The organism is Pseudomonas sp. Pc102, assembly GCF_018408275.1.
GTDB classification, from domain to species: domain Bacteria; phylum Pseudomonadota; class Gammaproteobacteria; order Pseudomonadales; family Pseudomonadaceae; genus Metapseudomonas; species Metapseudomonas tohonis.
Genome location: NZ_AP021905.1, coordinates 3486277 through 3543947 on the forward strand (window position 1 = coordinate 3486277; position 57671 = coordinate 3543947).

Consider the following 57671-nt stretch of genomic DNA (forward strand, 5'->3'; position numbering starts at 1 on the left):
CTCAGTTACCGCCAGCTGCGCGACTACGTCGAGCGCGTGCGCCTGGACATCCGCAGCGTCAAGGATCTGGGCAAGGTGCAGCTGATCGGCGAACAGGACGAGGTGTTCTACCTCAATTTCTCCACCCGCAAGCTGGCCGCCCTGGGCCTCGACCAGCGCCAGGTGATGCAGAGCCTGCAGGCGCAGAACAGCGTGACACCCTCGGGGGTGATCGAAGCCGGCGCCGAGCGCATCTCGGTGCGCACCTCCGGCGAGTTCCGCTCCCAGGCGGACCTGGAGGCGGTCAACCTGCGCATCAACGACCGCTTCTACCGCCTCGCCGACCTCGCCAGCATCCAGCGCAGCTACCAGGACCCGCCCACCTCGCTGTTCCGCTTCAACGGCGAGCCGGCCATCGGCCTGGCGGTGGCCATGCGTGATGGCGGCAATATCCAGACCTTCGGCGCGGCCCTCCATGCACGCATGCAGGAGGTCACCAACGAACTGCCGATCGGCGTCGGCGTGCACCAGGTCTCCAACCAGGCCGAAGTGGTGGAGAAAGCCATCGGCGGCTTCACCAGCGCGCTGTTCGAGGCGGTGATCATCGTCCTGGTGGTGAGCTTCATCAGCCTCGGCGTGCGCGCCGGCCTGGTGGTGGCCTGTTCGATCCCGCTGGTGCTGGCCCTGGTCTTCGTGTTCATGGAATACAGCGGCATCACCATGCAGCGCATCTCCCTCGGCGCGCTGATCATCGCCCTCGGCCTGCTGGTGGACGACGCCATGATCACGGTGGAGATGATGGTCACCCGCCTGGAACTGGGCGACTCGCGGCACGACGCCGCCACCTACGCCTACACTTCCACCGCCTTCCCCATGCTCACCGGCACCCTGGTCACGGTGGCCGGCTTCGTGCCCATCGGCCTCAACGCCAGCTCGGCGGGCGAATACACCTTCACCCTGTTCGCGGTGATCGCCGTCGCCCTGTTGCTGTCGTGGATAGTGGCGGTGCTCTTCGCCCCGGTCATCGCCGTGCACGTGCTGCCTGCCACGCTCAAGCACAAGGAAGAGAAGAAGGGCCGCATGACCCGCTTCATGGACCGCGGCCTGCGCCTGGCCATGGGGCACCGCTGGGCGACCATCCTGCTCACCGTGGCGCTGTTCGGCGGCTCGCTGTTCCTCATGCAGTTCGTCCAGCAGCAGTTCTTCCCCTCCTCCGACCGCCCCGAGCTACTGGTGGACCTGAACCTGCCGCAGAACAGCAGCATCGCCGAGACCCGCGCGGTGATGGACCGCTTCGAGGCCAAGCTCAAGGGCGATGACGATATCCAGCGCTGGAGTTCCTACATCGGCGAGGGCGCGGTGCGCTTCTACCTGCCGCTCGACCAGCAGTTGCAGAACCCCTACTACGGCCAGCTGGTGATAGTCGCCAAGGACATGGAGGCGCGGCATCGCCTCTCCGCCCGCCTCAAGCAGCGCCTGCGCGACGAGTTCGTCGGCATCAGCGGCTACGTGCAGCCCCTGGAGATGGGCCCACCGGTGGGCCGGCCGATCCAGTACCGCATCAGCGGCCCGGACATCGACAAGGTGCGCGAGTACGCCATGGCGCTGGCGGCGCGGCTGGACGCCAACCCCAACGTCGGCGAGATGATCTACGACTGGAACGAGCCCGGTCGCGTGCTGAAGATCGACATCGCCCAGGACAAGGCGCGCCAGCTGGGCCTCTCCTCCGAGGACGTGGCGCAGATGATGAACGGCGTGGTCACCGGCGCCACCATCACCCAGGTGCGCGACAGCATCTACCTGGTCAACCTGGTGGGCCGCTCCGAGGAAGGCGAGCGCAACTCGCCGGAGACCCTGGAGAACCTGCAGATCGTCACCCCCAACGGCACCTCCATCCCGCTCAAGGCCTTCGCCACCGTGGGCTACGAGCTGGAACAGCCGCTGGTGTGGCGCCGTGATCGCAAGCCCACCATCACCCTCAAGGCCAGCGTCCACGGCGACATGCAACCCACCGACCTGATGGCCAGGCTCAAGCCCGAGGTCGATAACTTCGCCGCCACGCTGCCCGCCTCCTACCGCATCACCCCCGGTGGCACGGTCGAGGAAAGCGGCAAGGCCCAGGGGCCCATCGGCCAAGTGGTGCCGCTGATGCTGTTCCTCATGGCGACCTTCCTGATGATCCAGCTGCAGAGCGTGCAGAAGATGTTCCTGGTAGCCAGCGTGGCCCCCCTGGGGCTGATCGGCGTGGTGCTCGCCCTGCTGCCCACGGGTACGCCCCTGGGCTTCGTGGCGATACTTGGAGTGTTGGCGCTGATCGGCATCATCATCCGCAACTCGGTGATCCTGGTGACCCAGATCGACGAGTTCCATCGCGAAGGCGCCCATCCCTGGGACGCGGTGATCGAAGCCACCCACCACCGCACCCGGCCCATCCTCCTCACCGCCGCAGCGGCCAGCCTGGGCATGCTGCCCATCGCCCGCGAAGTATTCTGGGGCCCCATGGCCTTCGCCATGATCGGCGGCATCATCATCGCCACCCTGCTTACCCTGTTCTTCCTGCCCGCCCTCTACGTCGCCTGTTACCGCATCCACGAACCGGACGACGACACGCCCCCGGCACGACATGCGCAGGAGGCGTAGCGGCGCCGTAGGGTGGACCACGCTTTACCGGTCCACCAATTGGAGCCATATCGAGCACCGCTGGTGGATGAAAAAAGCGTCATCCCCCCTACAGGCGTGCACCCACGAGGCTTGAGAGAGGGAGCGTTCCTGTAGGGGCGATTTCAATCGCCCAGCGGGGCGCAGCACCGCCGTAGATACCGTCTTGATTCCTAGTGAGCAAGGGCCAGTTTTGCGTCAAATGGCCGGCCTGATTTCAAGACGCCGTAGGCGATGCTCAGCAGCTTGCGCATCGCTGCGCAGACGATCTGCTTGCCGGTCTTGCCCTTCGCCCTCAACCGTTCGCTCAGGGCCCTGATCGCCTCGTTGTACGTCAGGGCGCTGATCGCGGGCATGAACAGGCCGGCCCGCAGGCGCGATGAGCCCGTCTTGGAGATGCGCGTCTGTCCCCGGTGGTTCCCGGACTCCTGCAGCCGCGGATTGAGCCCGGCAAAGGCAGTGACGGCGCGGCTGTTGGCAAAGCGCAGTGGGTCGCCCAGCTCCGCCAGGAGCAGGGCGGCGGTCTTGTCGGCGATCCCGTCGATGCTGGTCAGCAGGTCGCGCTTGCCGCGCAGATCCGGGTCGTTGTCGATGTGGTCGTCGATCGCCTTGAGGGTCTCTTCGATCTCCTGCCCGACATGTTCCAGCACCGACTGGATCGAGGCCTGGACGCTGGCATCGGCCACTTCCAGACGGTTGCGCTCCATCTGCTCGATTTCGCGCAGGTCCTCCAGGCGCCGTACCAGGGCTTTCAAGCGCCGCACGGCACGGGGCTCGGGTTGCCAGGGACGCAGGCTGTCCTGATGGCGCTCGCCGTATTCGGCGATCAGCTTGGCGTCGACCTTGTCGGTCTTCACCCGCTGCAACTGGCTACGGGCGTAGTGGGCGATCTGCGCCGGGTTGAGGACACAGACCCGATAGCCGTGCTCCAACAGCCATTCGGCCAGGGCTTCATGGTAGATGCCGGTGGCCTCCATCACGACCCAGGCACCGGGTTCGCTGTGCTTGTTCAGCCAGTCGCGCAAGACGGCGAAACCCGCTTTGTCGTTGGCCAGCTTGGCCTTGGTGCGGTACTTGCCGTTGGGCTGCAGGGTGGCGAGGTCAAAGGTGTGTTTGGCGATGTCGAGGCCGATGACGCTGGGCATGAGTACTCCTTCCGATCCGTTCAGACGCGATCATCACTGCACCCGACCCAACCTTGTAGATGCGAGCTCGAGGCTCTGGATACCGTTCGGATTTTTCGAGTGAGTGTGGAGGGGCGGAGCACTATCTACGTTGCAGGCTCGCGGCCTAAGGGTGGACACGACTTCCAGCCCCTCCCCCGATGATCAGTCGGGGACTATTACCCCTGTGGAGGTATTTAGTCGAGATACAAGGGTGGACCACGCTCCACCGGTCCACCAATCGGTGCCATGCCGAACATCGCTTCGCGAGCAGAGCTCGCTCCTACGGGCCTGTACCTGGCACACACCTGTAGGAGCGAATTCATTCGCGATGGGCCGACTCACGCGCTGCGATGCAATTCGGCCAACTTCGCTGCGGCCTCTTCGATGCGCGCCTTGAGCGCTTCGATTTCCTCGCGACGTTCGGCGATCACCCGCTTGGCCGGGCAATGCCCGGTGAGCCCACGGGCGAGCACCACGCCACCCCCGCCGGCACGCAGCCACCCGACCAGGCCGCCCTGGCGCAGACCCGTACCGACCATCACCAGGCCACCTGCGATGCACAGGAAGCGTTCCCACCCCTCGACGTTATGAGGGCGGGCAGCGTTTTCACGGGACTGGGGTTCGAAGGCGACCATGGTGTTCTCCTGGCTCTATGGGGTTGTAGTAACGACTGGCCAGGTGCGTTGGCGGTTCAGTGTGCTGGACGAGCGGAGCGCGGGACCACCGCGAAGGCGGCCCCGCTGGCAGCTCAGGAAGGCTTGTGGCCCTGGTCGAGGCTCTGGTCCACCAGCCAGCGGCCATGGGCCAGGGAGGCCCGGCGGGCGCTGTCCTCCTCGGCGAGGAAGGCCGAACGGGCCGGCAACGGGATCCTCCGGGTACGGCTGCCATCGGGGGCGGTGATGTGCACGCCACCGGCCCAGGGCGTGGGGATGCCCGGGTGCTCGATCAGGTGCGCGGTGATGATGTGGTCACGGTGGGTGCACTGGTTGCTGCTGTTCATGGCTCTGCCTCCATTAGGCGGGAGGAGCGGGATTCGGCGACGGCCCTCCCTTCGAGTGGATGCCCAGCGGGCATGGACCTTCACCATAGCGCAGCCTCGCGTCCCGACCGCCCGAGCCGACGAGCGTCGCCATCCAGATGCCTGTTGCCCGCACCCACTCGCTGCGATTGACAGCCCGCCGCCGCCCCCAGCAGTATCGACGCCATGAACGCCGCCCTCCGTCGCACTACCACCACCTCCTCCACCGCCATGTGCGGGGCGAGCGGGTGTGCGTAGCGGATAGCGCAAGAAGACCCAAGGCCCCGCCAGCGATGGACGGGGCCTTTTCTTTTGCCCCGGCGTCGCTGGCACTCAAGGAGAAATGCCATGCACGACCCGAAAAAATCCGCCCTGCTGATCATCGACATGCAGGTCGCGCTCTATGAAGGACCCGACAAGCCCTGGCAGGCCGAACTGCTGCTGACCCGGATCAACCAGCTGATCGCCCGCGCCCGCGCCTCCGAAACACCGATCTACGCGGCACGCTTCGCCGGGCCCGAGGGCTCACCGGTGGCACCGGGCAGCAAGGGCTGGTCGCTGCACCCGCGCCTGGCAGTGGATCCGGCGCGTGACCGTATCTTCGACAAGAACCGCCCCAGCTGCTTCGCGGGCACCCGCCTGGAAGACTGGCTGCGCGACGCCTCCATCGGCGAACTCGTGGTGGTCGGTATGAAGACCCAGTACTGCGTCGACAGCACCTGCCGCGCCGCCGCCGAGCTCGGCTACCGCGTGGTGCTGGTGGAAGACGCCCACAGCTGCATGGATACCCCGGCGCTGGATGCCCCGACGATCATCCGCCACCACAACCTGACGCTGTCGGGACCGTTCGCCACTCTGGCGAAGACCGCCGAGGTGAGCTTCTGAGGCAAGCCGGGGCGACTGTAGGGGCGACTTCAGTCGCCAAGCGGTGCGCAGCACCGCCCATCGCGAATGAATTCGCTCCTACAGAAGAACCTCGCCCTACAGCCAGCCCGAGTGGGCGTGGGGTGGGCGTAGGGTGGGCTTCAGCCCACCGATGGTCGCTGCACAACGCTTCGCGAGCAGAGCTCGCTCCTACGGGAATGTCCCGCCCCCACTTCACCCCAACAACGACGCCACGGTGCGTTCGCCCAGCGCCGGGCCGATGCTCATGCCCAGGCCCGTGTGCATCAGCACGGCGGTGACGCCGGGGATGGCCTTGAGCACCGAGAACGGGCCGGGACCACGAGCGCCGTAGACACCCTGCCAGCGCTCCAGCACTTGCAGACGGGTGCCGAGGGTGTGTTCGGCGAGGTCGAGCAGCAGGTTGTCCACCTCTTCGGCATTGAAGGGCGAGGCGTCGCGGCCGTAGTCATGGGAGTCGCCGATGATCAGCTCGCCATGGGGCGTGGGGCTGACCAGCAGGTGGATGCCATGCTGTTCCAGTTCGGGGGTGTGTCGCTCGATCTGGCCCCGGATGGCTTCGGCTTCCGGGAGGTCGGAAAAGGCGCCGTAGTGCACGCAGCTGAGGCCGGTGAGCACGGCGTGCTGCAGGCCGATGTCCACCGCCGGGCGCGCACGCAGCATCTGCAGGCGGCAGACGCTGGGCTGCAGTGGGGCGATCTGCGCGGCCAGCAGGGTCAGGTAGTCGTGGCCGGAGCAGACGATGATCTGCTCCGCGCGGCAACTGCCGGCGCTGGTGTGCACGCGGTTCTGCTCGACATCGCGCACCAGGGTGGAGAAATGAAAGGCCACGCCCAGCTCGTTGCGCAGGTAGTCCACCAGTGCCGGGATGGCTTCGCGGGAATACAGTTGCTGGTCGTCCAGGCCGTGCAGGGCCGCACGATGGTGGCTGAACTGGCCCTGGTAGAGATCGTGCAGGCGCTCGCCGCGCAGCAGTTCGACGCGGTAGCCGTGCTCGATGGCGCGGGTAGCGCAGAAGGCCTCCAGCAGCGCCTCTTCCGCGTCGGTACGGGCGAACAGCAAGGAGCCGTTGCGGCGGATATGGAAGCCGGCGGCCTCGGCGAGCTCGGCCCAGATCGTCCGCGCCTCGCGGGCCAGGGCGAACATCGGGCCCGGCGCCTGGCCGGTGATCAGCGCCTGGCCGAAGTTGCGTACCGAAGCGCCCAGGGGCCGGTCGCTGCGCTCGAACACGCTGACCTTGAGGCCGCGCCGGGCGGCGGCATAGGCGTGGGACAGGCCGAGGATGCCGGCGCCGACGATGGCGATATCGGTGTCGTGGATGGGCATGGGTGTCTCCTGGGATTCGATGCCCGCCCTCCCCGACCCTCTCCCCGGGAGAGAGAGGGCGAAGCGAGCGGGCTGGGGCTTACTGCGGCAGCTTCTCGGACTTCCCGTCGTAGCGCTTGCGCCACTCGGCGAGGATCGAGTCGCGGTTCTTCGAGGCCCAGGCGAAGTCGTTCTTGATCAGGCGCTGCTCGTAGTCGGCAGGCAGTTCGGTCTGCGGCTTGGCGATGCCGGGCTGGGCGAGGACGGCGAAGTTCTCCTTGTACAGCTCCATGGCGGCGGGACTGGCGGAGAAGTCGGCGAGCTTCCTGGCGGCGTCGGCGTGCTGGGTGCCCTTGATCACGCCGGTGGCTTCGATTTCCCAGCCCAGGCCCTCCTTCGGCAGGACGATGTCCAGCGGCGCGCCCTGGCGCTTCAGCTGCACGGCCGGGTATTCGAAGGAGATGCCGATGGGGAATTCGCCAGCGGCGGCCAGCTTGCACGGCTTGGAGCCGGAATGGACGTACTGGCCGATGTTCTGGTGCAGCGCATCCATGTAGGCCCAGCCCTGCTTCTCGCCGAAGGTCTGCAGCCAGGCGCTGACGTCGAGGAAGCCGGTGCCGGAGGACGCCGGGTTGGGCATGACGATCTTGCCCTTGTACTCGGGCTTGGTCAGGTCTTCCCAGCTGCCGGGCTTGGTCAGGCCCTGCTTCTCGGCTTCGACGGTGTTGAAGCAGATGGTGGCGGCCCACACGTCCATGCCCACCCAGGCCGGCGGGTTGGCGGCGTCGCGGTAGTTGGCGCCGATGGCGTCCAGGTGCTTGGGCGCGTAGTGCTCGAGCATGCCCTGCGCATCGAGGATGGCCAGGCTGGAGGCCGCCAGGCCCCACACGGCATCGGCCTGGGGACGTTCCTTCTCGGCCAGCAGCTTGGCGGTGATGATGCCGGTGGAGTCGCGCACCCACTTGATCTCGATGTCCGGGTTTTCCTTCTCGAAGGCCTTCTTGTAGGCCGCCAGCTGCTCGGCCTCCAGGGCGGTGTAGACGGTCAGCTCGGTGGCGGCCTGGGCCTGCAGGGCGAAGCCTGCGACAACGGCGGCAGCGAAGGCGAGACGCTTGAACATGTGAAGCTCCTTGGGTTGATGTGCTGGGGTCGGGTTTGGCTTGCTGTGGTTATGCGTTGGCAGGGGTTTCGCCGCGCGCCAGGCGGGCGTTGATCAGGTCGATCACCTCCGGCAGGTCGGCGAGGGTGTCGATCAGGTAATGCGGGCGGCTCGGTGCGAACAGCGCGTCGATACGGGTGCGCTCCTCGGCCAGGCGCGCGGCCGGCAGGGCCTGGTAGGCGGCGAAGTCGAGGCCGAGGAAGTTGCCGGAGAAGCGCAGCGCCACGGTCCACATGCCGGCGCTGCGGCCTTCGAGGATGCCCGGCCAGGTGTCGTCCACCTTGACGCAGGCGGCGACGTCGTCGAGGCCGAGGGCGATGACGTTGGCCAGCGCCTGGGCCGGGCTCGGGCGGCCCCTGGGCACCTCGTCGGTGGCGACCACGTGGTCCGGGCGGTAGCCGGCCTCGGCGGCCAGCTCCACCACCTTGTCCATCACCACCCTGGGGTAACCGGAGCAGGTGCCGATCTTCAGGCCGCGCTGGCGCAGGGCGGCGATGGCTTCCAGGGCGCCGGGGATCAGCGCCGAGTGCTCGCCGACCTTGGCGATCTGCAGCGGCATGAAGCGCTCGTAGATCGCGGTGACGTCCGCGTCCGTGGGCAGCCGGCCGAAGCGGCGCTCGAAGCGCGCGGCGATGGCCGGCACGTCGCACAGGGTGCGGATGTGGTCCCACTTGCCCATGCCCATGGGGCCGCGCGCTTCCTCCAGGCTGACCTCGACGTCGAAGCTGGCGAAGGCCTCGACGAAGATCCGCGTGGGGGCGAAGGAGCCGAAGTCGACAACGGTGCCGGCCCAGTCGAGGATGGCGGCCTGCAGGTGCGTGGGGGTCTGGTAATGCATGGGGATCTCCGTGGATCAGTGGCCGGGCGCGGTCTGGCGCCAGGCCTGGGAGCGGCGCAGCAGGCCGCGCGAGGCCCCGGCCAGCAGCAGCGAGACGGCGGCCGAGGTGAGCAGGATGAGGGTGGACATGGCGGCCGCGCCGCCGACGTTGCCGGCGTCGTCCATGTTCAGGACGGCGACGGCGGCGAGCACGCTGTCCGGGCTGTAGAGGAAGATCGCGGCGGACACGGTGGTCATGGCCGAGACGAACAGGTAGCGGACGATGTCCAGCAGCGCCGGCAGGCAGATGGGCACCGTCACCTTCAGGTAGTGGCGGTACAGCGGCATCTTCAGCGACAGCGCGGCGGCCTCGAACTCGCCGTCGAGCTGGCGCAGCGCGGTGCTGGCGGTCATCTGCGCGGTGGTGAGGAAGTGCGCGATGGAGCACACCACCAGCAGCGTCATGCTGCCGTAGAGGCCGTGCAGCGGGTTGGCCGGCAGGTTGAAGAAGAAGACGTAGCCCAGGCCCAGCACCAGGCCGGGCACCGCCATGGGCACGAAGCTGAGCAGGCGCAGCACCTGGTTCAGGGCGCGCTGGCCGTGGGTCTTCTCCATCAGCCAGGCGCCGGTGAAGATCAGCGCGCCGCCGAACAGCGCGGTGCAGGTCGCCAGGGTCAGGCTGTTGCGGTACGCCAGCCAGCCGCCGCCGGCGGTTTCCTCGAAGGCGTAGTGACGCAGGGACAGCGACAGGTTGTAGGGCCAGAACTTCACCAGCGAGGAGTACACCGCCATGCCCAGCACGCCCAGAAGCACGGCGCAGACCAGCAGCACCAGGGCGAGGAAGCCGACATCCCGCAGGCGCGAGGGCTTGGGCTGGTGGACCTGGGCGCGGCCGCTCATGGCATCGCCCTGGCGCCGGCGCAGCCAGGCGTCGACGCCAAAGCTGAGCAGGGCCGGCAGCAGCAGCACCATGCCGATCAGCGCACCGCGACCGAACTGCTGCTGCCCCACCACCGCCTTGTAGGCTTCCAGGGCCAGCACCTGGTAGTCGCCGCCCACCACCACCGGCACGCCGAAGTCGGTGATGGTCAGGGTGAACACCAGGCAGAAGGCGGCGAACACGGCCTGGCGCGTGGCCGGCCAGGTGATGCTGCGGAAGGCCTTCCAGGGCCCGGCGCCCATGCTGGAGGCCGCGTCGAACAGGCGGCCGTCGGCCAGGGTCAGCGCCGAGATGAGGATCATCAGCGCATGGGGGAATGTGTAGATGGCCTCGCCCAGGACGATGCCCCAGAAGCCGTAGATGTTGTCCGGAAGCCAGCCGCGCAACAGCCCCTGGTTGCCGAACAGGTAGATCAGCGCGATCCCCGGCAGCATCGAGGGCGCCAGCAGCGGCAACAGGGAGATGCCGCGCCACAGGCCCTTGGCCGGGATCAGCGTGCGGGTCAGGGCGTAGGCGAACAGGTAGGCCACCGGCACCACCAGGGCGGCGACGCTGAGGGAGACTTTGAGGCTGTTGCCCAGCAGCCAGTGGAAGTTGGCGCTGGCCAGCAGTTCGCGGGCGGCCACCAGGCCACCGCCCTGCCCGGCTTCGCCGCTGAAGCCGCGCCAGAAGATGGCCGCCAGGGGCAGCACCACGGCGACGGCGAGGAAGGCCAGGAACAGGCACTTGCCACCCTGGATGAACAGGCGGTCCCCCAGGTCGCCCGGGCGACGGCGGGCGCTCTGCGGGAGGGCCAGGGTGCGCTCCATCAGGCGAACACCTGCAGGCTGCGGGACGGCAGCGCCACCCAGATGTCCGGCCCGCCGAGGCGCGGCATCTGCGCCGGGTCCAGCTCGGCCAGCAGCGGGTGGCCGGGCAAGGCGTCCAGCTCGAAACTCACCCGGCAGCGGTTGCCGAGGAAGGTGATCTCGCGCACCTGGGCGCGGAAGCGGTTGTCGTCGTCCTGGCCGGGCTCCACGGCGATGGCCTCGGGGCGGCAGAACAGCTGGCCACTGGCGCCCTCGCCCGCCTGCTCGGGCAGGCACAGGCGCAGGTCGCCGACCCGGGCGTGGCGCCCGTCGCGCCCCTCGAACGGCAGCCAGTTGCCCTGGCCGACGAAGCTGGCGACGAAAGGCGTGGCCGGGCGCCGGTAGATGGCTTCGGGGGTGTCGTACTGCTCGACCCGGCCGTGGTTCATCACCGCGATGCGGTCGGCCATGAGCATGGCCTCGTCCTGGTTGTGGGTGACCATCAGGGTGGTGATGCCCAGGCGCTTCTGCAGCTGGCGCAGCTTGGTGCACAGGTGCTCGCGGACGCGGGCGTCCAGCGCCGACATGGGCTCGTCCAGCAACAGCAGCGACGGCGACGGCGCCAGGGCACGGGCCAGGGCCACGCGCTGCTGCTGGCCGCCGGACAGCTGGCCGGGGTACTTCTTCTCGCTGCCGGTCAGGCCCACCAGTTCGAGCATCTGCGCCACGCGCTGGCGGGCTCCTTCACGGCTGGCACCGGTGAGGCCGTAGGCGATGTTCTGCTCGACGCTGAGGTTGGGGAACAGCGCATAGGACTGGAACAGGATGCCGTAGTCACGGGCCTGGGGCGGCAGGTGGGAGATGTCCCGCCCGCCCATGTACAGAATGCCGCTGTCCTGCCGCTCCAACCCGGCAATGCAGCGCAGCAGCGTGGTCTTGCCACAGCCGGAGGGGCCCAGCAGGCACACCAGCTCGCCTTCGGCGATGTCCAGGGACACCCCGTCCAGGGCGGTGAAGCTGCCGAAGCGCTTGCGCACTTCGCAAGCCTGCAGATAGGGGGTGGCGGACATGACAGGACCTCGCAGAACACTGGCGCACCGCAGGAAGCGCGGTACGGCTCGACGAGGCTGATGCTAGGGAGCAAATGCGAAATCCATGTGGCGATAACCCCAAGCCCACCGATAGTGGCATTGGCGGATTTGGTATAGGCCAGAGGGGGAGCTGAAAGCCGAGAGCCTTAAGGTGGAAGGCCGCAACACTGGAGAGAGGAGCGGTTTGTGCAAGTCGCGCTGCAGTACGGCTGCTTTTTATAACCGCCAAGATTCGCCGATAGCACCGAGCGGCTGAACACATGGCCCCTGCGGGCCCCACTCATCCTGTCGAGCCTTTTGCTCGAACGTCTCTGATGGAGCCGATGATTCCATGCCATGGGACGTGATGTCCCAGGTACAAATACAGCCGGCGCCCTGATCCGGGCGCCGGGCTGCCGGCGTCAGAGCCGGTTGAGGCTGACGTTGTCCAGGTACAGCGACTGGTCGGCACGGGTGCTGAGCACCAACAGCTCCATGCGCCGATAGGTTCCGGCCGGCACCTGGAAGCTCTGCTGCAGCTTGCCCCAGGCGCCGCCCTGGGTGTTCACCACGCCCAGGGACAGCAGCCGGCCGTTGCCGGCGGTGTCTTCCAGGTAGAGGTAGGCGTAGGCCAGCGCAGCGACGCTGGTGGTGCGGCTCACCATCACGTCGGCAGCGAAGCGGTAGGACAGCCCCGGCTGCACCTTGCCTGCCAGGAGCAGGCTGGCGCCGGTGCCGTCGCCCTTGCGGGCATAGACTTCCAGGGACTTGCCGGTGGCGGCCAGGGCGGTCAGCCGGGTGCTGCCGTAGAAGCCCGTCCACTCGCCGATTGCGCTGTCGAAGTTCCAGCCAAAAGCAGCCGGTGTCGCCGGGGTGATGGGCTTGGCGGGGATCACTTCGCTGAGTTCCACCTCATCCAGCAGCACGGCCAGGCGGTTGACACTGACCAGGCCCAGGTAGGTGTTGCGGATGACGCTGGCCGGCGGCTGGTAGACGAAGGTCATGTCGATGGGGGTGAACTCGCTGCTGGTCACCGACTTGATCGCGCCGTTGGCCGTGCTGTAGCTGATGCCGGCGTTCTCCTCGTGGAGCATGCCCAGGTAGACGTTGCCGCGCACGTTGGTGCCCTTGAGCATCACCTTGGCCTTGAGCCGGTAGGTGGCGCCGACCTTCAGTGCGCCCACCGAGGTGGCCAGCACGTCGTCGCGGCCGGCCGGCAGTTCGAACTGCAGGGCGTCGTCACGGCAGGTCTTGCCGACGTTGAGGGTGCTGAGCTTGGCCAGGTTGAGCAGTGCCTTCCAGCCATCCAGGGTGCGGAACTCGCCGTTGGCCACCAGGCTGCTCAGCGCCGGCTTGCTGCACCAGGCCGGGGTCACAGGGGTCGCCGGCGTGGCGGGCGTGGTCGGCGTTGCAGGTGTGGCGGGGGTCGTGGGCGTCGAGGTCGGGTTGACGGTCTCGGGCACCTTGGTCGGGCGCAGCGCGGCGATCTGCGCGGCCATGTCGTTCAGCGCGCGGGAGGCGTCGGCGAAGCTGGCACGGCCGCAGGCCTGGCTTGCGCAGGTGCTGTCGACCACGGTAGGTGTGGAGAACAGCGGCGCCTGCACGGACGCGTTGAACACCTGGGGGTAGGCCATGATGGTGGAGAAGCGCCCCTGCACGCCGTAGCCCCGGCCCCATTCGTAGGTGCCCTGGTGGATGCCGCGGGCCAGGTAGGTGTAGTAGCCCTCGGTCTGGTCCTGCTCGTAGGAATGGCGCAGGCCCATGTTGTGGCCGATCTCGTGGGCCATGGTGCTCAGGCTGCAGTCCACCCCGGTGATGCCGTAGGCACTGGCCCAGGCACCGTTCTGGAAGGTGCCGCCGTTCTTCGGCCCGGAGAGCACGTAGCCGATGCCGCACACGCCATAGCCCTGCCCCACCTGGGTGCGGCTGATCAGCTGCACCACGTCCGCGCCGTAGGTCTCGCGCAGCTGCTGCACGCGCGGGTCGGCGGCGAAGGCGGAAAGGTCCTTGTCGGAGATGGTGGGGTAGCTGGCCCAGGTGAGCGGCTGGGCGTTGACCAGGCGCAGGCGCAGGTTGACGTTGCTTTTCTTGTAGGCGTTGTTGGCGAACTCGATGTAGCTGGCGATGCGGGCGTTCATGTCCCGCCCGTTGGGCAGCGCCTGGGCGTCCTTGGTGTAGAGCACCAGGATGTCGACGGTGCGCGGTTCGGTGGCGGCGTGGGTGAAGGGGGCCAGCAGGAGCAGGGCCAGGCAGGCGAGCAGTTTCTTCATGGTCATCGTTCCTGTGGCGCTCAGCCGCGGGTCGGCGGCGGGAGGGGCTGCAACGGCGTGGAATCGGGGGTCACGAGGGCGTCCGGGGTGGCACGCATCAGCAACTGGTTCTGGTCGGTCACCAGGGTGCTGCCGGTGGCGTTGTCCACCACCATGGACAGGGTCTGCTCGCGGGTGGCGAGGGTGATGTGGGTCTCCAGCTGGCCCTTCACCACGGTGAGGGTGTCTTCCGGCTGGCCACCTTCCACCGGGCCGCTCCAGACGGCAGCGCCGCCGGTGTTGTGGGTCTCGCCCAGCGTGGCGCGCAGCGGCTCCTTGCGGCCGGGCACGCCCAGCTGCAGGGTCTTGCCGACGGCCAGCGCACCCAGGGACGTGGTCTGCACCTGGGTGCGGTATAGGGTCATCTCCTGCTGTTGCTCGGGCACCAGGGAGTGGCTATCCCAGAGTTCGACCAGGGTGTCGGCGGGGGCGTCCGCCACGGGCACCGTGGCGACGTGGGGTGCCGGCACCACGTTCACCGCAGCCCGCATCGGGCTGGCCGCCACGGGTGCGCCCGCCATGGCCGAGGCGACGGGCAACGGAGTCGCCGGTGCTGCTGGCAATGGGGTGTGCTGGGTAACGGCCGGAGCCGATGGGGCATCGCCCAGGAGGACGGCAAGGGTGACACCTGATGTGACCAGGGCAACCGCCAGGTAGAGGAGCGTACGGGGCATGACCACCTTCCCATGTTTCACCCGGCACAGCCGGGTGGCAGCGAAACCACGGAAAAGCATCCCTGACGAACCGTGGAACAGGTTCGACCGTTGCGAGGGGTAACGGCCAGTTATTCGATTTATTGACGCCAGAAAATTGATATCACAGTGCCTGCATGCGGCATAAATACGCTTTCGCTATTAGCCAGGCACCGGATCACACCATTGCGTTCCTACGTTGCCTGAGGCCGATATTCGGAGTCGCAGGAAAGTTGAACGGCATGAATAAAGTTGAACGTGTTCAACTTCCGCAAGTGAACCAACCGCCACCTTAAACAGCTCCTCGATGGCCGTCGGGATAATTGGGATTTCTCGCACATTGCTGGTTTGACAGCCCCAGTGCCAATCGTGGGTAATTGCCAAATTCCGACGGCATCCGGCAGCAAACAGCTGATAACCAGTCGCCATCACCGATGTAATTGTTCGACAAAACCCTTTGATTACAAGCCGTTGCGAAACAGCTCCAATTATTGCGCCTGACTTTTTCCCTATTTTCGTTAGTTGAACCCGCGCAACTTAATACGCTGGCAATCTGATAGTAGAAACACACTTTTCAATTCAAGCCGACGTCACGCGTTTGAATATGGAGTGCCTACTTGATCTGGGCGCTACTTCACTTGCTCGACTGAACAGCCCTGGCTCGTCCTGGAATTCAATGGCCAGCGTGCCTGCTCGTCGACTGAACCCGCTTGCGCATCACGGACGTGCCCCGGCGGATCACCACTACCCGGCCCAGGCCGGATGCATGAAAGGAGAACCCATGCGGAAAATCTGGCTCTACCCGGCCGTCGCCCTGGTGACGGCCGGCACGACGCTCGCCGTCCTGCTCAAGGACGCGCCGACACAAGGCGATGCGCCCCCCGTCGCCTCGTCACCGACCGCCGCAGGCAGCATCGCCCTCCCCGCCTTGCCGGGCGCAGGCGACCTGGCACAGGGCTCGGTGCATGCCACCGGCAAGGCTGCGCCCGCCCTGCCACCGGGCGACCACAGCGAGGCCACCCTGGCCCTGTGGGCACCTGATGCCCTGCAGGCCGAGGAGCAGGACGGCATGACCGTCTACCACACCCGGACCTCCCCCGACCTGCTGGGCGCGTTCGCCGTGGGCACCACCCTGCAACTGGGCGTGCCGGGCCGCCAGGAACCGCTGCGCGCCAAGCTGGAGCAGACCCACAACACCGGCAGCACCGCCGTGTGGAGCGGCGCGGTGGAAGGCGGCAGCGACGCCGACACCCTGACCGTGGTCAAGGGCCGGCTGGAGACCCATATCACCCTCGCCACCCCTGAACAGACCCTGTCCTTCGTGGTGGACAACGCCACCGGCGCCACCCAGGTGACCGACCAGAACGCGCTGCTGATGCGCGCCACGCCGGACCCGATCATCACCCCCGACGCCAAGCAACTGCCTCCCCTGCCGCCGCCCGCCCAGGGCTGACCCCACAAGGAACGTCCCACCATGAAACGACTCTTCATCGGCACCCTGCTGGCTGTCGCCGTCCAGGCCGCCCACGCCGCCGAGCCGCGCACCGTCGACCTGCTGGTGCTCTACACCAAGGAGGCCCAGGCGCTGCCCAACGGCCGCGACATGGACGCGCGCATCGCCAGCTACATCGAGTACGCCAACAACGCGTACAAGAAAAGCAACGTCGACCTGCGCCTGCGCCTGGTGCATCGCCAGGTGCTGGACTGGGCCAGCTACCCCACCGTATCCAGCCGTGACCTGGCCGCCTTCGCCGCCGACAGCCGCGTGCAGCAGCTGCGCGAGACCTACGGCGCCGACATGGTCCACCTGATCGGCCGCACCCAGGACGGCCAGGGCTACGGCGTGTGCGGCATTGGCTACGTACTCTCCGGGCAGAAGAACAGCGGCACCTTCAATTCCGGTTCCGCCAACAGCGCCTACGCCATCACAGGCGTCGACTGCAGCCTGAGCACCATGGCCCACGAGATCGGCCACAACATGGGCCTGCGCCACTCCTACGAACAGGACCAGAGCGAGGGCTACTACCAGTCCAGCTGGCACCAGGGCACCTTCGAATGGAGCCGTGGCTACGGCGTGCAGGGCCAGTTCTCCACCATCATGGGCTACCCCCACGTGTTCAACGCCCGTGTCCAGGCCCCGCTGTTCTCCTCGCCGCGCGTGCTGGACAGCACCTGCGCCAACCAGGCCTGCGGCCAGGAGAACCACGCCGACGCGGCCCGTGCACTGAACGCCATGGCGGCTCAGATCGCCGCCCTGCGCGCCACCAAGGTGCCGGAGACGCAGAACCCCACCAACCCCGGCACCCCCACCACCCCGCCGACTACACCAACCACGCCCCCGACGACACCGCCCACCACGCCGACCCCGGCCTGGTGCAACAAGCCGGCGCTCAAGGGCCTGGTGGCCAATGGTGAGTTCCGCACCGAGGAGGGCTGGCAGGCCCTGCTGGGCTATGCCACGACGAGCCTGGTGAACGTCGGCAAGACCTGCCGCGACAACGCCCTGCTGCTCGAACTGCCCAACGGCGGCAGCGACATCCTCGCCACCCCGGTCACGGCCCTGCGCGAAGGCGCCCGCTACCGCCTGCGGGCCAAAGTCATGCTCAAGGGCGCCAACGCCCGCGGCAACCTGTACCTGGGCATCCTCCACGAGGCCAACGACCGCATCAGCTACAGCGGCGCCTCGGGCGTGACCCAGTCGGTGACCAGCAGCGAGTTCACCACCCTGGAGCGCACCTTCACCTACACCCGTGCCCAGACCCCGCCGCGCACCACCTACGTGGGCCTGATCAGCCGCGACGGCCTGAGCGTGCTGGTGGATGAAGTGGAGCTGACCGAGGTCACCGAGCCGAAGCCCACCACCCCGACCACCCCCACCGTCCCTTCGACGCAGGCATGGAACTTCGAGAACGGCGCGGCCGGCTGGGCTGGCTTCCACGGCACCACCCGCCTGGTGGCCCTGGGCGGCAACACCGGCACCTCGCTGGAGAGCTACGCCCGCCTGTACGAAGGCAGCGGCGCCAGCATCCCGCTGCAGGGCAAGGTGCAGGGTGGCCTGGGCTATCGCCTGGTGGCCGACGTGATGATCGGCCGCAGCGCCGCCATCAAGGGCCTCACCTACGGCTACCTGTACCTGGAGGACACCAGCGGCCAGGGTCGCTACCTGCCCCTGGGCATGAGCGGAACCGTGGGCGGCGCCTGGAGCCGCCTGCAGCAGGACGTGCAGATCCCCGCCGGCACCTACCGCCGCGTGGAGCTGCTGGTACTGGGCACCCGCAAGGACCAGTCCCTGTACCTGGACAACGTCAGCTTCAACCGGCTCTGAGCCACGGCCCCCGGCGTCGCCGGGGGCTTTCCCTTCTGCGGGCCCGTCAGCGGCCCTCTTCGCAGGCCTCGCGCGCCAGGGCCATGAACGCGGCCGGCAGACGCGCCTGGCGGCGGTCCTTGAGGCAATAGAGGTATTCGTCGATCTGCGGTGCCTGCTCCAGCTCGATGACGCAGAGCTCGGGGTTATCCGGCACTTCATGCCGCGCGATGATGCTGATGCCGATATTGCGGATCACCGCCTCGCGGATGGCTTCGCGGCTGCCGATCTCCAGCAGCGGGCCGATGTCCAGCCCGGCCTTCTCCAGCAGTGCCTCGGTGAGCTGGCGGGTGATGGAGCCGCGCTCGCGCATCAGCAGGTTGTGGCCTTTCAGGGCGGCGATATCCACCGCGCGGCGTCCGGCCAGCGGGTGGCTGCGATGCACCGCCAGCACCAGCGGGTCGCTACCCAGCACCAGGCGCACCAGGCGCTGGTCGTCTAGCTTCTGCGACGAGGCGGCGAGGTCCACGCGGTATTCCTCCAGCGCCTCCAGCACCTGCTGGGAGTTGCCGATCTCCACCGACACGTCGATGTGCGGGTAGCGCTCGCGGAAGTCCCGCACCAGGGCGAGGATGTAGTAGGGCGAGGTAGCGCCGATGCGCAGGCTGCCCTGCATCTGCCCGCTGTTGCGCAGGAAGAACTCGATGTCGGCTTCCTGCTGCAGCAGGACCTTGACCATGGGCAGCAGGCGCGCGCCCTCCTCGCTCACCGTCAGCCGGCGGCCGCCACGGTGGAAGAGTTCGACGCTGTAATGAGCCTCGAGATTGCGGATCTGGGTGGTGACGGTCGGCTGGCTCAGGCCCAGCTTCTTGGCGGCCTGGGTGATGCTGCCCAGGCGCGCGACCATGTAGAACGCCTTGAGCTCGGCACTGAGCATGAGGGCTGGTTTCCGAATGGGGGGACGCGGCGATTATAAGCGCGACGGCGAGCCGACTTCATGCAGTGCGCGGTGCCCTGGATCAGCCCCCCGGCCCGGTCGGGACACACGAAGTGGCTAATGGTTCACAGGCACTAGCACACCCGTACTATTCAAGCCCTTCGCCACCCTCCCTAGACTGCCTCCAGGCGCTACGGCCCGCCCGCCAGTTCCGGGTCCATGCGGCACGCCCTGCCGCCCGCCGATAACGACACCTGCCGCCCAGCAGGCCCGGATCACGCACCAAAGGAATGCCCCGATGAAACTCCAAGGAATCGCCGCCGGTTTCGCCCTCGCCTCCACCCTGCTCACCACCGGCTGCATCCCGCAGAACGGCCAGACCCAAGGCCTGTTCACCCCTCCGCCCGCCACCGCCGCCGGCACCCAGGTCGCATCGGCCAATGCGCCCTGCACGCCCAACGCCACCGCGGATCTGATCTCCACCGGTCGCAGCCTGCTGGAAATCGGCACCAGCATCATGCAGACCAAGGCCAACATGAACAGCGCCAACAATGGCTACAACAGCTACACCATGCAGGACGTCGAGAACGCCCAGAAGATCAACAAGGGCAACGAGATCCTCAACAACGTCGAAACCATGACCGGCGGCCCCCAGGCCCCTTGCAGCTGACGCTTTCCCCCCGTCGCCTTGAGCACAGGGATGTGCGGGGCGCCGGGTTTTCACTCCCCGAGCAACGAGCCCGCGCCTGCGCGGGCTCGCTCGTTTCGGCCTCCTGTCATGGCGCTGTCACGAAAAAGTCATAACCTCCGCCGGATCGAAGAACCAAGGAGGTGACGGATGAGCGTTGGCAACGACCTGCTGGCACAGCGCATCCATCGGGAACTGCTCGAGCACAGCGATGAAGAGCTCGAACTGGAGCTGTTGGAGGATGGCCACGATCTGGACACCTACTTCGACGGCCACGTCGACGAAAGCCCAGAGCGCCAGGCCCGACGCAGCTATTTCCAGGAGCTGTTCCGCCTGCAGGGCGAGCTGGTGAAGCTGCAGAGCTGGGTGGTCAAGACCGGGCACAAGGTGGTGATCCTCTTCGAGGGCCGCGACGCCGCCGGCAAGGGTGGCGTGATCAAGCGCATCACCCAGCGCCTCAATCCGCGGGTGTGCCGCGTCGCCGCACTGCCGGCGCCCAACGACCGCGAACGAACCCAGTGGTATTTCCAGCGTTATGTCTCGCACCTGCCTGCCGCCGGCGAGATCGTCCTGTTCGACCGCAGCTGGTACAACCGCGCCGGCGTCGAGCGGGTGATGGGGTTCTGCAACGACGAACAGTACGAGGAGTTCTTCCGCACCGTGCCCGAATTCGAGCGCATGCTGGTGCGCTCGGGCATCCAATTGATCAAGTACTGGTTCTCCATCTCCGACAGGGAGCAGCACCTGCGCTTCCTGGCGCGCATCCACGATCCGCTCAAGCAGTGGAAGCTCAGCCCCATGGACCTGGAATCCCGCCGTCGCTGGGAGGCCTACACCAAGGCCAAGGAAATCATGCTCGAACGCACCCACATCGAGGAGGCGCCCTGGTGGGTGGTCCAGGCCGACGACAAGAAGAAGGCGCGGCTCAACTGCATCCACCACCTGCTCGGCCAGATGCCCTACGAGGAAGTCGAACAGCCCAGCGTCCAGTTGCCGCAGCGCCTGCGCCACGCCGACTACGTGCGCAACCCGACGCCCCGCGAGATCCTCGTGCCCGAGGTCTACTGAGCATCATCTCCGGCGTGACTCACCCGCGTGAGAAGGCATCGCAGACACAGAACTATCGCGGCGCCCGGCATTTTCAGCTATCAAGACCGGCGCGCTGCAACGTCGCGGCGATTCGAGGAAGCGGTGCATGTATCACGGAGAACGTTTCAACGCCTGGACCCACCTGGTCGGCGCGCTGCTGGCAGGCATCGGCGCCGTCTGGCTGCTGGTGCTGGCGGCGCTGGATGGCAGCACGACGAAGATCGTCAGCGTCGCCATCTACGGCGTGACCCTGGTGATGCTCTACAGCATCTCCACCGTCTACCACAGCGTGCGCGGGCGGGCGAAGGTGATCATGCGCAAGCTCGACCACCTGTCGATCTACCTGCTGATCGCCGGCAGCTACACGCCCTTCTGCCTGGTCACCCTCGAAGGCGCCTGGGGCTGGACGCTGTTCGGCATCGTCTGGACGCTCGGCATCATCGGCATGCTGCAGGAGATCAAGCCCCGCTCCGAGGCGCGGGTCCTGTCGATCATCATCTACGCGGTGATGGGCTGGATCGTGCTCATCGCCCTCAAGCCCCTGATCGCCGCCCTGGGCACCACCGGCTTCACCTGGCTGGCCGCCGGCGGGGTGTTCTACACCGTGGGCATCATCTTCTTCGCCTTCGACAGCCGCTTCCGCCACTGGCACGGCATCTGGCACCTGTTCGTCATCGCCGGGAGCCTGCTGCACTTCGTGGCGATAGTACGATTCGTAATATAACAACGGGTAATCATCCCTCTGCCACCCTGTGGGAACGAAGTCATAGGATCTGTGTGCGTTAATTGTTGCTAGAAGGTTTCGAGCCCAGCTGATTGTCGAGCTTTGCTGATGTTTCTGGTTTCGCCCCCCGGCGAGTCTCTTTTTTCAATCGCCAAAAAAGAAACCAAAAACGCTTGCCCCATCATCCGGCCCGACTGCGTCGGGTGCCCTCACTCCGTCGTCGCTCTGGGGGCCGGCGCGATGGGCCATCCATGGCCTGGCGCGCCTCTCGCGGCATCCATGCCGCTCGTCCCCCGACGCAACGACTGCGTTCGGCCTCCTGAAGGGGCGTTTCCGCTGCTCCAACGTCTTCGCCGGAATCTTCATCGATGTGCGCATCACGCTTTGGGGGCGGAGTGGTTTACGTAGGGTGGCGTAGAGCGAAGCGAAACCCACGCGGCGGGCCTGAGGCCTCGAATCAAGCTCACGACAGCTAACGCAGACGGAGCCCATTCATTCGCGAAAGACCTGCAGCCAGCACAGCACTGCGAACACCCGCGCACCCCATCGCGAATGAATTCGCTCCTGCGGTCGTCTGGCTGGAAGGGGCCTCGTCAATCCCTGCGCGAATAGGCCCGGGGCATCAGGCCACCGGACATCAGCGCGTTGCCCATGTGCGGGGATGCGGGGCGTGCGCCCGGCGCCCGGGCCGACAGCAGCCCGGCCAGCAGTGGCGAGGAAGGCCGCTCCTGGCCGTCGCAGCCCATCAGCAGCAATTCGATCAGCGCGTGTGCGGATGCACAGTCACGATTGTCCATGGGTGTTCTCCGGCAATGGCTTTGTCCTTACGCTACTGCCCGTCGCGGAGGACAGATTGACCTGGGTCAGTCCCCTCCGCGCGACCCCTGCGACAACCCGGCGCAGGGCACCGTCCTGCGCATTTTGACTTCGATCAATCAGGCGTCCCGCCATGAGGGTAAACAGGAGGCATAGGCGCAACGCGCCGCCCCTTTTCCCCCTACCTGGAGACAGCCATGTCCGCTCTCAACGCCGCCCTCGCAGCCAAGCCCCTGCATGCATCACCCCGGGGCGAGTACTGGATCGAGCCACTGGAAGACGGCACCCACGTGCTGATCCGCCCGCTACGTGCGGAGGACCGCGAGCGCGAACGCGCCTTCATCAACCGCCTGTCCCCGGAAGCCCGCCACAACCGCTTCCTGGGCGAATTCCGCGAAGTGGCCCCGCCCCTGCTCGACCAACTGATGGACGTCGACGACAAGGATCGTGTCGCCCTCGTCGCCCTGGCCCACGTGGACGGCGAGCTGCTGGAAGTCGGCATCAGCCGCTACGCCCGGGTCGGCGAGCTCGGCCAGTGCGAGTTCGCGGTCACCGTGGCCGACCAGTGGCTGCGCCGCGGCCTCGGCGGCATCCTCTTCCAGCACCTGGCGGACAGCGCCCGCCGCAACGGCTTCCGCCAACTGTATTCCATCGATTCGGCGAGCAACGCCGGCATGCGTGGCCTGGCTCGCAAGTTCGGCCTGCAGCGCCGTCGCGACGAGGAAGACCCGACCCAGGTCATCCACCGCCTGGACCTGTAGCCCCCGCCGCCTTCCGCCACCTCGTCATCCCCGCGAACGCGGGGATCCACTTCAAGCCAGCGGGCACGGCGTTGCCTGAGGCTCCTTCCGCGCAGGCCCCTCAGCGGGCCTGCCTTCCTCCCATCGGCAGGTGACCGGCCCCCGCCAGCGCGGCGAAACGGGGCTCGGCCAGCCGCGCCGACCAGCCCAGCCAGCCCGCCGACGAACCGGCGCCGCTGCGCGCCACCTGCAGCTGCACGTGGATATGCCCCACCATGCAGACGCTCAAGCCATCGATATTGAAATAGGTGCAGGCCTGCTGGGTGTCGCCACAGCCGGCCGATCTGTCCTGGTAGGCGGGCTCGCCCTGCTCCGCCGCATGGAATGCCAGGTCGGTGACGAATCCCTTGTGCCCGGCGCCGTTGCGCTTGCTCAGGTCCCATCCCATCTTCTTTCGTTGCCCTGGAAGCCGAAGGCCGTGTAGCGAACCACCGGCATGGCCGCCACCTTCGCCCAGAGCGGCCCCGCCTCGCTGTGATCGACGGCGCCGCTCGCGGCGAATCGTCGATGGGGTGATGAAAGCGTAGCCAGCCACCCGGCGCTGACAAGCGCGAGACGGCGAACTTCCCGGGCCTTCCGACGATCAACCGATACGCCCAACCACAACGGTAACCCGCATGAGCCAGGCCAACGACGGCAAGACGCCGGGGCTGTCCGCCCGCGAGAAGCAGGACGTCAACGAGAACCAGCCGCCCCGCGCGGCGGTGCTGCACGAGATCATCCGCACCCAGGGCGACCAGGAGCTGGAACGCAACGTCGCCGCGCTCTGGTGGTCGGCGCTGGCTGCCGGCCTGACCATGGGCCTGTCCCTGATGGCCATGGGGCTGTTCAACTCGCGCCTGCCCGACGGCGAGGCGAGCAAGGTGATCGCCAGCCTCGGCTATTGCGCCGGCTTCCTCGCGGTGATCCTGGCGCGCCAGCAACTGTTCACCGAGAACACCCTCACCGCCGTGCTGCCGGTGATGAGCAAGCCCACCCTGAACAACGTCGGGCGCCTGCTGCGCCTGTGGAGCGTGGTGCTGGCGGGCAACCTGGCCGGCACCCTGCTGGTGGCCTGGGTGATGCTGCGCCTGCCGATCTTCGATGCGGCCACCGACGCCGCCTTTCTCGACATCGGCCGCAAGGTGATGGAGAACGACGTCGGGCAGATGTTTGCCAAGGGCATCGTCTCAGGCTGGATGATCGCCACCATGGTCTGGATGATCCCCTCCCAGGAAAGCGCCAAGCTGTGGATCATCATCCTCATCACCTACCTGATGGCGCTCGGCGACTTCACCCACATCGTGGTCGGCTCGGCCGAGGTGTCCTACCTGGTGTTCGCCGGGCATCTGGACTGGCGTGAATTCTGGCTGACCTTCGCCGGCCCCACCCTGGCCGGCAATATCGTCGGCGGCAGCCTGATCTTCGCCCTGATCAGCCATGCCCAGGTACGCAGCGACGGCGACAGCCCACGACCGCCGCACGAGCCCCCCGCCGAAACGCCGCCGCGCAAGTCCCAGAAGCGTTGAGCGTGCCTGTCGATCTGCGGTCGCGCCAAACGACCATTTCCAGGCCGGCTATCCTCGGACCGGCCCCGACTGGAGAACCGCCATGCCCATCCACCCGCGCATCACCCCCTGCCTGTGGTTCGACGACCAGGCAGAAGCGGCCGTCGATTTCTACATCGGCATCTTCCCCAACTCGCGCATCACCGCCATCAGCCGCTACGGCGAAGCCGGCAGGGCCATCCACGGTCGCCCGCCCGGAAGCATCATGACCCTCGCCTTCGAACTGGATGGCCAGCTCTTCACCGCGCTCAACGGTGGCCCGGCGTTCCGCTTCAACGAAGCCATTTCGCTGCAGGTGGACTGCCACGACCAGGACGAGGTGGACCATTACTGGAACGCGCTCGGCGCCGGGGGGCCGGTGGAGGCACAGCAATGCGGCTGGTTGAAGGACAGGTTCGGCCTCTCCTGGCAGATCGTGCCCCGGGCGATGATTGCCATGATGCAGGCGCAGGACGGCGAGAAGTCCCAGCGCGCCTTCCAGGCCATGCTCGGCATGAAGAAGCTGGACATCGCTGCCTTGCAGCGTGCCTTCGACGGCGACTGAGTGCGCGCGGGCAGCCACTGCCCGCCGCGCCAAGCTCGCCGCCAGCGCCTCGATGCCCCTGGCCCTGCGGCGCCTGGCCTTACGGCACGCTGCTCGGCGACCTGTGCATGGGGTCGCGTCCGGACCTTCGCTGAAGCCCACCACTCGGGCTACACCCGACGCAAAAGGGGACGCCCCAGCAGAGGGGGTGGAGCCCGAGTGGCTTCGTGCCCATTCCCCGGGGTGCATGCCGACGACGCCCCGCACTTCTGCAGGATGCCGGTAGCGCCTTCGGCACCTAGCCGACGGCATGGCGTTTCTCATCGGTGCTCGACACGGGAGTCGGCTTGCGCCTCTGTGATTTCGGCACCACAGTTCAGGCATCCACGCTCCTCGACGAGCGCGGGCCATAACAGAAGAACCTCCCCATGCGATTTCTTCCTGCCTTTCTCCTCCTGCTGTTCCCGGCTTTGGCGCTGGCCGGAGCCGACACCCTGCGCGTGGACCTGCGCGACCGCCCGCCCGAGATGTGGAGCATCGACGGCCGCCCCACCGGCCCGCTGGTACGGGTGCTGGAGGTGGCCGCCGAGCGGGCCGGGCTGCAGCTGGAATGGCGCTACGCGCCTTTCGCCCGTAGCCTGGCCGACCTGCGCGAAGGGCGCATCGACCTGGTGCCGCGTGTCCTGCCCGACCCGGAGCGTGACCACTATCTGCATTACCTGCCGAGCATCGGCACCCAGGACAAGGACATCCTCTTCGCCATCCGCCCCAACCAGCGGGTGGAACGCTACGAAGACCTGGCGTCACTGCGCATCGGCGTCAAACGCAGCACCCTGTACTTCCCGCGCTTCGACGCCGACGCCGCGCTGCACAAGCAGCCGGCGGTGGACGACGACATCCTCGTGCGCATGTTCAAGGCGGGCAGAATCGATGCCATCGTGGTGCTGGACAAGACGGCCATCGACATCGCCTTCGAAAACATCCGTTTCCGCGACTTCACCTACGCCGGGCTGCGCGAGCCGATCCACATCGAGAACCGCTTCGCCGCCTCGCAAAAGCTCCATGACAGTGGCCGTGCGGCGCTCTACGATCGCCTCGGTCGCGAGCTGCAGGCCATGCGCCGCAGCGGCGAGGTGGTGTCCATCTACCGCGAACAGGGTGTCGAACCGCCCACCCCCTGAACCCTGGCGGGCCCCGGGTATGGCCATCTGCCTTGGGAAGCGCTGGAGCGCCCCCCGTCGTCGCTGCGTCAGTGGCAGGCCGGAGCAAAAGTCCTGCCAGCACTTCGCCACTGATCCATACTCGGTCAGTCGCATCGCACGTGATCGGGGAAGTCATGGGCCAAAGCGCTGGGGGAGATATCTTTCGTCGGGCATTCGAGTCGTCGTCAGTGGGGCTGGCCTTGCTCGAACTGGACGGCACCGTCCGCCATGTCAACCGGGCCTCGGAGGAACTGCTCGGGCGCTCCCGGCAGACCATCCTCGGCACGTCCCTGGAGAGCCTGCTGCACCCCAGGGATCACCAGGCGCTAGGCGAGGCCCTCGACCGCGCACGTCGCCAGCACGACGACCTGTCCTGCGGCGAGATGCGCTTCACCACCTCGTCCGGCGAGTACCGCTGGTTGCACTTGGGCTTGAGCATGGTCGAGGACGGTCGCAGCCAGCCCACCCATTACCTGGTGCGCCTGCAACCCCTTGCCGGGCACCGGGAGCGGGCCGAGCAGATGCACCTGCTGAGCTTCGCCCTGGATTACACCGCCGATGGCGTCATGCTGCTCGATGGCGAGCAGAACATCCGCTATATCAATGAGGCCGCCTGCCAACTGATCGGCCAGCCGCGCCAGCACCTCGTCGGGCAGCCGCTGGCACCGGTGCTGTCCTTGCTGACCGAGCAATTCGCCGAACTTTTCGCAGGTGTGGATGGCCTGCAGGAAGCGTTGGACACCCATCGTGTGCTCAGCTGCGAGCTGCATGCCCCGGGGGAGGAATCTCCACGCTATGTAACGCTGCAGTTCAACAGCTTCCGTTACGACCAGCGCCCCTACAGCCTCGTGCTGGTTCACGACTTCACCGAGCGGCGACGCATCGCCAACGCCCTGCTGCGCAACGAGCGGCAATTCCGCGCCCTGATCGAGAACACCCCCGATGCCATCGGCCGGCTGACCCCCGACTTCCGCCTGATCTACGCCAACCCGGCCCTGGAGGCGCTGTGTCGCCTGCCCCTGGTGGAGGCCCGTGGCCGGCCGGCGCGGGAAGCCTTCGGCGACAACTCGCAGGTCGACATCATGGCCGACCTGGTGCGCGAGGTGGCCACCACGGGCGAATCCATGGAGGAGGAACTGATCCACGGCATCGAAGGCCCGGCCGACCAGCAGATCCACTACCTCATGCAACTTGTTCCTGAGCGCAATGCCGAGGGCGAGGTGACTAGCGTCATCTCGGTGGCCCGCGACATCAGCGGCATCCGCAAGGCGGAACGCCACCTGGCGGCCAGCAACCGCCAGCTGCGCGAGCTGTCGAGCCGCCGGGAAAGCGCCCGCGAGGAGGAGCGCAAGCTCATCGCCCGGGAGATCCACGATGAACTCGGCCAACACCTCACCGCCCTGCGCATGGGCATTTCCCTGCTGCGCCTGCAGTACGGCGAGCGGGCCCCGGGGCTCGGCGAGGGTGTGGAACGCCTCATGGCGCTGTGCGACCGCACTATCGGCGTGGTCCGTTTCATCGCGACCAGCTTGCGTCCAGCGGCACTGAACATGGGGCTGTACCCGGCGCTGGAGTGGTTGATCGACGAATTCCGCAGCCACCACACGCAGATCGCCTGCGAGCTGGTGGCCCACAGCGGCGCACCGGCCCTGGACGACAGCCAGGCCACCACCGCCTTCCGCATCGTCCAGGAGGCACTGACCAACATCGCCCGCCACTCCGGTGCCAGCCGCGCGGTGGTCAGCCTGGAACAGGTCGATGACCGCTACGTGCTGGACATCACCGACAACGGCCACGGATTCGACCCGGCCAAGGTCAGCAAACGCTCCCTGGGCCTGGCCGGCATGCGCGAGCGCGGCACAAGCCTGGGCGGCGAGGTGGTGATCTTCAGCCACCCGGGCCAGGGCACCACAGTGCAGGCCACCTTCCCCGTCAACGAGCCTTCGGAGTCACCATGACCCGCATCCTCATCGCCGATGACCACGCCATCATGCGCGGCGGCCTCAAGCAACTGATCGAGTTCGATGCCCGCCTGCAGGTGGCGGCCGAGGCGGAGAACGGCGCCCAGGTGCTGGAACAGCTGCGGACGGGCGAGTTCGACCTGCTGCTGCTGGACATGAGCATGCCCGGGCTCAGCGGCGAGGACCTGATCAGCCGCGTGCATGGGCGCTACCCGCGCCTGCCGATCCTGGTGCTGAGCATGCACAACGAGGCACAGATCGCCCAACGCGCCCTGCGCGCCGGCGCCAACGGCTACCTGACCAAGGACCACAACCCGGAGACCCTGCTGGCCGCCATCCACCGGGTCGCCGACGGTGGCCGCTACCTGGACCCGCGCATCGCCGAGCAGCTCGCCTTCGCCAGCAGCAACCCCGCGGACGATGCCGCCGCACAGCTCTCCGACCGCGAGTTCCAGATCCTCCGCCTGCTGGCCCAGGGCCTGAGCGTCAACCAGATCGCCGACCAGCTGGTGATCAGCAACAAGACCGTCAGCACCCACAAGACCAGGCTGATGGAGAAGATGGGCTTCACCTGCAACGCCGACATCATCAAGTACGCCATGACCCACGGCCTGACGGCCTGAGCGGTCGGCGCCACTGCGGTGCGGCTCGTGGCCCCACCGCATCCTGCGAAACGTCGCAACGCAGCCCCTCGGGAAATCCCTACAGAAAAACAGGATGTCCTTATGCCATCACCGGGATAGGACGATAGGGCCGATCGCGCCCCGCGCCCATGCTGGACACAACCCCGCAACGCACCGCCGCTGCGGGCCCCGTGTCCTGATGGAGCGCGACCGTGACGAGCCCGAACCCCACTTCCAGCGTCCCCTGGCTGCCCATCGCCTTCTGCGGTGCCGGTTGCGCGCTGCTGTTCTGGACGGCCAGCCAGTTCCCCTCCCCGGCCTGGTCCCTGGCGGCCGTGGCACCCACGCTGCTGTTGTGGGTCGTCATCGCCCAGCGCGATGGCGCCCACCAGCAAGCACTGCACCGTACCCATGACGAAGCCCTGGCCGAAGGTGCCCGCCAGGAAGCCGAGCGCCACGTACAGGGCCTGCCGGAGCTGTGCGCCAACATCGCACCGGTCTGGTCGGCGCAGATCGAATCGGCACGCCACCAGACCCAGACCGCCATCGAAGCCCTATCCGAGCGCTTCGCCCGCCTCGCCGGCCGCATCAGCGACGCCGTCTCCAGCGGCATGCAGGCCGACAGCGATGCCCTGGTCACCCTGCTGGCCCAGAGCGAGGTGGAGCTGGAAGACATCGTCAGCCAGCTGCGCCTGGCGCTCTCCAGCAAGGAGAGCCTGCTGCAGGAGGTGGAGCGGCTCAACAGCTACACCGCCCAGCTGCGCACCATGGCCAAGGAAGTGGGCGACGTGGCCAAGCAGACCAACCTGCTGGCCCTCAACGCCGCCATCGAAGCTGCACGCGCCGGTGAGGCCGGTCGCGGCTTCGCCGTGGTCGCCGACGAAGTGCGCAAGCTCTCCACCCTCTCCGAGGAAACCGGCAAGCGCATCGGCGACACCATCGAGACCGTCAGCGGCGCCATCGAGCGCACCCTGCAAGTCTCCAACGAGCACGCCACCCGCGACGCCGGGACCCTGGAGAACGCCAGCCAGGTGATCCGCCAGGTGATCGCCCAGTTCCGTTCCGGCGCTACCCGGCTGGTGGAGCACGGCAACGCCCTGCGCAATGACAACGCCGTGGTCGGCGATGAAATCTCCGAGGTGCTGGTGGCCCTGCAGTTCCAGGACCGGGTCAGCCAGATGCTCGGCCACATGCGCGACGACATCGGCCGCCTGGCCCAGCACCTGGAGCAGGACGATGCCCGCCACGTGGACGCCCGCTCCTGGCTCGACGAACTCTCCCGCACCTACACCACCCCCGAACAGCACGCCATCCACCACGGCCGCAAAGGCGGCCCGGGCAGCGCCGGCGCCAGCAATTCCGCTTCCGACATCACCTTCTTCTGAGGACCGATCATGGCCAAGACCATTCTCATCGTCGACGACTCCGCCTCCATCCGCCAGGTGGTGGGCATGACCTTGAAAAACGCCGGCTACGACGTGCTCGAAGGCGTCGACGGCAAGGACGCGCTGACCAAGCTGGACGGCCGCAAGGTCCACCTGATCATCAGCGACGTGAACATGCCGAACATGGACGGCCTCACCTTCCTGAGGAACGTCAAGCAGCTGGCGGCCTACAAGTTCACCCCCGTGATCATGCTCACCACCGAGGCCGGCGACGCCAAGAAGGCCGAAGGCCAGGCCGCCGGGGCCAAGGCCTGGGTGGTCAAGCCCTTCCAGCCGGCCCAGATGCTGACGGCCGTTTCCAAGCTGATCCTGCCCTGATCGGGAGACTGCCATGAGCACCCTTGAATCCCTCGATGGCAGCCGCCTCCTGGCCCTGGACAGCGCGCTGACCATCTACACCGCCGCCGACACCAAGCTGCTGCTGGCCAACGCCCTGCAAGGCGCGGTGGCCCTGCACCTGGACCTCAGCGCCATCGAAGAAGTGGATTGCGCCGGCCTGCAGCTGCTGCTGGCGGCCTGCCAGGAAGCCCGGCGCCAACACGTCCACCTCAGCCTCGAAGGGGCCAGCCTGGCCATGACCGAGATCCTGCGACTGAGCGGCCTGCGTGACCTGCTCCCCATCGGAGGGCTGAACTGATGAACCTCGACAGCGTGATCGGCACCTTCATCGCCGAAAGCCGGGAACTGCTGCAGCAGATGGAAGACGCCCTGCTGCAGATCGAGCAATCCCCAGAAGATCCCGAACTGATCAACGCCATCTTCCGCGCCGCCCACACCATCAAGGGCTCCTCCGGGCTGTTCGGCTTCGACTCCATCGTCGCCTTCACCCACGTGGCCGAGAGCGTGCTGGACCGCGTCCGCGCCGGCGAACTGCCGTTCAGCGCCGACCTCAGCGCCTTGATGCTGCTGGTGGGCGACCACTTGGTCGGCCTGGTGGACCACCTTGCCGAGGGCCGCGACCTGGCCGAGCTGCCGGAGGTGATGGGCATCCACGAAGCCGAACTGGTGCAACGCCTCAGCCAGTTCCTGAACAGCACCCCGGCCGCCACCGCCGAAACGCCTTCCGAATGCGCAGCAGCCCCCCGCGATGGCGTCGCCAGCCAGCACTGGCACCTGTCCCTGCGCTTCGGTGCCGACAGCCTGCGCGATGGCATGGACCCGGTGTCCTTCCTGCGCTACCTCGTCACCTTCGGCGACTTGCTGCACATCGAACCGGTGCTCGACCACCTGCCCAGCTTCGAGGCCCTCGATCCCGAAGCCTGCTACCTGGGCCTGGAAGTGGCCTTCACCACCGAGGCCGACCAGGCGGTGATCGAAGGCGCCTTCGACTTCGTCCGCGCAGAGGGCCGCATCCGCATCCTGCCGCCCGGCGCGCCCCTTGCCCGCTACGCCGAGCTGCTGGCCGAGCAGACCGATGAAGGCGAGGCCCAGCGCCAGCGCCTGCTGCGTTGCGGCACCCTGAGCGAAGCCGAACTGGCCAGCCTCGATGCCCCGCAGGCCAACGACGCCCAGGCCGATTCCAGCCCCGAGGCACCGGCGGCCGCCGCCGAACCGGGCGAGACCGCCGCCGTCGGCAAGGCCCTCAAGGAAACCGCCCGCGCCAGCGGCGACGCCAACCTGATCCGCGTCGACGCCGGCAAGCTGGACCAGCTGATCAACCTGGTGGGCGAGCTGATCATCGCCGGCGCCAACACCCGCATGCTCGCCCAGGGCTGCGGCCTGGTGAACATGAGCGAGTCCGCCGAGACCCTCTCGCGCCTGGTGGAGGAAGTCCGCGACTCCGCCCTGACCCTGCGCATGGTGCAGATCGGCGCCACCTTCAACCGCTTCCAGCGGGTGGTGCGCGACGTCTCCAAGGAGCTGGGCAAGGACATCGTCCTGCACATCAGCGGCGGCGACACCGAGCTGGACAAGACGGTGGTGGAGAAGATCGGCGACCCCCTCACCCACCTGGTGCGTAACGCCATGGACCACGGTATCGAGCCGGCCGAGCAACGTCGCGCCAGCGGCAAGCCCCTGCAGGGCGTGGTGCGCCTGAACGCCTACCACGAGGCCGGCGGCATCGTCATCGAAGTGAGCGACGACGGCGGCGGCCTCAACCCGCAGAAGATCATCGCCAAGGCCGTGCAGCGCGGCCTGATCACCGAAGGCCAGCAGCTCTCGGACAAGGACACCTTCAACCTGATCTTCGAGCCGGGCTTCTCCACCGCCGACCAGATCAGCAACCTCTCCGGCCGCGGCGTCGGCATGGACGTGGTCAAGCGCAACATCACCGCCCTGCGCGGCACGGTGGAGCTGGACAGCCAACTGGGCGCCGGCACCTGCGTACGCATCCGCCTGCCGCTGACCCTGGCCATCATCGACGGCTTCCTCATCGGCGTCGGCAGCTCCAGCTACGTGGTGCCCCTGGACATGGTGGAGGAATGCATCGAGCTGCCCAGCAGCGAGCTGGACGACCTCGACCAGCTGGACCTGCGCGGCGACGTGCTGCCCTTCATCCGCCTGCGCAACCTGTTCGAGGAAGCCAGCCTGCGGCCCCGCCGGGAGAACGTGGTGGTGGTCAGCTACGCCGGGGTCCGCGCCGGCCTGGTGGTGGACCAGCTCCACGGCGAGTTCCAGACCGTCATCAAGCCCCTCGGCAAGGTATTCGGCCAGGTCCCGTCGCTGTCCGGCTTCACCATCCTCGGCAGCGGCGCGGTGGCGCTGATCCTCGACATCCCCGGCCTGCTAACCCAAATCACCCAGAACGGCAGTGCTCGTGCCGTAGCCCCTTCCAGTCCACTCAGGAGCGCTCTGCAATGAACCTCACCCTTCGCATCGCTGCGCTGATCACCACCGCCATCATCGGTTTGCTGGTGCTGGCCACCAATCTGGCCGCCTCCGCAGCCATTCCCTTGGCTCTGCTGGCCAGCAGTGCCGTCGCCATGCAGGGATTGTTACTGCAACACACCTTGAAGAGACAGTTGGGCGACGCCCCCCTGGCCCTGCTTGAAATCGCGGAACGTCTGGTACGTGGCGAACCCCATCGCCCGCTTTCCATCGACCCAGTCAAGGGCTCTCTGCAAGACCTCCTGCAACAAATGGCGGGCCAGTTCGGCGAGCTAGCCCAAAATCTCAAGCATGTCAGTGACGAGCACGCCCGGGGCGATATCGACGTCAGTTTGGATACCCATCTACCCGGTCTCTACGGAGAGATGGCCCAGGGTATCAACGCTCTGGTTGCAAGCCACATCGAGGTCAAGAAAAAGGCCATGGTCTGCGTCCGTGCCATCGCTGAAGGAGATCTGCGCGCCCCTCTTGAATCCTTCCCCGGCAAGAAGGCCTTCATCAACGACAACATCGAGACCCTGCGCCGCAATATCACCGGTCTGATGAGCGAAATGCGCCACATGTCTGCTGAACACGACAAAGGCGACATCGATGTGGTGATCGACGTCTCGCGTTTCCAGGGCAGCTACGCCGAGATTGCCCAAGGCATCAACGCCATGGTCGCCGGCCACATCAGCGTGAAGAAAAAGGCCATGGCCTGTATCAAGGCCTTCAGCGAAGGCGACCTCACCGCGCCCCTGGAGCAGTTCCCCGGCAAGAAGGCCTTCATCAACGACAATATCGAGACCTTGCGTCGCAACATCCAGGCCCTGATCGAAGACACCCAGATGCTCAGCCAGGCAGCCCAGGACGGGCGCCTCGATACCCGTGCCGATGCGGGCCGCCACCAGGGCGACTTCCAGCGCATCGTCAACGGCATCAACGACACACTGGAGGCCATCATCGCCCCGCTGCGTGAAGCCATGAGCGTCATCGAGGGGCTGGCCGATGGCGACCTGACCCGCACCATGGGCGGACGCTACAACGGTCACCTCGACGAACTGCAGCAGTCACTCAATACCACGGTGCGCAAGCTCGCCGACGTGATCGGCCAGGTACACCAGTCCACCAGCATGCTCAGCAGTGCCGCCGAAGAAATCTCCGCTACGGCACAAAGCCTTAGCCAAGCCGCTTCCAGCCAGGCCGCCTCGGTGGAAGAGACCAGCGCCGCCATGGAGCAGATGTCCGCCTCCATCGGCCAGAACACCGAAAACGCCAAGATCACCGATGGCATGGCCGGTAAGGCTGCCCGTGAGGCCAACGAGGGGGGCCAGGCCGTGCGCGACACCGTGTCGGCCATGAAGACCATCGCCGAGAAGATCAGCATCGTCGACGACATCGCCTACCAGACCAATCTGCTGGCTCTCAATGCCGCCATCGAGGCTGCCCGGGCCGGCGAACACGGCAAGGGCTTCGCGGTGGTGGCCGCCGAGGTGCGCAAACTGGCCGAACGCAGCCAGGTGGCTGCCCAGGAGATCAGCGAAGTGGCCAAGAGCAGCGTCTCCCTGGCCGAACGCGCCGGCACACTGCTGGACCAGATGCTGCCCTCGATCACCAGAACCTCCGACCTGGTGCAGGAGATCGCCGCAGCCTCGGAAGAACAGACCACTGGCGTCAACCAGATCAGCGACGCCATGACCCAGCTCAGCGACATCACCCAGCAGAACGCTGCGGCCTCGGAGGAGCTGGCAGCCACCTCCGAAGAGATGACCGTGCAGTCCACCAGCCTGCAGGACCTGATGCGGTTCTTCCAGCTGGGCAGTTCGAGCGAAGCGACCCACCGTTCACGGGCCCACCCGATGGCAACGCTGCCGCACCGCAGCACGTCCTCCTTCCATAACGATGAGCAGGATGGCGGTTTCGTCCGCTTCGGGAGCTGAGCATGATGAACCTCGACCTCGCATTGCAATCCGGCGAAGAACAGCGCCAGTACCTGACCTTCCGGGTCGGCCGTGACCTGTTCGGCGTCGCCACCCGCTACGTGCGGGAGATCCTCGAGTTTCACGCCATCACCCAGGTGCCGATGATGCCGCCACTGGTGCGCGGGGTGATCAACCTGCGCGGTGCCGTGGTGCCGATCATCGACCTCGCCGAGCGCTTCGGCCTCGGCAGCACCGAGCTGGGCCCGCGCACCTGCATCGTCATCGTCGAGCTGCAGGACGATGAAGAGGCCCACCTGATGGGCGCCCTGGTGGACGCCGTCACCGCCGTCGCCGAGATCGAGCCGCGCGCCCTGCGCCAGGCCCCCGCCTTCGGCAGCCGCGTACCCCCGGAATACATCGAAGACCTCGCCCGTGTGGACGAACGCTTTCTCACCCTGCTGCGCATGGAGCAGGTGCTGAACGTCGACCAGATCGCCGCCCTGGCCGGCCGGCGCAACACCCCCCGACTGTCCCTCGTCTGATTGCGCAGACGCGCACAGGAGTCCTGAAAATGACCATCAGCAAGAAAATGATCCTCCTGGTGATGTCCGCCCTGCTTGGCATCCTTCTGCTCTCGGGGGTGTCCTACCAGCAGATGAACCAGGTCTACACCGTGGCCAACTTCGGTAACGAGAATTCGGTACCCGCCATCGTTTCGCTGAACAAGCTGCGCAACACCGTGAATATCCAGATCCAGCACGTGTATAGCCACATCCTCACGACTGATGACAAAACGATGGCTGCCATCGACGAAACCATAAAGTCGGACAGCAAGGACGTATTGGCAGCAATCAGTGACTACGAGAAGACGATCGCCGACGAGGAGGATCAGCGCCTGTTCGATGGCGACCGCAAGATGATCACCGAACTGTTGCAGAACGTGGAAAACGTACTGGTCCTGTCTCGTACCAACCGGAATGAAGAGGCACGGGATGCCATGATTCACCTCCAGAGCAGCCTTATCGAGCCTCTGCGGCTGCAGCTCAACAAGCACCGTGACTACAACGTGAAGTTGGCCACCGATGCCGGTCAACGTGCCGAAGCCACCCGCCAGCAGGCCACGCTGATCTCCATCACCGTATCGGTCATCACCTTGGTGATCGTCGCTCTGCTGGGCGGTTTCATCACTCGCAACCTGCTGCGTCAGCTGGGTGGAGAACCGGCCTACGCGGCAGACATCGTCAGCCGCATCGCCGCCGGCGACCTGACCGTCAACGTCGAGACCAAGGGCGGTGATACCAGCAGCATGCTCGCCGCCATCAAGGGTATGGCCGAGAAGCTCGGCCAGATCATCGGTGAAGTACGCAGCAACGCCGACTCCCTGAGCAGCGCCTCGGAGGAAATCTCCGCCACTGCCCAGAGCATGAGCCAGGGCGCCTCTGAACAGGCCGCCTCGGTGGAGGAAACCAGCGCCTCGATGGAGCAGATGTCCGCCTCCATCGCCCAGAACACCGAGAACGCCAAGGTCACCGACGGCATGGCCAGCAAGGCATCCCGCGAGGCCAACGAAGGGGGCCAGGCCGTGCGCGATACGGTGTCGGCCATGAAGACCATCGCCGAGAAGATCAGCATCGTCGACGACATCGCCTACCAGACCAACCTGCTGGCCCTCAACGCCGCCATCGAGGCCGCCCGCGCGGGCGAACACGGCAAGGGCTTCGCGGTGGTAGCCGCCGAAGTGCGCAAACTGGCCGAACGCAGCCAGGTCGCCGCCCAGGAGATCAGCGAAGTGGCCAAGAGCAGCGTGTCCCTGGCCGAACGCGCCGGCACCCTGCTGGACCAGATGGTGCCCTCCATCACCAAGACCTCCGACCTGGTGCAGGAGATCGCCGCCGCCTCGGAAGAGCAGACCACCGGCGTCAGCCAGATCAACACGGCGATGAGCCAGCTCAGCGAGATCACCCAGCAGTCCGCCTCCTCCGCCGAGGAACTGGCCGCCACCGCCGAAGAGATGAGTGGGCAGGCCGAGCAACTGCAGCAACTGATGGACTTCTTCAAGGTCACCAGCGCCGGCAAGGCCGGCCGTGACGCCGGCGCCAAGGGCAAGGCCGTTGCTGCCCGCAAGGCGCCCCGTCGGGTGGTGGAGGACAGTGACGGCGACGTGTTCGACGATGCGGTACCCGCAGGCTTCGTGCGTTTCCAACACTGATCCGACCTTTCGATACCGTGACCGGGGCACCTGCCGGTGCCCCCAGGAGCGAAGCATGTCCAGCGTCTTGAGCCGCACCGGCGACGCCACCCAGCCGGATGCGCCCCGTCAGTACCTGACCTTCACCCTGGCCGACGAAGTGTTCGCCGTCGGCACCCGCAGCGTCCGCGAGATCATCGAGTACGGCCGCCTGACCCCGGTACCGATGATGCCGGGCTGTGTGCTCGGGGTGATCAACCTGCGCGGTGGCGTGGTGCCGATCATGGACCTGCGCCAGCGCTTCGGCGCCGGGCAGACCGCCATCAGCCGGCGCAGCTGCATCGTCATCCTGGAGGTGGAGCGTGATGACCTGCGCCAGGTGATGGGCATCGTCGTCGAGGCGGTCAACGCCGTGATCGAGATCGGCACCCAGGACATCGAACCGCCACCCAGCTTCGGCGCCCGCATCCGCACAGACTTCATCCACGGCATGGCCAAGCTCGAAGGCCGCCTGGTGGTGCTGCTGGACATCGGCCAGGTGCTGTCCCTGGATGAGCTGTACCACCTGGCTGACGTCGGCGCCGCCGCCGACCTGCCCCAATCGGCCTGACCGGGAGTCCTCCATGACCGATCTCAGCCTCTCCAACCGCGAGTTCCAGCAGTTCCGCGGGATGATCCACGAGATCGCCGGCATCGCCATGTCGGAAGCCAAGCGCCAGCTCATCGCCGGCCGGCTCAGCAAGCGCCTGCGCCATTTCGGCCTGGGCAGCTACGGCGACTACTACCAGTTGCTGATGAACGACAAGGGCGAGCTGCAGATCGCCGTCGACCTGCTCACCACCAACGAGACCTACTTCTTCCGCGAACCCAAGCACTTCGAGTTCCTGCGCGAGAAGCTGGGCACCGAACTGCGCACCGGCAGTGGCCCGCTGCGCATCTGGAGCGCCGCCTGCTCCAGCGGCGAGGAGCCCTACACCCTGGCCCTGCTACTGGCTGACGCGGTCGCCGCCAGCCCCTGGGAAATCCTCGCCTCGGACATCAGCACGCGCATCCTCGACAAGGCCCGCGCCGGGCTCTACCCCGTGGAGGACGCCGAAGGCATCCCCGGCAACCTTCGCCAGCGCTTCTGCCTCAGGGGCACCGGGCGCAACGAGGGGCTGTTCACCCTGGACCCGGCCCTCAAGCGCCGCGTGCAGTTCCGCCAGATCAACCTCAACAACGCGCTGCCTGATGTGGGCGTGTTCGACGTGATCTTCCTGCGCAACGTGATGATCTACTTCGACGCCGACACCAAGCGCCAGGTGGTACAGCGCCTCTGCGCACGCCTGCGCCCGGGTGGCTACTTCCTGGTCAGCCATTCGGAGAGCCTCAACGGCATCAGCGAGGAACTGCAGTCCGTGCGCCCGTCGATCTACCGGAGGCCCCATGCGTAAGCCCCAGGGCGTCGTCGAGGTATTCCTGCAGCCGGGCGAGCTGTACTTCGGCGATCGCTACACCCGCCTGCGCACCCTGCTGGGTTCTTGCGTCTCCATCGTGCTCTGGCACCGCCAGGCGCTGCTCGGAGGCATGTGCCACTACATGCTGCCCTCCTGCCGCCACCCGGCGCGAGCACCGGACGGCCGCTACGCCGACGCGGCCCTGGACCAGCTGCTTCAGGAAATCCGCGACAGCGGCACCCGCGCCACGGACTACCGCATCAGCCTGTTCGGTGGCGGCAACATGCTCGGCAGCCGCGAGCGCCGGCACATCGGCCAGCAGAACATCGAGGCCGGCCTGGCCCTGCTGGCTGCCCACCGCCTCACCTGCCACGCCCGCCATGTGGGCGGCGAGGGCTACCGCAACCTGATCTTCGACGTGTGGAGCGGCAACATCGCGCTCCGCCACCCCAACCCGCAACAACTCGCCAGTCGGCGCTACGAGGCCTGCTCGCCATGAACAAGATCAAGGTGATGATCGTCGACGACTCCGCAGTCGTGCGGCAGGTACTGACCGGCAGCCTGTCCGGCCACAGTGGTATCGAGGTAATCGGCGCGGCCGCCGACCCGCTGTTCGCCCTGGAGCGGATGAACCGCAACTGGCCGGACGTGATCGTGCTGGACGTGGAGATGCCGCGCATGGACGGCATCTCCTTCCTTAAAAAACTGATGGTAGAGCGCCCCACCCCGGTGGTGATCTGCTCGACCCTGACCGAGAAAGGCGCTGCCACCACCATGGAGGCCCTGGCCGCCGGTGCCGTGGCCATCGTCACCAAGCCCCAGGGCAACCTGCGCCAGTTCCTGGTCGAGGCCACCGATGAGCTGGTCAGCGCCATAAAGGCCGCCTCCCAGGCCCGTCTCAAGCGCCTGCCCGGCGCCACGGCGGCCTCCGCGCCCGCCGTGGCGCCCAAGCTCACCGCCGACGCCATCCTGCCGGCCGGCGGGCCGGCCGCCATGACCCGCACCACCGAGCGCATCGTCGCCCTGGGCACCTCCACCGGCGGCACCCAGGCCCTGGAATACGTGCTCACCGCCCTGCCTCGCGTCTGCCCGGGCATCGTCATCGTCCAACACATGCCGGAGAAGTTCACCGCCGCCTTCGCCGCACGCCTGGATGGCCTGTGCCAGATCGAGGTGCGCGAAGCGCGCCACGGCGACCGGGTGATCCCCGGTCGCGCACTGATCGCCCCCGGCGGTCGCCACATGCTGCTCAAGCGCAACGGCGCGCAGTACGTGGTGGACATCGTGGACGGGCCGCCGGTATCCCGGCACAAGCCCTCGGTGGACGTCCTGTTCCGCTCCACGGCCCGCGCTGCGGGGGCCAACGCCACGGGCATCATCATGACCGGCATGGGCGATGACGGCGCACGCGGGCTGCGGGAAATGTACGAAGCCGGCGCCTACACTCTCGGACAGGACGAGGCCACCTGCGTGGTCTACGGCATGCCCAAGGAAGCCCGCAAGCTGGATGCGGTGCACCGGGAAATCCCACTCGAACAGATCCCTGCCTACATCCTGAGAGGCGACCGCCCCTGAGTTCACGGCCCACCGACGCGCTATCGGCGACTTCCCCACTCCGTCGCCGGGGTCGGTGGGCCCTTTTGAGTCCGCTGGGCCATGTCGATCACAGGCCCGCCGCCAAGCAAGGAGCAACACGAGATGATCCTGTTCAGCGCTGCCCTGAAAAACGAACTGGCCCGGTGCCAAGGGGAACTCACAGAGGCCCGCGCGCTCCTGGAGGCGTTTGACCGCTCCCAGGCCATCATCGAGTTCCTGCCCGACGGCACCATCGTCAAGGCCAACGACAACTTCCTCGGCACCATGGGCTATCGCCCAGACGAAATCATCGGCCGGCACCACCGCCTGTTCTGCGAACCGGCCATGGCCGCCAGCGCCGAATACCGGCGCTTCTGGGAGCGGCTGGCCCAGGGCGAGTTCATCCGCGAGCGTTTCCTGCGGCTGGACAAACAGGGGCGCGACGTGTGGCTGGAGGCCACCTACAACCCGGTACGCGATGCCGCCGGGCGGGTGACCAAGGTGATCAAGCTGGCCACCGACATCAGCGCCAACCTCCTGCATGAGCATGAGGAGGACGCGATCATCAACGCCCTCAATCGCTCCATGGCGGTCATCGAGTTCAATCCGGCCGGCGAAGTGGTGGAGGCCAACGAGAATTTCCTCGCGGTGATGGGCTACCGCAAGCAGGAGGTAATCGGGCAGCACCACCGGACTTTCTGCTCTCGAGAAGAAGCGGGCTCCGTGCAGTACCAGCAGTTCTGGCAGCAATTGAATCGGGGGGAGTACTTCAGCGGGCGCTTCGAACGACGCAATCGCCACGGCGACGTGATCTGGCTCGAGGCCAGCTACAACCCGGTCTTCGACACCCGCGGCACGCTGTACAAGATCGTCAAGTTCGCCTCCGACATAACCGCCGAGGTGCTTGAGCAGCAGGCAGAGTCCGAAGCCGCCCATGTGGCGTACGAAACCGCGCGGCAGACCGACGCCGATGCACAGGGCGGCGCGGAGGTGGTGAACCGTACCGTGGCGCTGGTCCAGGGCATCGCCGGGGAACTGAACCACGCTGCCGAGCGCATCGGTGCGGTGAGCCAGCAGTCGGACGTGATCAACAGTATCGTGCAGTCCATCCGTGGCATCGCCGACCAGACCAACCTGCTGGCCCTCAACGCCGCCATCGAGGCCGCCCGTGCCGGCGAGCAGGGCCGGGGGTTCGCGGTGGTGGCGGACGAGGTGCGCAACCTCGCTGCCCGCACCGCGCGGGCCACCGAGGAGATCATCGAAGTGGTCAAACGCAACCACGAGCTGGCCCAGGACGCCGTCAGCAGCATGCGCGAGAGCTGCGAAAAGGTGGATCAGGGCGTGCAACTGGCCCACGAGGCGGGCCGGGCCATCCAGAGCATCCAGGACGGCGCCCAGCGGGTGGTCGACACCATCCAGCGTTTCACCAGCACACTGCAGGGCCATTGAGCCGGCCCGGGCACCCTGCCGGGACCGGCGATTGTCGATACCCGGCAGGCAGAAATTGCATGAACGCCATCGCCTGCACCGTCACCCTCGCGCACGCGGGGGCCCACTCGACGCTGTCGCAGGTACGGCGCGCAGCACCAACAGCGGGTACGAGGAAACGGCGGGAAGGAGTATCGCTGAAAGGCAATCACCCGCCCGGGCGGGCGGGTGATACAGGCGGCGGGCCCGGTGGGGCCCGCCGAGGGGGTCAGGCCTTGGAGGCGCAGCTGGCCGGGGCCCAGTCACCCATGTCGGGGCTGTTGCACACGTCGCTGACCATGGTCTGGCCGCGGCTGGCGACCTTCTGGCTCTCGGCGCGCTTGGCCTCGGCCTGTTGCAGGGTGCGCTCGGTGCTCACCGCTTCCTTCGGTACCGCCTTGGCAGTGGTGGTGGTCTTCTTCGGCGGCGTGGTGGTCTTGGTGGTGGTCTTGGTCGAGGTCTTGGTGGTGGTCGGGGTGACCGGAGTCTCGGCGGCGACGACCTGGCTCACGTCCTTGCGCTCGACACCGACGGTCTGCAGGTCCTTTTCGTAGGCCTGGGTGTAGGTGTTGATGTTCTCGCCGGCGCGGCCGTCGACGGCCGCCATCAGTGCATTGGTCTCGTTCAGGCCGCTGACGATCTCGGCCAGGCGCAGGCGGCCTTCGGTCTCGCTCACGGTCTTGGCCTTGCGCGAAGCCTGCAGGTTGGCGAACTCGCGCTGGTAGCAGTTCTGCGCGGCGCTGGCGTACTTGATGCTGCGGTCGATCTCGCCGCTGCTGCGATCGATGTCGCTGGCGTAGGAGGCGATGCGCGCGTTGTCGTCGGCGATCTGCTGCTGGCGAGCGCTGTAGTAACCCGCCGCACCGCCCACCAGGGCACCGCCCGCCGCACCGATCAGCGCGTTGCGGCCGGCGTGGTCACCGCCGGAAAGGCCGCCCGCCAGGGCACCGATCACACCGCCGGCGATGGCGCCGGTGGCGACCGACTGGGTCATCGCCTGGTCGGAAGCGCGCAGCTGGCTGACCGGCTGGTAGCACTGCGGGTAGTACTCGGCCTTGGTGCTGGCCGCGACCTTGGAACTGGGCGAGCCCATCCCGGCGCAGCCGGTGAGCAGCACGCTGGTGCAGGTGACGGCGGTGAACAGTGCGGTGCGTACTGCGGAAAATGCGGGAATGTTGCGTGGGGTTGCCATGGTCATTGCTCTCGTTCTTGAGGTTGTCTAACAGGCCATTGGGAACGCCTGCGTTGCCATCGCGGCCTCGCCTACGTTTCTCAACGACCTGCAAATCCATTAAGGCTTCACGGAAGCCACCGAAGCGCCGTCCTTGTCGCCCGGCCTCAGGGGCCGAGCAGTTCTTTCAGAATCACCTCCGGATCCGCCCTGCGCTGCTGACGATACTCGCCCACATGCTTGACGAAAAGCGTGGCGCGCGTCACGAGACTCTTGCCCAGTACCGGGTTGCGGTTGAGTTCTTCCTTGGTCCGCTGGAACTGCGCCTGGATCACCGCGTCGGTATAGCGGGTCCCGGTCGCCAGGTTGTCAATATAGATCGCCACGGCGCCGTCGAGTGCCGTCTTGCCGTTGGCCATCGCACTCTCGTAGAGCTTGGCCGAGGCCTCGTCCTTGGCCGCCTTGGCCTGGTCGCGGCTCTTCTTCAGGTTGGTCAGGCGGATGTTGTAGTTGTTGATCGTCTCGGCCACCAGCGCGGCGGACTGGATCAGGTTGCCGGCCGCCTCCTCGCGCTGCTTGGCGATCAGCGAGATGTTGCGCTTGAGCTCCTCGTTGACCAGCGCCAGGCGCCCCTGCAGCTCGGGGTCGGCGCTGCTGGCGATGATGCTGTCGAGCAGTTGGGTCGGGTCCTGGTCGTCGGCGATCTCGTCGGTGAGCGAGGAGGCACGACCCTCGGCCTTCCATTGCTCGAACAGGTCCTTGTAGCGCGAGCGCGGTGCCGACAACGCACCGATGGCGACGCGAAAGCCCGTGGTCTCGTTCTGCTGCTCGGTGCCATCGGCGGCGAACAGCGGGTACTCGCGGCGCATGCCGGTGAACAGGGTCATCTCCCCTTCCAGGTAGTTCCCACCCTTGACCACGAAGCCGCCGTAGGTGCCCTGGCGACGCCCGGCGTGCACCAGCTGGAAGGATTCCTGGACCATCTCGGCGGCGTTGCCGATGACGTCGAACAGGCCGATGGGGTTGGGCTTCTTCAGGCCGATGGGCAGCAGGCGCGCCGCCTGTCCGGTGCCGCCAGCGACCTGGTTGTATACCGCCCAATCACCCAGCGGGCCGTCACCCTCGGCGCCCTCCTGCTTGCGCGGGAACAGCCGCGCCTCCAGCTCCTGGCGGCTCACCGCGTGGGCGCCGCGGGCGGCGAATTCCCATTCCACTTCCGTGGGCAGGCGCACGAAACCGACGCCGCCGTCCTCGGCCTTGCCACCCCGCCCGCTGATGGGCAGCAGGTCGCGATGGTTCTTCAGCAGCCAGGCGCTGTACACCGCACCGAAGCGCTCGGCCTCGAAGCGCGACAGCTTGACCTTGGGCAGCCGCGCGGCCATGCCCGCCGGAGCCGGCTCACAGGCGGGCGGCTCGCCCTGGCCGGCCAGGGACGCGGCCTGGGCCATCACCAGGTCGTACTGGCGCTGGGTCACTTCGTACTTGCCGACGAAGTACAGCATCGGCTTGAGCGGCGTGCCCTTCTCCGGCTTCGGCAGGCTGGCGGAAAGCTTGGACTGCCAGTCCCTGGACAGGTCCGAGAGGGTGAACTGGCCGTTGATGAAGTCGCGGCGGTAGCCGGAGATGAACGACTGCTGGTAGCCGGTCTCGCCCTCGCTGAAGGGGTAGCCGAGGCTCACTTCACGATCGTCCAGGGTGCCCTTGGCCAGCACGTAGACGTAGCGGAACACCATCTCGCCCTCGCAGGGCAGCGGCAGGCTGACGTCGTCCGGCAGCGGCTTGGGGTTGTACAACGGGTTCGGCTCGGCGTGCGCCGTGGCCACCGCCAGGGACAGTGAGAATGCGACTGTCAGCAACTTAAACATCACGTAGTCCTTCCGAAGCTTCGATTCGGGCCGCGCGCCAGCCACCGGTCGCCGCGGCCAGCGCACTGCAGGCCAGGGTCGCCAGCAACGCCAGCAGGTAATGGGAGAACAGCAGGCGGCAGGCATATTCGCCCGCCGCCGACTGGAACAATTGGTTGAGCCCGGCCTCGGCGATGAGGTACAGCACGCCCGCCAGGGCCAGGCTGAAGGTGCCGGTGTAGAGCGCCTGCAGCACCACGAAGAAGACCAGCGCGGCGGTGGAGAAGCCCAGCAGGCGCAGCACCGAGAGTTCGCGGCGCTTGCGCTCCACCGCCGCCAGGGTGCTGGCGGCCATCGCGGCGAAGGCGCCGGCCAGGGCCAGCCCGGCGATGATCCAGAACACCAGGGTCAGGTTGCGGCTGAGCGAGCGCACCTGGGCGATGGCCTCGGCCTGGGTGGCGACCTCCTGGTCGCGGCCGGCGAAATGCAGGCGCAGCGCCTCCACCGCGTCCAGGTCGCGCGCATAGAGGCGGAAGCCGGGGTAGACCCGTGCCCGCGCACCGCTGGCGGCTTCGCGGCCCGGCCAGCCGAAGCGCTCCACGGCCAGGCCGTCGCGGTAGTCCTCCACCGCCTCCAGCAGGTCCAGGCGGGCGAACAGGGCCTGGCGCTGGAAGACCTCCAGGGGCAGCACGGCCTTCACCTTCAGACGGGTGCGCTGGTACTCGGGGATGCCGGATACGGAGCGGCCGAACGCCGCGGTGAGTTCGTCGCCCGCCTTCACTCCAAGACGCTCGGCGGCGCGCTGGCTGAGCACCACTTCGTCGCGGCCCTGGGGCAGTTGCGCAGGTGGCACCAGCGGGTCGCCCTCGGCGGTGGGGACCATCTCCACGGTCAGCGGCTGGCTGCCGCCGTCAGCGTGCAGGTCGACGGTGGCGGCGATCTGCCGGGTACGCGGCACCACGAAGGCCACCTCGGGGCGCGCGGCGAGTTCGGCGATGCCCTCGAGGTTGTAGCGGGCGCCGCCCAGGGGAATCACCTCGCGCACGGCGGGGTCGCGCTCCAGGCGTTCGGTGAGGGTACTGACCAGGCCGTGCTTGAGGCCGAACAACACCAGCAGCGGGGCGACAACGGCGACCAGCGCGAGCACCGCGCAGGCCGAGAGCCGCGCCTCGTTGCGGTAGTCGTGCCAGGCCAGTGCGACGAGCAGGCCCTTGCGCATCAGCCGGCCTCCGCGAGGGTGGCGGTGACGCCACCATCGACGCCACGCTGCAGCGCCAGGGGCAAGGGGGCCAGCCCGGCGCGGGCGGCCAGGGCCTGGTCGTGGGTCGCCACCACCAGGCACAGGTCATGGAGCCGGGCCTGCTCCACCAGCAGTTGCATCACCCGCTCCGCGTTGATCGGGTCGAGGGACGCAGTGGGTTCGTCGGCCAGCAGCAGGCGTGGCCGGTGGGCCAGAGCGCGGGCGATGCCGACGCGCTGGCGCTGCCCCACCGAGAGTGCCGAAGGGCGCTTGCCCAACTGATCGGCGATTTCCAGGTGGGTGGCCAGGTGGCGCACCGTGTCGTCGTCCGGCATGCCCAGCAGCGCGCGGGACAGGCCGATGTTACCGGCCACGTCGAGGTAGCCCAGCAGGCCCCCGGTCTGCAGCACGTAGCCGATGCCGCGACCACGCAGGGCCGCCAGCTCATCGTTGCACCCCTGCTTCCACAGCGCGGCGACGTCGCGCACGCGGCCGTCCAGCTCGTATTCCATCACCCCGCCGGCGTCCGGCGAGAGGATCAGCGCCAGCAGGTCGAGCACCGTGCTCTTGCCGCTGCCGCTGGGGCCGACCAGGGCCAGGCGCTGCCCGGCGCGCAGGTCCAGCCTGGGGATTTCCAGGCTGTAGCGCTGGGCGCCCTGCCCCCGCGTCTTGCGCAGGTCACGAAGCCTGAGCATCAGGGCAGCGTCGACAGCGGCACGCGGTAGAGGGCGTCGCCGGGCGCCGCGTCGCCGAAGCGCACCCAGTTGGCGGTGTCGTTGTGGAAGGTCTCGTAGAGGCGGATCTTGGACTCCAGCTCGTCGATGAAGTCCTCCTGCTCGGCCACCGACAGCGACAGCCACAGGTCCTGGTTCATGTTCAGCGACTTGCTGCGGTACGGCAGCCCTTCCAGGTATTCGCCGAGGATGCCGCTCTCGGCCAGGTTGCTGCCACGGGCCAGCTTCGAGGGGTCGCGGGCCATGTGCGCACTGGCGCTGGCGATCTCCTGGAAGAAGTCCTTGGGCGAGCTCTGGGTACGCCGTGCGGCGTCGACGATCACTTTCAGCGACTGCTGCAGGTCGTTGAGCTGCAGCTTGGTCAACAGCACGCAGACCTGGAAGGCCGGCAGCTGCGGGTTGGTCAGGTCGCGGTCGGAGGTCCAGGCGGTGACCAGCTGCGGCGCGCGGGCCTGGGACTTGTGGCCGAGGAAGTCCATGTGCATCGCATAGCCGATGGCGGCTGTCTTGGCGGCGATGCTGTTGCCTGCCACCGGCGCCTCCAGCGTCGCGTCGCTGCGTACCTTGTGCACCAGGTCGGCGAAGACGTTGCCGATCTCGCTGACGCTGTCGCCGAACTTCTTCACGTCGCCACCGGCGACCGGGATGTACAGGTCGCCGATCTGCGGGTTGGCGTCGGCGGTGAGGCTGCGGTACTGCTGCTCGGCGAAGCCGTGGTTCTTCTTGCCTGCATCGGTCTTCAGGTGCAGGGCGTAGATCTTGATCTGCTTGCGCAGCGCCGCCTCGCGCACCTCGGCCTCGTTCATCTGGGTACGGCCCAGGGGGTCGTTCTTGCGGATCGCGCCGGCATCGCTGACCAGCAGGATCAGGCGCCCGCCGTAGCCGCTCCAGTCCATGCCGTCGACCGCTTCCATGACGCCGGCGAAGGCGTCCTCGTTGAAGTCGTGGCTGGAGACGCTGGTGGCCTTGATCTGCTGCGCCAGTTGCAGGAACTGGTCCGGATTGCGCCCCTCGTCCAGGCTCACCAGGGTCTTGGCGGTGTACTCCAGGCCCGGCGTCTTGTCGGTGTTGCTGCGGAAACCGACCATGCCGAAGCTGACGCTGTCCAGTTCGCCACGGGCGGCGATCTGGTTGTGCAGTTCGTGCACCACCTCGCGTACGCGGTCGATGTAGGGCTGCATGGACACCGAGGTGTCCACCACCAGCACGATGGCGGTGCGGAAGGCATCGGTCTTCGCCGCCGGCGCGCTGCCCTCGCCCTTCACCTGGGGCGTGTCGCCCGGGTCGATGGAGGCGACGTTGAGCAGTTGCACCGGCTGGCCGCTGGCGTCGAAGCTCTCGCGCGAATCGAAGATCGGCAGCAGGTAGAACTGGTCCTGGGGAATGGCACTGGCGGCCGGCTCTATGGCGACGATCTCCGGGTCGGTGCTGTCGCCGAACTGGGCCTGGTGCACGGCGTTGCGCGCCTTGTTGGAATCGGCGAGGTACAGCTCCACCTGCTCCGGGTCACGCAGGAACATCACCGGCGAGCGGCCGGAGCGTTCGGTGAACTTCAGCACCAGGCTCTGCTTCCAGTCGCTGAGCTTGTCCAGGGGCAGCCAGCCATCGCGATGGCCGTCGCTGGAGGCGCCCACTTCGACCCAGGGCGTGCCGCCCACGACCTTGCGCGCGTACACGTAGAACACCGAGAAGGCCGGCACCGGCGCACCGTCGGCCTGGGCACCGGGCGCGCTGGCGAAACGTGCCCCGGGCTTGCTCAGCACGCGTTCGAACAGGGTCTTCTTGCCGGCCATGATCAGCGGGCGGCTGCCACCGTCCTGGTTGCCCACGGGCGTGGCCACCTGGCCGCCGGTGTCGACGTTCTTGCCGCCTTCATCCGGCGTGGTGCCGCCGGCACCGCCTTCCACCTGGCCACCGTCGACCTGGGCGGCGTCGGGCTTGGCCGGCGACTGGTTGAGCCACCAGTAGGCGCCCCCCCGAGGCCGGCGAGGCCGAGCACGGCCAGGCCGGCGGCGGCGATCAGCGGCGCGCGGTTGGGGCCGCTTGTGGGCTGGCCGGCGGCGGCGCTGAGCTCGGTGTCGAGCACCGAGGCGCGCTTGGCCTTGCCAGCCTTGGGCGGCGTGGCCGGCGGTGTCGCCGGCGGCGTGACCTGGGTCGGCGGCGCGGGGGCGTCCAGCGGCGGCATGGTCACCGAGACCGGGGTCAGCCCGGTCATGCCGCTGCCGGTCTGCGCGGCCGGCGGGGTCGGCGGCAGGCCGAGGGGGCGGAACTGGGTGGCGCCATCGTCGTCGGCCGGGGCCGCCGCGGGCAGGCTCGGCAGGCGGTCGAGGGCCGCGATCAGCGCGGCGGCGTCCGGGTAGCGGTCCTTGGGGTCCTTGGCCAGCAGGCGGGTGAGGATCTCCTGGTAGCGGCCCTGGGCGATGGGCAGCTCCGGCAGCGGTTCGGTGAGGTGCGCCAGGGCGGTGGACAGCGAGTCCGAGCCGACATAGGGCAGCTTGCCGGTGAGGATTTCGTAGAGCACCACGCCCAGGGCGTAGAGGTCGGCGCGGCCGTCGATCTCCAGGCCGCGCGCCTGCTCGGGGCTCATGTAACTGGGGGTGCCGACGGCGAAGCCGGCCTGGGTGAACTGGGTGCGGTCGTCCAGCGCCTTGGCGATGCCGAAGTCCGAGAGCACCGCGCCCCCGTCGGCACGGAACAGGATGTTGGCCGGCTTGACGTCACGGTGCACCAGGCCCTGGGCATGGGCGTAGCCCAGTGCCGAGGCGATCTGGCGCAGCCATACCAGGCCCTGCTCGGGGCTGAGGCCGGCGCTGATGCGCTCCTTCAGCGTGCCGTTGGGCAGGTACTCCATGGCCATGTAGTACAGGCTGCCGACGTTGCCGATGTCGTGGATGGTGACGGTGTGCGGGTGCGACAGCCGCGCCAGGGTCTTGCCCTCGCGCAGGAAGCGTTCGCAGAAGCTGGCGTCGGCGGCGAGCGCCGCGGCCATCACCTTCAGCGCGACCTTGCGCTCCAGCGAACGCTGGGTGGCCAGGTAGACCACGGCCATCGCGCCGTCGCCCAGCTCGCGTTCGATTTCATACCCCGGAATTTCTATGTCCATGCTGGTCTTTTTTTCTTTTTCAGGATGCTTTGACGACTACCGCCGTGATGTTGTCCGGCGCGCCCCGGGTCAAGCCCAGATGCACCAGGCTGCGAACCACCTGATAGGGGTCCTCGTGGCCCAGCACTTCACACAGCTCGTGGTCCTCCGCGGTCTTGTTCAGACCGTCGCTGCACAGCAGGAAGCTGTCGCCGGGCAGCACCACGAACCTCGTTTCTTCCAGTTCCAGATCGTCCTGCACCCCCACCGCGCGGGTGACGATGTTGGCCATCGGGTGCACCTTGGCCTCGGCCTCGTTGAGCAGGTGGCTGTCCACCAGTTCCTGCACGTAGCTGTGGTCGCGGCTGATGGGTTCCAGCTTGCCCTCGCGCAGGCGGTACAGGCGGCTGTCGCCGGCCCACAGGCAGGTCCCCTCGCTGCCCCGCGCCGCCAGCACGACGACCGTGCTGCCCATGGTGCTCACCCCGCGCTGGCGGGTTTCCGCGCGCACCAGGGTGTTGACGTGTATCAGCGCCGCGCGCAGGGCGTCGACATAGGCATCGAGCCCGTCGCCGTACTGCACGCCGCGAAGGGTATCGACGATCAGGTTGCTGACGTAGTCACCGGCGGCATGGCCGCCCATGCCGTCGGCGACCACCCAGAGGCCGTAGTCACCGGCGTCGAGGCAGGCGTCTTCGTTGACCTGGCGGACCATGCCGACGTGGCTGTGGCTGGCTGATCGGTATTGCGCAACCGGAGGCAGTGGCATCACAGGCTCCCGAAATCGATCTGCCCGATGCCGGCGGGCTGCTCGACGGCGCCCTCGCCCACCAGGAAGCGGCTGAAAAACCGCGTCGGCGGCAAGCCCTGGAATCTCACCAGCTCGGCCGCTACACGCTCTGAACCACGCCCCCACCAGAAACTGCAGCCGTCGCTGGCGATCTGCGCCAGTACCGCCTGTCGCGACTCGCTGCCCTGCACCGCGTAACGCAATGCACCGACCTCGCTGAGACGCGCGTCGTGGCGCGGGCTCACCAGCGGCGAGCCCAGCCCCTGCACCCCGGCCTCGAAGGCGTCGAAATCGGCCTCCGGCTCCAGGGTGGAGAGCAGCAGCGACTCGGCGCGATCGAACCAGTCATCGGCACCACCGACGATGGCGCCGAGGTTGCTGCGCTCGTCCAGCAGCACCGCGATGGTCAACGGGAAATAACGGCCGACGCGGTCGATGCTGGGCATCACCACGCCGGCCACGGCTTCGCTCCCCAACAGGTTCGGGGCGATTGCGAAGCGCCACAGCGGGCTCACCAGGTAGGCGTCCAGCCAGGCGCCGCCCAGCTCGGCCTGGCTCTGCGCCATGCCGGCGGCCAGCCACTGGTCCCAGGCCTCGATGAAGGCCGGGGGCAGGCCGCGATGGATGAAGTCGCCACGGCTGGCGAGCTTGCCGTAGAAGCCCGCCGTCGTCATAGGCGCTCCGGCAGGCCGAAACCTGTGACCACGCGGCTGCGGAACGGGTTGAAGGCACTGCTGGCGCGCAGCTCGCTGGAGATGCTGGCGTTGTCCACGCGCATGCGCAGGGTGAAGCGGTCCGGTGCATTGCCCTGGGTCAGGTCCGACTGGTCGAGCAGGCGGAACCAGGCCCAGGGGCCTTCCATGGTGAGGCCCGAGCGACCGCTGGAGGACGGCGGCGAGATGGTCAGGCGCACCACACCCAGGCTGTTGGGGCTCGGCCACTGCATGGCCACCGGCCGGCTGGGGCCGTGGTCGTAGCTGAACTGCTGGCCGTCCAGGTCGAGCTGGAACTGGTCGATGGCAGCATCCATGGCCACCGCCTTCAGTTCGAAGCGCACCATGGGGGTGGTGTTGCCGGAGCGGAAGAAGGCGTCGCGGATCTGCGCGGCACGCTGGAAGGTGCCGAGCACGCCGGAACCGATGCCGAGCTTCTCCGCCGCGCCCGGCTGCCAGCGCCAGGTGGTGGCGGAGGTGTCGACGTAGGGCTGCAGGTATTTGCGGAAGTAACTGTCCATCACCCCGCCGACGCCGAAGAAGGCGCCGAAGTCGTCCAGGGTGGCGTCGCGCGTGCTGTTGCGGTCCAGCGGGTAGCGCCCGGCCAGGGACTGGCGGTAGACGTTGACCACTTCGGCCGTCCAGGCGGCGTTCAGCTGGTTGCGGATGCCGCCCATCATGGTGCTGGTGGTGGCGCTGACCACGGACTTGACCAGCCCCTGGACCAGCGGCGGCTGGCGTTCGGCACCGAGGCTGACGCGCTGGGCGGCGGCCTGGGCCTGGTTCTTCGCCTCGCCCAGCAGGGCGTCGCCGCTGGCACCGCTCATGGCGCTGATCTGCACGTAGAGGGCGTTCATGTCCGCCAGCAGGCCGTCGATGGCCGCCGGCTCGTTGTCGTTCCTGGCCACCAGGCTGTTGAGCTCGGCGAAGTGCGCGGTGATCGGGTCCTCGCTCGGCGCCTGCTGCTGTTGCGGGGCGTCGTCGCCCTGCCCCACCAGGGAGCCGAGGCGATCCTTGAGCTTGCCGACGGTGTCGCTGGTGCCCTTGAGTTTCTCGGCGGCCAGGCGCTCTTCCTTCTGCAGGTCGGTCTCCTTGGCCACGGCTTCGAGCAGCTTCTTCAGCGGCGACTGCGGGCCGGACAGCACGCGCAGCACGTCGGCGGCCTGGGCGGTGCTGGTGATGGCGACGAAGTCGATGTCGGCCAGCAGCGCATCCCATTGGCGCAGGTAGTCCTGGAAGTACAGCTGGCGCACTTCCAGGGCCAGGCTGGCGGCGTCCTGGGTGTCGTCCATGGTGCGGCCGAGCACCCATTGCTCCTCGGCCAGGGTGCCCGACTGGCTCAGGCTGGAGACCATGAACACTTCGCGGTAGCCGCGCTGGGTGAAGAAGCCCGACAGCGGGTCGTTCAGCGCCTTGCCGCTCTTGCGCGAGAACACCAGGGCGGCGTCGCGGCCGGCGGCGTCGCTGATGCGGAAGTCCGGCAGGCCCTGGGGCAGCTTCTGGCGCTTGACGCGGTCGTAGACACGCTGGGCGATGGACAGCTGCTGCAGCTGGCGACGGGTGTCCTGCACCAGGTTGTCGTCCAGGCGCACGGCCGGCGGTGCCCGGTCGTAGAGCGCGGCCAGGTGCTCGTTGAGCGCCTGGCGCTGTTCGGGCACCAGGTCGCGCGGCAGGCTGCGGTCCCAGTCCAGGGCGACCCAGGCCTTGATGAAGTCGCCGTCGTAGTGTTCCGGGTCGGCGAGCATCAGGTAGGCCTTCAGGCCCTCGTAGAGGAAGTCCGAGGAGCCGCCGCTGCGCAGCTGTTCCTCGATACGGGCCATGACCCGGGGGGCCATCACCGCGATCAGGAGCTTGCGGTACACGCTGGCGCCTTCGGCACCGAGCATGTCGCCCTGGTAGAGGCCGTAGCCTTCCGCCCAGCTCGGCGCATCGCCGGACACGTTGCGGATGGCGTTGAGCAGCGGCAGCACCGCGAGCACGTCGCGCTGCGCCGGGCTCAGGCCCTGCAGCTCGCCGTGCAGCGGCTTGACCCGGCCGTCGACGGCGGCGATGTAGGTGCGGTTGGCGCTGAAGCTGGCGAACCAGATGGCGGCGATGCCCAGGACCAGGATCGCGGTCGCGGCGAGCACGCCGCGGGCCATCCATTTGCGCTGGCGCTCGACCTTGGGGTTGGCGCCGACCAGGCCGCGTTCGCCGAAGGCCACTTCGCGGAACAGCCGCTCGATGAAGTAGCTGCGCCCGGTGCCGGTCTGGCGGGCCAGGTGCTGGCGGTCGAGGTTCATGCTCTGCGCCATGGCGCCGATCAGGCGGTCGATGGGGCTGCCTTCCTGGGTGCCGCTGGTGAAGTAGACGCCACGCAGCAGCGCGCGCTCCTCATAGGGGTTGGGCTTGAACACGCCGTCGAGGAAGCTCGACAGCGCATCGCGCAGAGCCGCGAACTGCTGCGGGAAGCCGTAGATCAGGTCGCGCCGCGCGGGGTCGCGTTCCTGCTGCAGGCGTTCCACCAGGCGCTCGTTGAGGCGCTGCTCGAGCAGGGCGAACTCGTTGCCGAACACCGACAGCGGGCCCTCGGCGCTCTTGCCGTCGTCGAGGGCGAAGGTCATGCCCCAGACCTGGGCGCGGTCTTCCTTGCTCAGCGAGTCGAAGAACTCCATGAAGCCCGGCACCAGGTCGAGCTTGGTGAGCATCACGTAGATGGGGAAGCGCACGCCGAGCTGGGCGTAGAGCTCCTGCACCCGGGCGCGGATGGCACGGGCGTGTGCGGCACGCTCGGTCTCGCTGCCCAGCAGCAGGTCGGACAGGCTGATGGCCACGAAGGCACCGTCGATGGGGCGGCGCTTGCGCTGGTTCTTCAAAAGGTCGAGGAAGCCCAGCCAGGCGGCCTTGTCCACCTGGGCGTGGCTGTCCTGGGTGGTGTAGCGGCCAGCGGTGTCGAGCAGCACGGCCTCGTCGGTGAACCACCAGTCGCAGTTGCGGGTGCCGCCGACGCCACGGATGGCGCCGCTGCCCATCTGTTCGGCGAGCGGGAAGTTGAGGCCGGAGTTGACCAGCGCGGTGGTCTTGCCCGAACCCGGCGGGCCGATGATCACGTACCAGGGCAGCTCATAGAGGTTGCGTCGCTCGTTGCCGCCGAGCTTGGCGCGCTTGAGCAGGACCAGGGCCTCGTCCATGCGCTGCTTGAGGGTGGCCAGCTCTTCGCTGGTGGCCACGCTGGCGGCATCCGGGGCCACGGCGACCAGGCCCTGCATCACCTTGGCGGCGTTGCGCCGGGCCTGGATGATGCGCAGCACGCGCCAGCCGATCCACACGGCGAACAGCAGGATGATGAGCACCCAGCGCACGGTGGCCGAAGCCAGGGGCTCGACGTCGCCGATGGCGATCAGCGGGCCGACGAACCAGATCACCAGGCTGAGGGCGATCAGGCCCAGCACCGGTATCACCCAGCGGGCGAGGAAACTGAAAAACGCCTTCACTCGACGCCCTCCGCAAAGACTGTGATCTCCACCCGACGGTTGCGCGAACGGCCGTCGGCGGTGTCATTGGATGCGACCGGCTCGGTGTCGCTGCGGCCCTCGGCGCGGAAGCGCTCGGGCTGGCCGCTCTTGGCCGCGAGCACGTCCATCACCTGCTGGGCGCGGTCCTGGGACAGCTTCCAGTTGGACGGGTAGCGCAGCGTGGCGATGGGCCGGTTGTCGCTGTGGCCGGTGACCAGCACATTGCCTTTCACCTTGCGGATGGCTTCGGCGATGCGCAGCAGCAGCGGCTGGAAATCGTCGGCGATGGTGGCGCTGCCGGAGGCGAACAGCTGGTCGCCGCGGATGGTCACCACGGAGCGGTCGACGGCGTCTTCCACCGCCACCTTCTGCTGGCGGATCTCCTCGGCGAGGAAGCCGGCCAGGCGCGGGCGCTCGACGATCTTCGGCTGCTGCGGCGGACGGTCGATGGTCTGCACCGGGACGTCGCCCAGGGCATGCAGGTTCTTGAACACCGGCTCGGCCTCGGCGGCCAGCTTCAGGCGCATGCCGAACAGCAGCGCCAGGAGCAGCGCGGCACCGATGGCCACGGCCACCCAGGGCGGCAGGAACTGGCGCAGGCGATCACGCGCCACCACCAGGCCGCGCCAGTGCGGCGACAGCTCGCGCTCGATCTCGCCGTGGGTGCTGCGGATGGTCGCGGCGACACGCTCACGCAGCGCTTCGAGCTGGCTGCGGCCGTCGTTCATGACCCGGTAGCGGCCTTCGAACCCGAGGCTGATGCACAGGTACAGGAGCTCCAGCAGGTTGAGGCGCTGGCGCGGGTTCTGCAGGCAGTGGTCGAGCAGCTGGAAGACCTTCTCGCCGCCCCAGGCCTCGTTGTGCAGGGTGATCAGCAGGCTCTGCTTGCTCCAGTCGCTGCCGCTGCCCCAGGGGGTGCTGAGCACGGCTTCGTCGAGCGCGGTGCAGAGCACGTAGCGGCTGAGCATCACCTCGTCCTGGGCGATGCCGGCGGCGCGGGCCTTCTCCTCGAACTGACGCAGGTAGCCCAGCAGTTGCGCGCGCAGGCTGGCGGGCATCGGGTGGGCGATGGTGTTGCGCAGGCGGGTGAGCAACGCCAGCATCGGGCCGGCGGCGGCTTCCAGGGGGTTGAGGCCCTGGCCGCGCGCGGTGAGCATCGGGCCCGTGGGCGCGGGGCCGGCGGGCGGCGGCGTGGGCGCGTCGTAGCGCGGCGCGGCCGGGTCCGGGGCGCGGCCACCGGGGCGCGGCATGATCATGGTGCGGTCGTTGTTGCCGTTGCCGCCGCTGCCGCCACCGGCGGGCGGGCCGCCGAAGGGATCGTCGATTGGATGCATCGCGAATTAACTCCGGATGGCCCAGAAGGCCAGGTTCAGGCCAGGGAACTGGCCAGCGATGTGGAAGGCGAAACCGCCGGAATGCACCAGCTGCTTCCAGTGGTCGCTGCCACGGTCGAGTTCGAAGTAGGTGCTGCCCGCGTGGTAGGGGATCTGCCGCGGCGCCACCGGCATCGGCAGCAGCGCGATGCCCGGCAGCTGCAGGTTGACCAGGTCGCGGATGTGCTCCACGGAGCCGATCTTGGCCTGCTGCGGGAAGCGCGAGCGCAGGGCTTCGCCGGGCACGTCGGCGCGCACCACGAGGATGAACGCCGAGTTGTCCAGCAGGCTCTTGTCCGCCAGCATCGCCACGTGCACGCCATAGGCCTTCTCGACGATGGGGATGGGCACGGCGCGGCTGTCGATGACCATCGACAGGGCCTGGCGCAGGGCGAGCATGACCGGGGCGAAGGTGGTGGCCAGGTCGTCGTGCTCGTAGGCCGGGAACTCAGCCGGGCGACGGCCGCTGGCGGAGAAGGTGGAGAACTCCCCGGCCAGGCTCACCGCCTCGCGGTAGAACCATTCCGGGTGCAGCGGGGTGATGCTGGCCAGGTGCGAGACCAGGGGCTCGGCGCGGTTGACCAGTTGCAGCAGGAGGAAGTCGGCGATCTCCGAGGCGCCACCGGCACCGGAGGCGACCACGCGGCCGGCCAGGGCCTCGCCGCGCTGGTGGAGCAGGCCCAGCAGCTCGCTGCGGAAGGCCGCCAGGGGTTGCGAGGCGGCGACGTCCAGCAGTGGCGGGATGTAGCTCTCGTCCAGGGCCAGGGAGCGGTCGGCACGCTTTTCCACGACCCGCACCACGCCGACGGCGGCGTACTCGCCGAGGCCGTCACGGGCGGTGAGCAGGCGCAGGGCGCGCCCGCCGATGGAGACGGGGGCGCGGCTCTCGAAGGGGGCGTTGTCGTCGCGCACTTCACGCACGCTGCTCTGGTAGCGCGCGCCGCCGAGGGCCTCGCCCTCCTCCACCGTGTCACGGGCACCGGCGCGCTTGAGCGGCAGGGCCAGGTAGATGATGCCGTCGCGCAGGCCGTCCTCGACGTCCAGCGGCACCGGGGCCACGTCGTCGCCGGGGATGTCGAAGGGGGTGCCGTCGGGCAGCACGCCACGGGCCGAGACGATGGCCACCTTGCCCTGGGTGAGCAGGGCCTCGTCGATCTTCAGCTCGGAGAAGCCCCAGCCGCCGGCCTGCAGCGAGCGGCAGCGGCCTTCCACCAGGGACTCCAGGTAGCGGTCGTGCTGCTGGAAGTGCTGCGGGCGCAGGAACATTCCCTCAGACCACACCACTCGGTTGTTCCAGGACATGGACGAACTCTCCGTTTCTATTTTTTTTCCGGCTCGGCGACCGCAGCCGGCGAGACGCTGATGGCGTGG

General features: G+C 67.6%; 48 protein-coding genes and 1 pseudogene (2 of these 49 only partly in view). 25 read left to right on the forward strand and 24 right to left on the reverse strand.

Annotated features, from left to right (window positions below; translation table 11 throughout):
• On the forward strand, window positions 1-2619 hold the 3' portion of the coding sequence (locus PHLH3_RS16050) for an efflux RND transporter permease subunit (protein WP_213624884.1). Its footprint begins 468 nt before the window's first position; 2619 of the gene's 3087 nt are visible here — the last part of the coding sequence; its start codon lies off the left edge, out of view; the stop codon is at window positions 2617-2619.
• A 191-nt stretch (window positions 2620-2810) separates the two neighbouring features.
• Here the strand turns inward: PHLH3_RS16050 and PHLH3_RS16055 are convergent, their stop codons facing one another.
• From PHLH3_RS16055 to PHLH3_RS16065, 3 genes are all read right to left on the reverse strand, one after another.
• On the reverse strand, window positions 2811-3782 hold the full coding sequence (locus tag PHLH3_RS16055) for an IS110 family transposase (RefSeq protein ID WP_213624885.1): 972 nt from the start codon (window positions 3780-3782) through the stop codon (window positions 2811-2813).
• Window positions 3783-4141: 359 nt separating this feature from the next.
• Window positions 4142-4438, reverse strand: coding sequence for a DUF2892 domain-containing protein (locus PHLH3_RS16060; protein WP_213624886.1), 297 nt, complete (start codon window positions 4436-4438; stop codon window positions 4142-4144).
• A gap of 113 nt (window positions 4439-4551) precedes the next feature.
• Window positions 4552-4803 (reverse strand): hypothetical protein, encoded by a 252-nt coding sequence (locus PHLH3_RS16065; RefSeq protein WP_213624887.1) that lies wholly within the window; start codon window positions 4801-4803, stop codon window positions 4552-4554.
• Between the two features lie 366 nt (window positions 4804-5169).
• Between PHLH3_RS16065 and PHLH3_RS16070 the strand changes: the two genes are divergently transcribed.
• The gene (locus PHLH3_RS16070; protein WP_213624888.1) at window positions 5170-5706 is read left to right on the forward strand and encodes a cysteine hydrolase family protein; all 537 of its coding nucleotides are present in this window, start codon (window positions 5170-5172) and stop codon (window positions 5704-5706) included.
• A 213-nt stretch (window positions 5707-5919) separates the two neighbouring features.
• On the opposite strand, the gene PHLH3_RS16075 is transcribed toward PHLH3_RS16070, so the two are convergent.
• From PHLH3_RS16075 to PHLH3_RS16105, 7 genes are all read right to left on the reverse strand, one after another.
• Window positions 5920-7050, reverse strand: coding sequence for a TIGR03364 family FAD-dependent oxidoreductase (locus PHLH3_RS16075; RefSeq protein WP_213624889.1), 1131 nt, complete (start codon window positions 7048-7050; stop codon window positions 5920-5922).
• A 79-nt stretch (window positions 7051-7129) separates the two neighbouring features.
• Complete coding sequence (locus tag PHLH3_RS16080) at window positions 7130-8149, reverse strand: putative 2-aminoethylphosphonate ABC transporter substrate-binding protein (protein WP_213624890.1); 1020 nt, start codon at window positions 8147-8149, stop codon at window positions 7130-7132.
• Window positions 8150-8198: 49 nt separating this feature from the next.
• Window positions 8199-9026 (reverse strand): phosphonoacetaldehyde hydrolase, encoded by an 828-nt coding sequence (gene phnX / locus PHLH3_RS16085; RefSeq protein ID WP_213624891.1) that lies wholly within the window; start codon window positions 9024-9026, stop codon window positions 8199-8201.
• Between the two features lie 15 nt (window positions 9027-9041).
• Window positions 9042-10754, reverse strand: coding sequence for a putative 2-aminoethylphosphonate ABC transporter permease subunit (locus PHLH3_RS16090; RefSeq protein WP_213624892.1), 1713 nt, complete (start codon window positions 10752-10754; stop codon window positions 9042-9044).
• Complete coding sequence (locus PHLH3_RS16095) at window positions 10754-11803, reverse strand: putative 2-aminoethylphosphonate ABC transporter ATP-binding protein (protein ID WP_213624893.1); 1050 nt, start codon at window positions 11801-11803, stop codon at window positions 10754-10756. Before PHLH3_RS16095 ends, PHLH3_RS16090 begins: the two co-directional genes overlap by 1 nt.
• Before the next feature lie 422 nt (window positions 11804-12225).
• Window positions 12226-14073: a zinc-dependent metalloprotease family protein gene (locus PHLH3_RS16100; protein ID WP_244862889.1), complete on the reverse strand. Its 1848-nt coding sequence runs from the start codon at window positions 14071-14073 to the stop codon at window positions 12226-12228.
• 20 nt (window positions 14074-14093) lie between these two features.
• A complete protein-coding gene (locus tag PHLH3_RS16105) occupies window positions 14094-14786 on the reverse strand; it encodes a hypothetical protein (RefSeq protein WP_213624895.1) in 693 nt (230 codons plus the stop codon).
• Between the two features lie 799 nt (window positions 14787-15585).
• Between PHLH3_RS16105 and PHLH3_RS16110 the strand changes: the two genes are divergently transcribed.
• Window positions 15586-16257 (forward strand): hypothetical protein, encoded by a 672-nt coding sequence (locus PHLH3_RS16110; RefSeq protein WP_213624896.1) that lies wholly within the window; start codon window positions 15586-15588, stop codon window positions 16255-16257.
• Window positions 16258-16278: 21 nt separating this feature from the next.
• Window positions 16279-18129, forward strand: coding sequence for a zinc-dependent metalloprotease family protein (locus PHLH3_RS16115; RefSeq protein WP_213624897.1), 1851 nt, complete (start codon window positions 16279-16281; stop codon window positions 18127-18129).
• 46 nt (window positions 18130-18175) lie between these two features.
• On the opposite strand, the gene PHLH3_RS16120 is transcribed toward PHLH3_RS16115, so the two are convergent.
• Complete coding sequence (locus PHLH3_RS16120; protein ID WP_213624898.1) at window positions 18176-19045, reverse strand: LysR family transcriptional regulator; 870 nt, start codon at window positions 19043-19045, stop codon at window positions 18176-18178.
• A gap of 298 nt (window positions 19046-19343) precedes the next feature.
• On the opposite strand from PHLH3_RS16120, the gene PHLH3_RS16125 reads away from it, so the two are divergent.
• The 3 genes from PHLH3_RS16125 (at window position 19344) to PHLH3_RS16135 (ending at window position 21546) form a co-directional block, all read left to right on the forward strand.
• On the forward strand, window positions 19344-19715 hold the full coding sequence (locus PHLH3_RS16125; RefSeq protein WP_213624900.1) for a hypothetical protein: 372 nt from the start codon (window positions 19344-19346) through the stop codon (window positions 19713-19715).
• A 168-nt stretch (window positions 19716-19883) separates the two neighbouring features.
• Window positions 19884-20801, forward strand: coding sequence for a polyphosphate kinase 2 (gene ppk2, locus PHLH3_RS16130; protein WP_213624901.1), 918 nt, complete (start codon window positions 19884-19886; stop codon window positions 20799-20801).
• 127 nt (window positions 20802-20928) lie between these two features.
• Window positions 20929-21546, forward strand: a complete 618-nt coding sequence (locus PHLH3_RS16135) for a hemolysin III family protein (RefSeq protein ID WP_173175494.1) — start codon at window positions 20929-20931, stop codon at window positions 21544-21546.
• A gap of 593 nt (window positions 21547-22139) precedes the next feature.
• Here the strand turns inward: PHLH3_RS16135 and PHLH3_RS16140 are convergent.
• The gene (locus PHLH3_RS16140) at window positions 22140-22343 is read right to left on the reverse strand and encodes a hypothetical protein (protein ID WP_213624903.1); all 204 of its coding nucleotides are present in this window, start codon (window positions 22341-22343) and stop codon (window positions 22140-22142) included.
• A gap of 216 nt (window positions 22344-22559) precedes the next feature.
• On the opposite strand from PHLH3_RS16140, the gene PHLH3_RS16145 reads away from it, so the two are divergent.
• Window positions 22560-23123, forward strand: coding sequence for a GNAT family N-acetyltransferase (locus PHLH3_RS16145; RefSeq protein WP_213624904.1), 564 nt, complete (start codon window positions 22560-22562; stop codon window positions 23121-23123).
• A 100-nt stretch (window positions 23124-23223) separates the two neighbouring features.
• Here the strand turns inward: PHLH3_RS16145 and PHLH3_RS16150 are convergent, their stop codons facing one another.
• On the reverse strand, window positions 23224-23550 hold the full coding sequence (locus PHLH3_RS16150; protein WP_213624905.1) for a hypothetical protein: 327 nt from the start codon (window positions 23548-23550) through the stop codon (window positions 23224-23226).
• A 229-nt stretch (window positions 23551-23779) separates the two neighbouring features.
• Here PHLH3_RS16150 and PHLH3_RS16155 point away from each other — a divergent pair, with 229 nt between their 5' ends.
• The 17 genes from PHLH3_RS16155 (at window position 23780) to PHLH3_RS30680 (ending at window position 41841) form a co-directional block, all read left to right on the forward strand.
• The gene (locus PHLH3_RS16155; RefSeq protein WP_213624906.1) at window positions 23780-24670 is read left to right on the forward strand and encodes a formate/nitrite transporter family protein; all 891 of its coding nucleotides are present in this window, start codon (window positions 23780-23782) and stop codon (window positions 24668-24670) included.
• Between the two features lie 82 nt (window positions 24671-24752).
• A complete protein-coding gene (locus PHLH3_RS16160) occupies window positions 24753-25253 on the forward strand; it encodes a VOC family protein (protein WP_213624907.1) in 501 nt (166 codons plus the stop codon).
• A 407-nt stretch (window positions 25254-25660) separates the two neighbouring features.
• Complete coding sequence (locus tag PHLH3_RS16165) at window positions 25661-26413, forward strand: transporter substrate-binding domain-containing protein (protein WP_213624908.1); 753 nt, start codon at window positions 25661-25663, stop codon at window positions 26411-26413.
• Window positions 26414-26568: 155 nt separating this feature from the next.
• Window positions 26569-28392: a PAS domain-containing protein gene (locus tag PHLH3_RS16170; protein WP_213624909.1), complete on the forward strand. Its 1824-nt coding sequence runs from the start codon at window positions 26569-26571 to the stop codon at window positions 28390-28392.
• Window positions 28389-29018 carry a response regulator transcription factor gene (locus tag PHLH3_RS16175; RefSeq protein WP_213624910.1) on the forward strand — a complete coding sequence of 210 codons (630 nt, stop codon included), beginning with the start codon at window positions 28389-28391 and terminating at the stop codon, window positions 29016-29018. The genes PHLH3_RS16170 and PHLH3_RS16175 overlap by 4 nt, the downstream gene beginning before the upstream one ends.
• Before the next feature lie 212 nt (window positions 29019-29230).
• Complete coding sequence (locus tag PHLH3_RS16180) at window positions 29231-30403, forward strand: methyl-accepting chemotaxis protein (protein WP_213624911.1); 1173 nt, start codon at window positions 29231-29233, stop codon at window positions 30401-30403.
• Between the two features lie 9 nt (window positions 30404-30412).
• Entirely contained in the window at window positions 30413-30781 is a 369-nt protein-coding gene (locus PHLH3_RS16185) for a response regulator (protein WP_213624912.1), read from the forward strand.
• Between the two features lie 13 nt (window positions 30782-30794).
• Window positions 30795-31100 (forward strand): STAS domain-containing protein, encoded by a 306-nt coding sequence (locus PHLH3_RS16190; RefSeq protein WP_213624913.1) that lies wholly within the window; start codon window positions 30795-30797, stop codon window positions 31098-31100.
• On the forward strand, window positions 31100-33265 hold the full coding sequence (locus tag PHLH3_RS16195) for a chemotaxis protein CheA (protein WP_213624914.1): 2166 nt from the start codon (window positions 31100-31102) through the stop codon (window positions 33263-33265). Before PHLH3_RS16190 ends, PHLH3_RS16195 begins: the two co-directional genes overlap by 1 nt.
• The gene (locus PHLH3_RS16200; RefSeq protein ID WP_213624915.1) at window positions 33262-35211 is read left to right on the forward strand and encodes a methyl-accepting chemotaxis protein; all 1950 of its coding nucleotides are present in this window, start codon (window positions 33262-33264) and stop codon (window positions 35209-35211) included. The genes PHLH3_RS16195 and PHLH3_RS16200 overlap by 4 nt, the downstream gene beginning before the upstream one ends.
• A gap of 2 nt (window positions 35212-35213) precedes the next feature.
• Window positions 35214-35735, forward strand: coding sequence for a chemotaxis protein CheW (locus PHLH3_RS16205; protein ID WP_244862891.1), 522 nt, complete (start codon window positions 35214-35216; stop codon window positions 35733-35735).
• Between the two features lie 29 nt (window positions 35736-35764).
• Window positions 35765-37402, forward strand: coding sequence for a methyl-accepting chemotaxis protein (locus tag PHLH3_RS16210; RefSeq protein WP_213624916.1), 1638 nt, complete (start codon window positions 35765-35767; stop codon window positions 37400-37402).
• A 55-nt stretch (window positions 37403-37457) separates the two neighbouring features.
• Window positions 37458-37991, forward strand: coding sequence for a chemotaxis protein CheW (locus PHLH3_RS16215; protein WP_213624917.1), 534 nt, complete (start codon window positions 37458-37460; stop codon window positions 37989-37991).
• Between the two features lie 13 nt (window positions 37992-38004).
• Window positions 38005-38814, forward strand: a complete 810-nt coding sequence (locus PHLH3_RS16220; protein WP_213624918.1) for a protein-glutamate O-methyltransferase CheR — start codon at window positions 38005-38007, stop codon at window positions 38812-38814.
• Window positions 38807-39316: a chemotaxis protein CheD gene (locus tag PHLH3_RS16225; protein WP_213624919.1), complete on the forward strand. Its 510-nt coding sequence runs from the start codon at window positions 38807-38809 to the stop codon at window positions 39314-39316. The genes PHLH3_RS16220 and PHLH3_RS16225 overlap by 8 nt, the downstream gene beginning before the upstream one ends.
• Complete coding sequence (locus tag PHLH3_RS16230; protein ID WP_213624920.1) at window positions 39313-40392, forward strand: chemotaxis response regulator protein-glutamate methylesterase; 1080 nt, start codon at window positions 39313-39315, stop codon at window positions 40390-40392. Before PHLH3_RS16225 ends, PHLH3_RS16230 begins: the two co-directional genes overlap by 4 nt.
• A 123-nt stretch (window positions 40393-40515) precedes the next feature.
• Complete coding sequence (locus tag PHLH3_RS30680; protein WP_213624921.1) at window positions 40516-41841, forward strand: PAS domain-containing methyl-accepting chemotaxis protein; 1326 nt, start codon at window positions 40516-40518, stop codon at window positions 41839-41841.
• 247 nt (window positions 41842-42088) lie between these two features.
• Here PHLH3_RS30680 and tagQ read toward each other — a convergent pair whose 3' ends face one another.
• From tagQ to tssJ, 11 genes and pseudogenes are all read right to left on the reverse strand, one after another.
• Window positions 42089-43051 carry a type VI secretion system-associated lipoprotein TagQ gene (gene tagQ / locus PHLH3_RS16240; RefSeq protein WP_213624922.1) on the reverse strand — a complete coding sequence of 321 codons (963 nt, stop codon included), beginning with the start codon at window positions 43049-43051 and terminating at the stop codon, window positions 42089-42091.
• Window positions 43052-43197: 146 nt separating this feature from the next.
• The gene (locus PHLH3_RS16245) at window positions 43198-44895 is read right to left on the reverse strand and encodes an SUMF1/EgtB/PvdO family nonheme iron enzyme (RefSeq protein WP_213624923.1); all 1698 of its coding nucleotides are present in this window, start codon (window positions 44893-44895) and stop codon (window positions 43198-43200) included.
• A complete protein-coding gene (locus PHLH3_RS16250; RefSeq protein ID WP_213624924.1) occupies window positions 44888-46093 on the reverse strand; it encodes an FtsX-like permease family protein in 1206 nt (401 codons plus the stop codon). Before PHLH3_RS16250 ends, PHLH3_RS16245 begins: the two co-directional genes overlap by 8 nt.
• Window positions 46093-46809, reverse strand: a complete 717-nt coding sequence (locus PHLH3_RS16255; RefSeq protein ID WP_280527432.1) for an ABC transporter ATP-binding protein — start codon at window positions 46807-46809, stop codon at window positions 46093-46095. Before PHLH3_RS16255 ends, PHLH3_RS16250 begins: the two co-directional genes overlap by 1 nt.
• Window positions 46809-49951: pseudogene (locus PHLH3_RS16260) on the reverse strand (serine/threonine-protein kinase). The gene PHLH3_RS16255 and the pseudogene PHLH3_RS16260 overlap by 1 nt, the downstream one beginning before the upstream one ends.
• Window positions 49952-49970: 19 nt before the next feature.
• Window positions 49971-50699, reverse strand: a complete 729-nt coding sequence (locus PHLH3_RS16265; RefSeq protein ID WP_213624925.1) for a protein phosphatase 2C domain-containing protein — start codon at window positions 50697-50699, stop codon at window positions 49971-49973.
• On the reverse strand, window positions 50699-51394 hold the full coding sequence (tagF, locus tag PHLH3_RS16270) for a type VI secretion system-associated protein TagF (protein WP_213624926.1): 696 nt from the start codon (window positions 51392-51394) through the stop codon (window positions 50699-50701). Before tagF ends, PHLH3_RS16265 begins: the two co-directional genes overlap by 1 nt.
• A complete protein-coding gene (tssM, locus tag PHLH3_RS16275; protein ID WP_213624927.1) occupies window positions 51391-54906 on the reverse strand; it encodes a type VI secretion system membrane subunit TssM in 3516 nt (1171 codons plus the stop codon). Before tssM ends, tagF begins: the two co-directional genes overlap by 4 nt.
• On the reverse strand, window positions 54903-56261 hold the full coding sequence (locus PHLH3_RS16280) for a DotU family type VI secretion system protein (protein WP_213624928.1): 1359 nt from the start codon (window positions 56259-56261) through the stop codon (window positions 54903-54905). The genes tssM and PHLH3_RS16280 overlap by 4 nt, the downstream gene beginning before the upstream one ends.
• Before the next feature lie 6 nt (window positions 56262-56267).
• Entirely contained in the window at window positions 56268-57602 is a 1335-nt protein-coding gene (gene tssK / locus PHLH3_RS16285; RefSeq protein ID WP_213624929.1) for a type VI secretion system baseplate subunit TssK, read from the reverse strand.
• Between the two features lie 17 nt (window positions 57603-57619).
• Window positions 57620-57671, reverse strand: partial view of a type VI secretion system lipoprotein TssJ gene (gene tssJ, locus PHLH3_RS16290; RefSeq protein WP_213624930.1) — the 3' portion only. It continues 431 nt past the right edge of the window; 52 of the gene's 483 nt are visible here — the last part of the coding sequence; the start codon falls outside the window, past its right edge; the stop codon is at window positions 57620-57622.

Coding starts and splice junctions, on each gene's coding strand:
- PHLH3_RS16055 (WP_213624885.1), bottom strand. CDS start 3,782: ATGCCCAGCGTCATCGGCCTCGACATCGCCAAACACACCTTTGACCTC.
- PHLH3_RS16060 (WP_213624886.1), bottom strand. CDS start 4,438: ATGGTCGCCTTCGAACCCCAGTCCCGTGAAAACGCTGCCCGCCCTCAT.
- PHLH3_RS16065 (WP_213624887.1), bottom strand. CDS start 4,803: ATGAACAGCAGCAACCAGTGCACCCACCGTGACCACATCATCACCGCG.
- PHLH3_RS16070 (WP_213624888.1), top strand. CDS start 5,170: ATGCACGACCCGAAAAAATCCGCCCTGCTGATCATCGACATGCAGGTC.
- PHLH3_RS16075 (WP_213624889.1), bottom strand. CDS start 7,050: ATGCCCATCCACGACACCGATATCGCCATCGTCGGCGCCGGCATCCTC.
- PHLH3_RS16080 (WP_213624890.1), bottom strand. CDS start 8,149: ATGTTCAAGCGTCTCGCCTTCGCTGCCGCCGTTGTCGCAGGCTTCGCC.
- phnX (WP_213624891.1), bottom strand. CDS start 9,026: ATGCATTACCAGACCCCCACGCACCTGCAGGCCGCCATCCTCGACTGG.
- PHLH3_RS16090 (WP_213624892.1), bottom strand. CDS start 10,754: ATGGAGCGCACCCTGGCCCTCCCGCAGAGCGCCCGCCGTCGCCCGGGC.
- PHLH3_RS16095 (WP_213624893.1), bottom strand. CDS start 11,803: ATGTCCGCCACCCCCTATCTGCAGGCTTGCGAAGTGCGCAAGCGCTTC.
- PHLH3_RS16100 (WP_244862889.1), bottom strand. CDS start 14,073: ATGAAGAAACTGCTCGCCTGCCTGGCCCTGCTCCTGCTGGCCCCCTTC.
- PHLH3_RS16105 (WP_213624895.1), bottom strand. CDS start 14,786: ATGCCCCGTACGCTCCTCTACCTGGCGGTTGCCCTGGTCACATCAGGT.
- PHLH3_RS16110 (WP_213624896.1), top strand. CDS start 15,586: ATGCGGAAAATCTGGCTCTACCCGGCCGTCGCCCTGGTGACGGCCGGC.
- PHLH3_RS16115 (WP_213624897.1), top strand. CDS start 16,279: ATGAAACGACTCTTCATCGGCACCCTGCTGGCTGTCGCCGTCCAGGCC.
- PHLH3_RS16120 (WP_213624898.1), bottom strand. CDS start 19,045: ATGCTCAGTGCCGAGCTCAAGGCGTTCTACATGGTCGCGCGCCTGGGC.
- PHLH3_RS16125 (WP_213624900.1), top strand. CDS start 19,344: ATGAAACTCCAAGGAATCGCCGCCGGTTTCGCCCTCGCCTCCACCCTG.
- ppk2 (WP_213624901.1), top strand. CDS start 19,884: ATGAGCGTTGGCAACGACCTGCTGGCACAGCGCATCCATCGGGAACTG.
- PHLH3_RS16135 (WP_173175494.1), top strand. CDS start 20,929: ATGTATCACGGAGAACGTTTCAACGCCTGGACCCACCTGGTCGGCGCG.
- PHLH3_RS16140 (WP_213624903.1), bottom strand. CDS start 22,343: ATGGACAATCGTGACTGTGCATCCGCACACGCGCTGATCGAATTGCTG.
- PHLH3_RS16145 (WP_213624904.1), top strand. CDS start 22,560: ATGTCCGCTCTCAACGCCGCCCTCGCAGCCAAGCCCCTGCATGCATCA.
- PHLH3_RS16150 (WP_213624905.1), bottom strand. CDS start 23,550: ATGGGATGGGACCTGAGCAAGCGCAACGGCGCCGGGCACAAGGGATTC.
- PHLH3_RS16155 (WP_213624906.1), top strand. CDS start 23,780: ATGAGCCAGGCCAACGACGGCAAGACGCCGGGGCTGTCCGCCCGCGAG.
- PHLH3_RS16160 (WP_213624907.1), top strand. CDS start 24,753: ATGCCCATCCACCCGCGCATCACCCCCTGCCTGTGGTTCGACGACCAG.
- PHLH3_RS16165 (WP_213624908.1), top strand. CDS start 25,661: ATGCGATTTCTTCCTGCCTTTCTCCTCCTGCTGTTCCCGGCTTTGGCG.
- PHLH3_RS16170 (WP_213624909.1), top strand. CDS start 26,569: ATGGGCCAAAGCGCTGGGGGAGATATCTTTCGTCGGGCATTCGAGTCG.
- PHLH3_RS16175 (WP_213624910.1), top strand. CDS start 28,389: ATGACCCGCATCCTCATCGCCGATGACCACGCCATCATGCGCGGCGGC.
- PHLH3_RS16185 (WP_213624912.1), top strand. CDS start 30,413: ATGGCCAAGACCATTCTCATCGTCGACGACTCCGCCTCCATCCGCCAG.
- PHLH3_RS16190 (WP_213624913.1), top strand. CDS start 30,795: ATGAGCACCCTTGAATCCCTCGATGGCAGCCGCCTCCTGGCCCTGGAC.
- PHLH3_RS16195 (WP_213624914.1), top strand. CDS start 31,100: ATGAACCTCGACAGCGTGATCGGCACCTTCATCGCCGAAAGCCGGGAA.
- PHLH3_RS16200 (WP_213624915.1), top strand. CDS start 33,262: ATGAACCTCACCCTTCGCATCGCTGCGCTGATCACCACCGCCATCATC.
- PHLH3_RS16205 (WP_244862891.1), top strand. CDS start 35,214: ATGATGAACCTCGACCTCGCATTGCAATCCGGCGAAGAACAGCGCCAG.
- PHLH3_RS16210 (WP_213624916.1), top strand. CDS start 35,765: ATGACCATCAGCAAGAAAATGATCCTCCTGGTGATGTCCGCCCTGCTT.
- PHLH3_RS16215 (WP_213624917.1), top strand. CDS start 37,458: ATGTCCAGCGTCTTGAGCCGCACCGGCGACGCCACCCAGCCGGATGCG.
- PHLH3_RS16220 (WP_213624918.1), top strand. CDS start 38,005: ATGACCGATCTCAGCCTCTCCAACCGCGAGTTCCAGCAGTTCCGCGGG.
- PHLH3_RS16225 (WP_213624919.1), top strand. CDS start 38,807: ATGCGTAAGCCCCAGGGCGTCGTCGAGGTATTCCTGCAGCCGGGCGAG.
- PHLH3_RS16230 (WP_213624920.1), top strand. CDS start 39,313: ATGAACAAGATCAAGGTGATGATCGTCGACGACTCCGCAGTCGTGCGG.
- PHLH3_RS30680 (WP_213624921.1), top strand. CDS start 40,516: ATGATCCTGTTCAGCGCTGCCCTGAAAAACGAACTGGCCCGGTGCCAA.
- tagQ (WP_213624922.1), bottom strand. CDS start 43,051: ATGGCAACCCCACGCAACATTCCCGCATTTTCCGCAGTACGCACCGCA.
- PHLH3_RS16245 (WP_213624923.1), bottom strand. CDS start 44,895: ATGTTTAAGTTGCTGACAGTCGCATTCTCACTGTCCCTGGCGGTGGCC.
- PHLH3_RS16250 (WP_213624924.1), bottom strand. CDS start 46,093: ATGCGCAAGGGCCTGCTCGTCGCACTGGCCTGGCACGACTACCGCAAC.
- PHLH3_RS16255 (WP_280527432.1), bottom strand. CDS start 46,809: ATGCTCAGGCTTCGTGACCTGCGCAAGACGCGGGGGCAGGGCGCCCAG.
- PHLH3_RS16265 (WP_213624925.1), bottom strand. CDS start 50,699: ATGCCACTGCCTCCGGTTGCGCAATACCGATCAGCCAGCCACAGCCAC.
- tagF (WP_213624926.1), bottom strand. CDS start 51,394: ATGACGACGGCGGGCTTCTACGGCAAGCTCGCCAGCCGTGGCGACTTC.
- PHLH3_RS16280 (WP_213624928.1), bottom strand. CDS start 56,261: ATGCATCCAATCGACGATCCCTTCGGCGGCCCGCCCGCCGGTGGCGGC.
- tssK (WP_213624929.1), bottom strand. CDS start 57,602: ATGTCCTGGAACAACCGAGTGGTGTGGTCTGAGGGAATGTTCCTGCGC.